44 protein-coding genes and 2 pseudogenes are annotated in these 57671 nt (G+C 71.5%); 24 read left to right on the forward strand and 22 right to left on the reverse strand.

Going from position 1 to position 57671, the window contains the following annotated elements; translation table 11 throughout:
- Positions 1 to 1697 (forward strand): tetratricopeptide repeat protein (locus tag ACZ49J_RS02165; RefSeq protein WP_468347679.1); only part of this gene is annotated, 1697 nt, incomplete at its 5' end.
- 10 nt (positions 1698 to 1707) lie between these two features.
- Here ACZ49J_RS02165 and ACZ49J_RS02170 read toward each other — a convergent pair.
- Positions 1708 to 3153 (reverse strand): MFS transporter, encoded by a 1446-nt coding sequence (locus ACZ49J_RS02170; protein ID WP_467447317.1) that lies wholly within the window; start codon positions 3151 to 3153, stop codon positions 1708 to 1710.
- Positions 3154 to 3233: 80 nt separating this feature from the next.
- Here ACZ49J_RS02170 and dusB point away from each other — a divergent pair, with 80 nt between their 5' ends.
- Positions 3234 to 4388 carry a tRNA dihydrouridine synthase DusB gene (dusB, locus tag ACZ49J_RS02175; protein WP_467447318.1) on the forward strand — a complete coding sequence of 385 codons (1155 nt, stop codon included), beginning with the start codon at positions 3234 to 3236 and terminating at the stop codon, positions 4386 to 4388.
- Here dusB and ACZ49J_RS02180 read toward each other — a convergent pair.
- The 5 genes from ACZ49J_RS02180 to ACZ49J_RS02200 all read right to left on the reverse strand — a co-directional run bounded on the left by ACZ49J_RS02180 (position 4377) and on the right by ACZ49J_RS02200 (position 8785).
- Positions 4377 to 4955 carry a DUF1097 domain-containing protein gene (locus ACZ49J_RS02180; protein ID WP_467447320.1) on the reverse strand — a complete coding sequence of 193 codons (579 nt, stop codon included), beginning with the start codon at positions 4953 to 4955 and terminating at the stop codon, positions 4377 to 4379. The genes dusB and ACZ49J_RS02180 overlap by 12 nt on opposite strands.
- Before the next feature lie 2 nt (positions 4956 to 4957).
- Positions 4958 to 5992, reverse strand: coding sequence for an alpha/beta fold hydrolase (locus ACZ49J_RS02185; RefSeq protein WP_467447321.1), 1035 nt, complete (start codon positions 5990 to 5992; stop codon positions 4958 to 4960).
- Between the two features lie 31 nt (positions 5993 to 6023).
- Positions 6024 to 7271 carry a formamidase gene (gene fmdA / locus ACZ49J_RS02190; RefSeq protein WP_467447322.1) on the reverse strand — a complete coding sequence of 416 codons (1248 nt, stop codon included), beginning with the start codon at positions 7269 to 7271 and terminating at the stop codon, positions 6024 to 6026.
- Between the two features lie 30 nt (positions 7272 to 7301).
- Positions 7302 to 7583: an FmdB family zinc ribbon protein gene (locus ACZ49J_RS02195; protein WP_467447323.1), complete on the reverse strand. Its 282-nt coding sequence runs from the start codon at positions 7581 to 7583 to the stop codon at positions 7302 to 7304.
- Between the two features lie 101 nt (positions 7584 to 7684).
- Complete coding sequence (locus tag ACZ49J_RS02200) at positions 7685 to 8785, reverse strand: substrate-binding domain-containing protein (RefSeq protein ID WP_467447324.1); 1101 nt, start codon at positions 8783 to 8785, stop codon at positions 7685 to 7687.
- Between the two features lie 106 nt (positions 8786 to 8891).
- Between ACZ49J_RS02200 and ACZ49J_RS02205 the strand changes: the two genes are divergently transcribed.
- From ACZ49J_RS02205 to ACZ49J_RS02215, 3 genes are all read left to right on the forward strand, one after another.
- Positions 8892 to 9332, forward strand: a complete 441-nt coding sequence (locus ACZ49J_RS02205) for a MarR family winged helix-turn-helix transcriptional regulator (RefSeq protein WP_467447325.1) — start codon at positions 8892 to 8894, stop codon at positions 9330 to 9332.
- Between the two features lie 103 nt (positions 9333 to 9435).
- A complete protein-coding gene (locus ACZ49J_RS02210; protein ID WP_467447326.1) occupies positions 9436 to 9804 on the forward strand; it encodes a VOC family protein in 369 nt (122 codons plus the stop codon).
- Between the two features lie 325 nt (positions 9805 to 10129).
- Complete coding sequence (locus tag ACZ49J_RS02215; RefSeq protein ID WP_467447327.1) at positions 10130 to 11278, forward strand: right-handed parallel beta-helix repeat-containing protein; 1149 nt, start codon at positions 10130 to 10132, stop codon at positions 11276 to 11278.
- Positions 11279 to 11299: 21 nt separating this feature from the next.
- Here the strand turns inward: ACZ49J_RS02215 and ACZ49J_RS02220 are convergent, their stop codons facing one another.
- Positions 11300 to 13234 carry an amylo-alpha-1,6-glucosidase gene (locus tag ACZ49J_RS02220; RefSeq protein WP_467447328.1) on the reverse strand — a complete coding sequence of 645 codons (1935 nt, stop codon included), beginning with the start codon at positions 13232 to 13234 and terminating at the stop codon, positions 11300 to 11302.
- Entirely contained in the window at positions 13231 to 14613 is a 1383-nt protein-coding gene (locus ACZ49J_RS02225; RefSeq protein ID WP_467447686.1) for an MGH1-like glycoside hydrolase domain-containing protein, read from the reverse strand. Before ACZ49J_RS02225 ends, ACZ49J_RS02220 begins: the two co-directional genes overlap by 4 nt.
- 241 nt (positions 14614 to 14854) lie before the next feature.
- On the opposite strand from ACZ49J_RS02225, the gene ACZ49J_RS02230 reads away from it, so the two are divergent.
- From ACZ49J_RS02230 to ACZ49J_RS02240, 3 genes are all read left to right on the forward strand, one after another.
- The gene (locus ACZ49J_RS02230; protein WP_467447329.1) at positions 14855 to 16075 is read left to right on the forward strand and encodes an ROK family protein; all 1221 of its coding nucleotides are present in this window, start codon (positions 14855 to 14857) and stop codon (positions 16073 to 16075) included.
- Between the two features lie 405 nt (positions 16076 to 16480).
- Entirely contained in the window at positions 16481 to 19228 is a 2748-nt protein-coding gene (gene ppdK, locus ACZ49J_RS02235) for a pyruvate, phosphate dikinase (RefSeq protein WP_467447330.1), read from the forward strand.
- A gap of 299 nt (positions 19229 to 19527) precedes the next feature.
- Positions 19528 to 20289 carry a DUF4240 domain-containing protein gene (locus ACZ49J_RS02240; protein WP_467447331.1) on the forward strand — a complete coding sequence of 254 codons (762 nt, stop codon included), beginning with the start codon at positions 19528 to 19530 and terminating at the stop codon, positions 20287 to 20289.
- 511 nt (positions 20290 to 20800) lie between these two features.
- On the opposite strand, the gene ACZ49J_RS02245 is transcribed toward ACZ49J_RS02240, so the two are convergent.
- Positions 20801 to 21178, reverse strand: a complete 378-nt coding sequence (locus ACZ49J_RS02245; RefSeq protein ID WP_467447332.1) for a MerR family DNA-binding transcriptional regulator — start codon at positions 21176 to 21178, stop codon at positions 20801 to 20803.
- Positions 21179 to 21254: 76 nt separating this feature from the next.
- Between ACZ49J_RS02245 and ACZ49J_RS02250 the strand changes: the two genes are divergently transcribed.
- The gene (locus ACZ49J_RS02250) at positions 21255 to 21983 is read left to right on the forward strand and encodes an SDR family oxidoreductase (RefSeq protein ID WP_467447333.1); all 729 of its coding nucleotides are present in this window, start codon (positions 21255 to 21257) and stop codon (positions 21981 to 21983) included.
- 97 nt (positions 21984 to 22080) lie between these two features.
- Here the strand turns inward: ACZ49J_RS02250 and ACZ49J_RS02255 are convergent.
- A pseudogene (locus ACZ49J_RS02255) lies at positions 22081 to 23019 on the reverse strand (IS630 family transposase); the annotation flags it as partial.
- 75 nt (positions 23020 to 23094) lie between these two features.
- Between ACZ49J_RS02255 and ACZ49J_RS02260 the strand changes: the two are divergent.
- Positions 23095 to 24138, forward strand: coding sequence for an AraC-like ligand-binding domain-containing protein (locus ACZ49J_RS02260; protein WP_468347693.1), 1044 nt, complete (start codon positions 23095 to 23097; stop codon positions 24136 to 24138).
- 214 nt (positions 24139 to 24352) lie between these two features.
- Here the strand turns inward: ACZ49J_RS02260 and ACZ49J_RS02265 are convergent, their stop codons facing one another.
- From ACZ49J_RS02265 to ACZ49J_RS02280, 4 genes are all read right to left on the reverse strand, one after another.
- Positions 24353 to 25528: an alkaline phosphatase PhoX gene (locus tag ACZ49J_RS02265; protein ID WP_467447335.1), complete on the reverse strand. Its 1176-nt coding sequence runs from the start codon at positions 25526 to 25528 to the stop codon at positions 24353 to 24355.
- Positions 25529 to 25853: 325 nt separating this feature from the next.
- Positions 25854 to 26786: an oxidoreductase gene (locus ACZ49J_RS02270; protein ID WP_467447336.1), complete on the reverse strand. Its 933-nt coding sequence runs from the start codon at positions 26784 to 26786 to the stop codon at positions 25854 to 25856.
- Between the two features lie 169 nt (positions 26787 to 26955).
- On the reverse strand, positions 26956 to 29046 hold the full coding sequence (locus ACZ49J_RS02275; RefSeq protein WP_467447337.1) for a SulP family inorganic anion transporter: 2091 nt from the start codon (positions 29044 to 29046) through the stop codon (positions 26956 to 26958).
- Between the two features lie 68 nt (positions 29047 to 29114).
- The gene (locus tag ACZ49J_RS02280) at positions 29115 to 29720 is read right to left on the reverse strand and encodes a carbonic anhydrase (protein ID WP_467447338.1); all 606 of its coding nucleotides are present in this window, start codon (positions 29718 to 29720) and stop codon (positions 29115 to 29117) included.
- A gap of 437 nt (positions 29721 to 30157) precedes the next feature.
- Between ACZ49J_RS02280 and ACZ49J_RS02285 the strand changes: the two are divergent.
- From ACZ49J_RS02285 to ACZ49J_RS02295, 3 genes and pseudogenes are all read left to right on the forward strand, one after another.
- Positions 30158 to 30524 (forward strand): annotated as a pseudogene (locus tag ACZ49J_RS02285) (response regulator transcription factor); the annotation flags it as partial.
- 797 nt (positions 30525 to 31321) lie between these two features.
- Positions 31322 to 31609, forward strand: a complete 288-nt coding sequence (locus tag ACZ49J_RS02290; RefSeq protein WP_467447688.1) for a winged helix-turn-helix domain-containing protein — start codon at positions 31322 to 31324, stop codon at positions 31607 to 31609.
- The gene (locus ACZ49J_RS02295) at positions 31606 to 33102 is read left to right on the forward strand and encodes a sensor histidine kinase (protein ID WP_467447339.1); all 1497 of its coding nucleotides are present in this window, start codon (positions 31606 to 31608) and stop codon (positions 33100 to 33102) included. Before ACZ49J_RS02290 ends, ACZ49J_RS02295 begins: the two co-directional genes overlap by 4 nt.
- Before the next feature lie 171 nt (positions 33103 to 33273).
- Here the strand turns inward: ACZ49J_RS02295 and nirD are convergent, their stop codons facing one another.
- The 3 genes from nirD to ACZ49J_RS02310 are packed head-to-tail and all read right to left on the reverse strand — an operon-like array spanning position 33274 to position 37459.
- A complete protein-coding gene (gene nirD, locus ACZ49J_RS02300) occupies positions 33274 to 33633 on the reverse strand; it encodes a nitrite reductase small subunit NirD (protein ID WP_467447340.1) in 360 nt (119 codons plus the stop codon).
- The gene (nirB, locus tag ACZ49J_RS02305; RefSeq protein ID WP_467447342.1) at positions 33630 to 36227 is read right to left on the reverse strand and encodes a nitrite reductase large subunit NirB; all 2598 of its coding nucleotides are present in this window, start codon (positions 36225 to 36227) and stop codon (positions 33630 to 33632) included. The genes nirD and nirB overlap by 4 nt, the downstream gene beginning before the upstream one ends.
- Positions 36227 to 37459: an NAD(P)/FAD-dependent oxidoreductase gene (locus tag ACZ49J_RS02310; protein WP_467447343.1), complete on the reverse strand. Its 1233-nt coding sequence runs from the start codon at positions 37457 to 37459 to the stop codon at positions 36227 to 36229. Before ACZ49J_RS02310 ends, nirB begins: the two co-directional genes overlap by 1 nt.
- Before the next feature lie 280 nt (positions 37460 to 37739).
- On the opposite strand from ACZ49J_RS02310, the gene ACZ49J_RS02315 reads away from it, so the two are divergent.
- The gene (locus ACZ49J_RS02315) at positions 37740 to 38525 is read left to right on the forward strand and encodes a sulfite exporter TauE/SafE family protein (protein ID WP_467447344.1); all 786 of its coding nucleotides are present in this window, start codon (positions 37740 to 37742) and stop codon (positions 38523 to 38525) included.
- A 3-nt stretch (positions 38526 to 38528) separates the two neighbouring features.
- Here the strand turns inward: ACZ49J_RS02315 and ACZ49J_RS02320 are convergent, their stop codons facing one another.
- Together ACZ49J_RS02320 and ACZ49J_RS02325 are read right to left on the reverse strand one after the other, a co-directional pair.
- The gene (locus ACZ49J_RS02320; protein WP_467447346.1) at positions 38529 to 39167 is read right to left on the reverse strand and encodes a class F sortase; all 639 of its coding nucleotides are present in this window, start codon (positions 39165 to 39167) and stop codon (positions 38529 to 38531) included.
- Positions 39168 to 39359: 192 nt separating this feature from the next.
- Positions 39360 to 39962, reverse strand: a complete 603-nt coding sequence (locus tag ACZ49J_RS02325; protein WP_467447347.1) for a hypothetical protein — start codon at positions 39960 to 39962, stop codon at positions 39360 to 39362.
- A 326-nt stretch (positions 39963 to 40288) separates the two neighbouring features.
- On the opposite strand from ACZ49J_RS02325, the gene ACZ49J_RS02330 reads away from it, so the two are divergent.
- Together ACZ49J_RS02330 and ACZ49J_RS02335 are read left to right on the forward strand one after the other, a co-directional pair.
- On the forward strand, positions 40289 to 40939 hold the full coding sequence (locus ACZ49J_RS02330) for an NADPH-dependent FMN reductase (protein WP_467447348.1): 651 nt from the start codon (positions 40289 to 40291) through the stop codon (positions 40937 to 40939).
- A 66-nt stretch (positions 40940 to 41005) separates the two neighbouring features.
- A complete protein-coding gene (locus tag ACZ49J_RS02335) occupies positions 41006 to 42025 on the forward strand; it encodes an LLM class flavin-dependent oxidoreductase (RefSeq protein WP_467447350.1) in 1020 nt (339 codons plus the stop codon).
- A gap of 70 nt (positions 42026 to 42095) precedes the next feature.
- On the opposite strand, the gene ACZ49J_RS02340 is transcribed toward ACZ49J_RS02335, so the two are convergent.
- Entirely contained in the window at positions 42096 to 43727 is a 1632-nt protein-coding gene (locus ACZ49J_RS02340; RefSeq protein ID WP_467447351.1) for a M4 family metallopeptidase, read from the reverse strand.
- Positions 43728 to 43912: 185 nt separating this feature from the next.
- Between ACZ49J_RS02340 and ACZ49J_RS02345 the strand changes: the two genes are divergently transcribed.
- Positions 43913 to 44395, forward strand: coding sequence for a gamma-glutamylcyclotransferase family protein (locus tag ACZ49J_RS02345; protein WP_467447352.1), 483 nt, complete (start codon positions 43913 to 43915; stop codon positions 44393 to 44395).
- On the opposite strand, the gene ACZ49J_RS02350 is transcribed toward ACZ49J_RS02345, so the two are convergent.
- Positions 44355 to 46517, reverse strand: coding sequence for a molybdopterin oxidoreductase family protein (locus tag ACZ49J_RS02350; protein ID WP_467447353.1), 2163 nt, complete (start codon positions 46515 to 46517; stop codon positions 44355 to 44357). The two genes, ACZ49J_RS02345 and ACZ49J_RS02350, sit on opposite strands and share 41 nt — an antisense overlap.
- 374 nt (positions 46518 to 46891) lie before the next feature.
- Here ACZ49J_RS02350 and ACZ49J_RS02355 point away from each other — a divergent pair, with 374 nt between their 5' ends.
- The 3 genes from ACZ49J_RS02355 to ACZ49J_RS02365 are packed head-to-tail and all read left to right on the forward strand — an operon-like array spanning position 46892 to position 50549.
- On the forward strand, positions 46892 to 48487 hold the full coding sequence (locus ACZ49J_RS02355) for an amino acid adenylation domain-containing protein (protein WP_467447355.1): 1596 nt from the start codon (positions 46892 to 46894) through the stop codon (positions 48485 to 48487).
- Complete coding sequence (locus ACZ49J_RS02360; RefSeq protein ID WP_467447356.1) at positions 48484 to 49755, forward strand: ferredoxin reductase domain-containing protein; 1272 nt, start codon at positions 48484 to 48486, stop codon at positions 49753 to 49755. Before ACZ49J_RS02355 ends, ACZ49J_RS02360 begins: the two co-directional genes overlap by 4 nt.
- 26 nt (positions 49756 to 49781) lie before the next feature.
- Complete coding sequence (locus ACZ49J_RS02365; protein ID WP_467447357.1) at positions 49782 to 50549, forward strand: enoyl-CoA hydratase-related protein; 768 nt, start codon at positions 49782 to 49784, stop codon at positions 50547 to 50549.
- Positions 50550 to 50625: 76 nt separating this feature from the next.
- Here the strand turns inward: ACZ49J_RS02365 and ACZ49J_RS02370 are convergent, their stop codons facing one another.
- The gene (locus tag ACZ49J_RS02370) at positions 50626 to 51354 is read right to left on the reverse strand and encodes a SanA/YdcF family protein (protein WP_467447358.1); all 729 of its coding nucleotides are present in this window, start codon (positions 51352 to 51354) and stop codon (positions 50626 to 50628) included.
- A 250-nt stretch (positions 51355 to 51604) separates the two neighbouring features.
- Between ACZ49J_RS02370 and ACZ49J_RS02375 the strand changes: the two genes are divergently transcribed.
- The 4 genes from ACZ49J_RS02375 (at position 51605) to dnaG (ending at position 57499) form a co-directional block, all read left to right on the forward strand.
- Positions 51605 to 52525, forward strand: coding sequence for a sirohydrochlorin chelatase (locus tag ACZ49J_RS02375; RefSeq protein WP_467447359.1), 921 nt, complete (start codon positions 51605 to 51607; stop codon positions 52523 to 52525).
- 105 nt (positions 52526 to 52630) lie between these two features.
- Positions 52631 to 53968 (forward strand): deoxyguanosinetriphosphate triphosphohydrolase, encoded by a 1338-nt coding sequence (locus tag ACZ49J_RS02380; RefSeq protein WP_467447361.1) that lies wholly within the window; start codon positions 52631 to 52633, stop codon positions 53966 to 53968.
- Positions 53969 to 54154: 186 nt separating this feature from the next.
- Positions 54155 to 55420, forward strand: coding sequence for an NAD(P)/FAD-dependent oxidoreductase (locus ACZ49J_RS02385; protein WP_467447362.1), 1266 nt, complete (start codon positions 54155 to 54157; stop codon positions 55418 to 55420).
- 186 nt (positions 55421 to 55606) lie between these two features.
- Positions 55607 to 57499, forward strand: a complete 1893-nt coding sequence (gene dnaG, locus ACZ49J_RS02390) for a DNA primase (protein ID WP_467447364.1) — start codon at positions 55607 to 55609, stop codon at positions 57497 to 57499.
- Positions 57500 to 57671: the final 172 nt, after the last annotated feature.

Below are 57671 nucleotides of genomic sequence, written 5' to 3' on the forward strand. Positions count from 1 at the left end.
GCCCCGCCCTCCCCACGACGGACCCAGCCGTCCAGGCGCCGGGCCCCGCCGCCCCGGCGCTGACCGGCCCCGCCGCCCCTGCGCTGACCGGCCCCGCCGCCCCTGCGCTGACCGGCCCCGCCGCCCCGGCACTGACCGGCCCCGCCGCCCCGGCGTTGACCGACCCCGTTGCCCCGTCGGCGCCCGCCTCGGCCGCCCCGGAGCCGACCGGCCTTGGCGCTCAGCCTGCGGCCGACCTTGCCGCCCCGCCCCCGACCACCCTTGCCGCCCCACCTCCGACCGGCTCCCCCGCTCCACCGTCGGCCGTTGCCGGCGTCCCGACCCCGCCTGGCTCCCACGCCCCGCCCTCAACCGCTCACCTCACCCCTGACGACTCCCTGCGCGCCGCCCGCCGCGGGCTCGACCTGCTGGCCCGCGCGCATCTTCTCCAGCACCTCCGGGCCGGGCGGTTCGGTACGCACGACCTGTTGCGGGCCTACGCGGACCGGCTGTCCCGGGCGCACGACTCCGAGGGCGAGCGCCGCGCCGCCCTCGTCCGGCTCTTCGACCACTATGTGGGCGCGGCGGCCGCGGCCATGGACGTCCTCTATCCCGCCGAGCGGCATCACCGGCCCGCCGCCACGTCCACGGCCGGTGTCCTGCCGGACTTCGGCGACCCCGCGGCGGCGCGGGCCTGGCTGGACGCGGAGCGCCCGACGCTGGCCGCCATCTGCGCGGTCGCCGCGGACCGGGGCTGCCCGGGGCATGCCGTACGACTCGCCGCGCTGCTGTTCCGCTACCTGGACGCCGGGCACCACACGGAGGCACTCGAGATCCACCGCAATGCCCTGCGCGCCGCCGAGACCTCAGGTGACCTCGGGGGGCAGGCCCACGCCCTGACCAACCTGGGCGTCGTGCACTGGCGGCTCGCCGACGCCGCGTCGGCCGCGGACCACCTCGGACGCGCACTGGCCCTGCACCGTACGACGGGCGACCGCGCCGGGCAGGCCAGGACCCTGTCCAACCTCGGCAACGTCCACTGGCGGCTGGGCAACCTCCGTGAAGCCGCCGGGAACCACCAGCGGGCCCTCGCCCTGTACGGGGAGACCGGCGACCGGGTGGGCCTGGCCCGCACGCTCACCAACCTCGGCAACGTCTGCCTGCGTCTGGGCGAGCACGAGCAGGCCGCCGCCCACCAGCGGCAGGCCCTAGCCCTGCACGAGGAGACGGGCGACCGGATCGGCCGTGCCCGCACGCTCACCCACCTCGGCAACGCCTGTCTGCGGCTCGGCGCGTACGAGGAGGCGGTCGTCCACCAGCGGCAGGCCCTCGCCCTGTTCCGGCAGCTCGGACACGCCGGCGGTGAGGCGTACGCGCTGTCCGGGCTCGGCGACGTACGGCTGCGGCAGGGCGAGTACGAGCAGGCCGCGGCCCACCAGCGGCGCGCCCTCGACCTGTTCCGCGAGAACGGCGAGCGTTACGGCGAGGCCTCGGCGCTCAACGGCCTCGCCGAGGCCCTCCACGCCGGCGGTCACCACGACGAGGCCCTCGACCACCACACCACCGCCGCGACGGTCGCGGCCGTCACCGGCGAGACCGACCAGCGGATCAGGGCGCACGCGGGAGCGGCCCGCGCCCGCGAGGCCCTGAACCCCGGGGTTGCCGGGACCACCGGGACTGTCGGCGCCTCCGGCCTGCGGTCGGTCGCGAGCGGCTAGGACACCGCGGTCAGGAGACCACTCCGGCGGCGTCCCGGACCTCGGTCGCCTGAAGCCGTTCGGCCGTGCGCTCGGCGGTCCGGCGGGCCCACGGGCCCGTCGTGAGCGCGCCGAGGACCAGCACCGCGAGCCCGCAGCCCGCGATGATCCACCAGCCGGGCCGGGCGGCGGGCACGAAGGTGTCCGCGTACGACGACGAACTCACGCCCGCCGCCAGCACCGCGCCGACCACCGCGACCCCCAGCGTCTGACCGACCTGGCGGCTGGTGGAGGCGACGGCGGCGGCGACCCCGGCCTGAGTACGGGGCATGCCGGAGACGGCGGTGTTGGTGATGGGGGAGTTGACGAAGCCGAAGCCCACCCCGAACAGCACGAACCCGGCGAAGAGCGTGGCGTTCGACGTCTCGGCGTCGAGGACGGCGAAGAGCACACCGCTCGCGGTCATCGCGCACCCGGCGAGCAGCAGCGGCAGCCGTGGCCCCCGGCTGCCGACCAGCCGGCCGGACAGCGGCGCACAGGCGAAGGTAGGCACCGCCATCGGCAGCATCCACAGACCCGCGTGCAGGGCGTCCAGGCCACGCACGTTCTGCAGGTACAGAGTGGAGAGGAAGAGGAAGCCTCCCAGTGACGCGAACGCGCCGATCGCTATGAGGGTCGCCCCGCTGAACGGCGCCGACCGGAAGAACCGCAGCTCGATGAGGGGTTCGGCGCGCCGCGGCTCGTACCACAGGATGCCGAGGAGTGCGGCGAGCGCGATGCCCGCGAAGGGGGCGACGTGGGCGAATCCGGCGTTCGGCGCCTCGATGATCGCGTACGTCAGCGAGCCGAACAGGGCGATCACCAGGACCTGCCCGACCGGGTCGGGGCGGCGGGCCTTCGGGGCGCGGGACTCGGGCACGTACCGCAGGGTGAGCAGGAGCGCGGCCAGGCCCACGGGTATGTTGAGCCAGAAGATCGCGCGCCAGCCGACGGACTCCACGAGCAGCCCGCCGACCAGCGGACCGGCGGCCATCGATATGCCGACGACGGCGCCCCACGCCCCGATCGCGCGGGCACGCTCGCGCGGATCGGTGAAGGTGTTGGTGATGATCGACATCGCGACCGGGTTCAGCATCGAGCCGCCCACCGCCTGCACCATCCGGAAGGCGATGAGCGCCTCCAGGTTCGGGGCGAGGGAGCACAGCGCCGAGCCGATCGTGAAGACGACGAGACCGGCCATGAAGACACGCTTGCGGCCGACGCGGTCCGCGGTCGCCCCCGCCAGCATCAGCAGCGAGGCGAGCACGAGCGTGTACGCGTCGATCGTCCACTGCAGCCCCGACACGCTCGCGCCCAGATCCCGCTCCATCGACGGCAGGGCGACGTTCAGGACCGTGTTGTCGAGGCTCACGATCAGCAGGCTCATGCAGCAGATCGCGAGCACCAGGAAGCGGCGGCGGTGGCTGAGCTCGGGCATGCGTTCCATCGTACGCCAGAATCGATAGTGCGCCTAACTAATGAATGGAACCGGTGGGGAGAGTGCGTGACAATGGGGGAATGTCCACGCCCACCGTCGCCCCCACGGGTCCCCTCCGGATCGGCCCGCACACCGTCCAGCCGCCCGTCGTGCTCGCCCCCATGGCCGGCATCACGAACGCGCCCTTCCGCACGCTGTGCCGGGAGTTCAGTGAGGGCAAGGGCCTGTACGTCAGCGAGATGATCACCACCCGGGCCCTGGTCGAGCGCAACGAGAAGACCATGCAGCTGATCAGGTTCGACGCCTCGGAGACCCCGCGCTCGATCCAGCTGTACGGGGTGGACCCGGTGACCGTCGGCAAGGCCGTCCGCATGATCGCGGAGGAGGACCTGGCCGACCACATCGACCTCAACTTCGGCTGCCCGGTCCCCAAGGTGACCCGCAAGGGCGGCGGCTCGGCCCTGCCGTACAAGCGCAACCTGCTGCGCGCGATCCTCCGCGAGGCCGTCTCCGGGGCCGGTGACCTCCCCGTCACCATGAAGATGCGCAAGGGCATCGACGACGACCACATCACCTACCTCGACGCCGGCCGCATCGCCGTCGAGGAGGGCGTGACGTCCATCGCCCTCCACGGCCGTACGGCCGCCCAGCACTACGGCGGCACGGCCGACTGGGACGCCATCGCCCGCCTGAAGGAGCACGTGCCCGAGATCCCCGTCCTCGGCAACGGCGACATCTGGTCGGCCGAGGACGCCCTGCGGATGGTGCGGGAGACGGGCTGCGACGGTGTGGTGGTCGGGCGCGGGTGCCTGGGGCGGCCGTGGCTGTTCGCGGACCTGGTGGCGGCCTTCGAGGGCCGTACGGGGGACTACGCGCGCCCGGTCCTGCGCGAGGTCGCCGACGTCATGGTCCGCCACGCCACCCTCCTCGGCGAGTGGCTCGGCGACGAGTCCCGCGGCGTCATCGACTTCCGCAAGCACGTCGCCTGGTACCTCAAGGGCTTCGCCGTCGGCTCGGAGATGCGCAAGCGCCTCGCGATCACCTCTTCGCTGGAGGAACTCCGGGCCGGGCTGGACGAGTTGGATCTCGACCAGCCCTGGCCCGCCGGCGCCGACGGGCCCCGCGGCCGGACGTCCGGCAACAACCGGGTGGTGCTGCCGGACGGCTGGCTCAGGGACCCGTACGACTGCGCGGGCGTGGGTGAGGACGCGGAGCTGGACACGTCAGGAGGGTGAGGGCGTCGGGGGACGGGCCGTCACCTCCTCGGGCTCGCTGTGCTGCTTGTCCTGACCGGGTGTGGCCGCCGGCGCGAACATCAGGCGCAGTCCCAGGGCGGCGCAGAGCGGGCCGAGGGCGCACATGGCGGCGGCGCTGACGAAGGCGGCGCCCAGGTTCCCCGCGTCGTAGCCGAATCCGCCGAAGTACGTGGCGAAGGTCGACGCGAAGCCGAAGAACATCCCCGGGGTGAGAGCGAACGGCTTCAGCCGGCCGGTCGCCAGCAGGGTGCCGTTGACGAGGAAGATCACCACGCCGAGCGCCAGGGTCCGGGCGAACTCCCCGGTGCCGAACATCGTGCCCGTCTCCCGGTTGAGGAGGACGGCCACGACCGCGAATCCAGCCCCCGTGGTGGTGGCGGTGATCATGGAGAGGGCGTTGGCGACGCTCGGGCCGCCCTGGAGGAACGTTCCGGCCCAGGTGACGAAGATCGCCCAGGTCGGCATGTTCAGGGGGCTCAGGAGCAGGAGGACGGTGGCGAAGGCGACGATCGAGGCGCTGACCTCGTGCGGCAGTCTGCCCTTCATGGCTACGCCAGCCCGCCCGGCTTGGCGAGCAGTTCCCTGATGCCCGTGTCGATGAACTCGGTGTCCTCGGGGCTGCTGCCGCCGCCGGCGAAGTGGCCCCAGATGCCGGGGATCACGCGGAGTTCGGCGCCCGGTATGTGGCTGACCGCCCAGGCCTCGTCCTCCGGCGGGAAGTAGAGGTCCTTCTCGGCGGGCATGTCCAGCGTGGTCGCCCTGATCGAGCCCAGCGCCGCCTCGGTGTTCCCGTCGAAGCCGGGGGTGAGGCCGACGTCGCCGTTCTGCCACGTCCACAACATGCTGAGCAGGTTGTTCGGGTCGCGGCCGTCGAGGAAGAAGCCCTCCCAGAAGCCGACGAGGAAGTCCTCCAGGGAGGTGTAGCCGAGCTTCTCGTACTCCTTCTCCCAGTAGAACGCCTGCGAGAAGCCCCACCCCGCGTACACCCGGGCGAGCGCGCGCAGTCCGGTGGTCGGCCACTTGTCGTCGTCGTACCAGCCGCCGTTGAAGAGCGCGTCGGCGGTCAGCGCGGCCTTGACGCCCTCCAGGAAGACCTTGTTGTGGAGGCTGGTGCGCGGGGAGCCGCAGAAGGGGGCGATCCGCTCGACCATCTCCGGGTGGCTGACGGCCCACTGGAACGTCTGCCCCGCGCCCATCGACCAGCCGGTCACGAGCGCGATCCGCTCGATGCCGAACTCCTCGGTGACCAGCTTGTGCTGGGCCGCGATCTGGTCGTACACCGTGATCCGCGGAAAGCGGGCGCGGTCGTACGGCGGCGGGGTGTTGCTCGGTGAGCTGGACAGGCCGTTGCCGAGCATGTTCGGGACGATGATGAAGTACTCGGCCGGGTCCAGCGCCATGCCGTGGCCGATGAGCCACTCGTTGTCCCAGTGCCGGCCGGAGTACCAGGTGGGGTAGACGATCACGTTGGACTTGTCGGCGTTGAGTTCGCCGTACGTGGTGTAGGCGAGGTGGGCGCCGCGCAGGGTGGCGCCGTGCTGGGTGGTGAAGTCGCCCAGCTGGAAGGTGAGATGTTCGCGCACGGGACTGACTGCCTTTCTGGATGACCAGCCGTCACGAGGTGACGGCGCACTGGCCGCGGTCGGCTCTTCTCGGGCCCTCGGCCGTCGGCCGGATGTCGAAGTCGAAGATCGCGGTGGGCAGGTAGAGGGTGCTGCAGGCGTTGGGGATGTCCACCACTCCGCTGATCCGGCCCTCGATCGGGGCCGAGCCGAGCAGCAGGTAGGCCTGTTCGCCGGTGTAGCCGAAGGTCTTCAGGTACGCGACGGCGTTGAGGCAGGCGTTGCGGTACGCCATCGTCGCGTCGAGGTAGTGGTTCGTGTCGGTCTCGTGGTCGACGGAGATGCCGACGAACGAGATGAACTCGCTGTACTGCGGCGCGACGTTGCCCGGCATGAAGATCGGGTTTGTCGTGACGCCGTACTTCTCCATGCCGCCCTTGATCAGGTCGACGTGCAGATCGATGAAGCCGCCCATCTCGATGGCCCCGCAGAAGGTGATCTCGCCGTCGCCCTGGCTGAAGTGCAGGTCGCCGCCGGAGAGCAGGCCGCCGGAAACGTGGACCGGGTAGAAGACCCGTGAGCCGCGGGTGAAGTTCTTGATGTCGTGGTTGCCGCCGTTCTCGCGGGCGGGCACGGTGCGGGCACCTTCGGTGGCGATCCGGTCGGCCGTCTCACCGGTCGCCGTGCCGGCCAGGGAGTTCGCGGCCAGCGGGGGCAGGGCGAGGGCGGGCACCCGGTGCGGATCGGTGTCGATGAGCGCCTGCTCGCGGGCGTTCCAGCGGGCCAGCAGCCCGGCGGAGGGCGCCGTGCCGAAGAGGCCGGGGTGGGTGATGCCGGTGTAGCGGACGCCGGGGATGTGCCGGGAGGTGGCCTGCTGGCCGTGGAAGTCCCAGACGGCCTTGTAGGAGTCGGGGAAGTGGTCGGTGAGGAAGCCGCCGCCGTTGTCCCTGGCGAAGACCCCGGTGTAGCCCCAGCCCTGGCCCGAGCCCTCGCCGGACGACTGCGGGACGGGGCCGAGGTCCAGGATGTCCACGACGAGCAGGTCGCCGGGCTCGGCGCCCTCGACGGCGATGGGTCCGCTGAGCATGTGGGCGTGGGTGAGGTCGACGTCGCGGACGTCGTTGGCGGAGTCGTTGTTGCCGATCTGGTTGTCGGTCCAGTCCCGGCATTCGATACGGAACTCGGAGCCGGGCCTCACGGTGGCGGCGGGCGGGATGTCGGGGTGCCAGCGGTTGTGGCCGGGCACCTTCTGGTCGCGCATGGACAGGGCCTGGTCGACGCTGAAGACGACTTCGGGCATGGACTGCCTCCGGACGGTACGGACGTGGGGTCAGGGCTTGGGGAGCAGGGCGTGCCGGGGATCGGCGGGCGGGCCCGGAGCGCGGCGGGCCGGGGGCACCTCGGTGACGACGCGCGGTTCATGGGCGCTGGCCTCGGACGCGTGCAGGGCGCGGGCCAGGGGGGAGGCGGTGCGGGTGAGCATCGGGGCGGTGAAGAGGCGGCGGGCCCGAACTCCGCAGCTCACGCACGGTTCTTCGGGCAGCGCCCGGCCGATCGGCCGGATCACGTCGAAGGGGCCGCAGGCCGTGCAGCGGTACACATAGGTAGCCATGACGATCAACCTCCCAAATCCTTCGAGAAAAAAGTATTTTCTCTCGAAGTAAATGGGCAAGAGGGTGGCGTGTTACATGCGGGTAAAAGGGAGCTCCGGGGCTACGGCAGCTGCTGCAGCACGTCCCACTGGAGTCCGTCGGCCGCCGCGAGGAACACGCGCTGCCTCAGATGGCGGTCCTTGATCTGGACCGTGCCGCGCGGCGTCTCGTACTCCAGGCCCTCGGCGGTGGCCTGGATGCGCTCCACGTCCGTGCCGCCCGCCCGGCGCAGCAGTTCGGTGAGCATGCGCACGCCCTCGTAGCAGGACTCGCCGAGACTGTTGAGCACCGGTGCGCCCAGCCCGAAGCGGCGTCCGTACGCGGCGGCGAAGTCGAGACCGTACGCCGTCGGCAGGTCCTCGAAGTAGCCCGCCGAGGTCATCAGGCCGCGGGTGTTCTCCGGGCCGGTGGCCAGCAGCACGTTCTCCTCGATCAGCGAGCTGAACCGGATGCGGTCACGGTCCAGGCCCGCCGCGGTGAACGCCCGGTTGAACAGCACGGCGTCGTCACCGATCAGCAGCATCAGCACGGCCTCACAGCCGCTCGCCGCGACCCGCTCCAGGACCGGCCCGAAGTCCCTGGTGCCGAGCGGCACGTACATCTCGTCACACACCTCGCCGCCGAGTTCGCGCAGGTAGCGGTGCGCCGCGCGGGCCGAGGAGCGCGGCCACACGTAGTCGTCGCCGACGATCGTCCAGCGCCGGATGCCGAGCTCGCTCGCGAACCACTGGAGCGCGGGCCGCAGTTGACGGTTCGGGGTCTCGCCGGTGAGGAACACGCCCGGGGAGCGCTCACCGCCCTCGTAGAGCGCGGTGTACACGTACGGCACCCGGCCGTCGATGCGCGGGGCGACCACCTCGCGGACGGCGGAGATGTGCCAGCCGGCCACCGCGTCGACGAGGCCGGCCGAGATCAGCGCGTCGATCTCCGTGGCCACCTGCTCGGGCGGCGCCCCGCCGTCGACGAGGACGAGTCGGAGCTCCTTGCCCAGCACGCCCGACTCGGCGTTGACCTCCTCCGCCGCGAGCAGGGCGCAGCACTCGCAGGACGGCCCGAAGATCCCGGCCGGGCCCTGGAGCGGGATGACCAGGGCGACATCCAGAGCGTCACGGGTCCGAGGGCCTGCCGGCGAGCCGAGCAGGGCAGACGCCTTCTCGATCATAGGGGCTCACTCTAGCCATTGCTTGCTACGAGAATATTTCGCAGCGACAAGAAAATGACTGTATCGTGGAACTACCTCGATCACCACGACGATTCTTGGCAGGGCGATGACCACGACCACTCCGTCGGCCGTAGCAGAGCTGGACTTCGCGCGAGCGCTCACCCTCGTGGAACGGAGCGTCGTCGGAAGACTCGTCGAGGCGCTGAAGGAGGAGGGCGCGACGCTGGAGGAGTGGCGCGTGCTGTCGTACCTCGGCGACGGCGCCGGTCACCCGATGACGGAGATCGCCGAGTTCGCGCTGCTGTCCGCGCCGACCCTGACGAAGGTCGTCGACCGCATGGTCTCGCTCAACCTCGTGCTGCGCCGGGTGGACGACGCCGACCGGCGCCGCGTCCTGGTGTTCGCGTCCGAGCGGGGCAACGAGGCCCTGACCCGCTGGACAGCGGCCGTCGCACGCGAACAGGAGAACATCACGACCGCCCTCGGCACCGAGGAGGTCGCCCTGCTGAGGACGCTGCTGCAGCGGGCGTCGCGGCGCTTGGGGTGAAGGGGCGCCGCGAGGGGCCGACGGCGGCCGGAGGAGTGACGGTTGGCCTCGCGGCGGTGAAACCGGGCACCAGAACGGCATGAAACCCCCACCTCGTTTCACGTTGACCGCGACCACTCTTGACGCACCGGACGCCCGCGAGCTGGCGCGGTTCTACCGGGACTTGCTCGGGTGGCCGATACGGAAGGACGAACCGGGCTGGGTCGAGATCGCACCGCCCGACGGCGGTGCCGGGTTGTCGTTCCAGACAGAGCCGCTGTTCACACGCCCGCGGTGGCCCTCCACGCCGTCCGAGCAGCAGATGATGATGCATCTGGACCTCGAGGTGGACGATCTGTCGTCGGCCGTCGAGCGTGCCGTTGCCCTGGGGGCGACGGTGGCGGACTTCCAGCCTCCGGACGGTGTGCGGGTCCTGCTCGACCCGGTGGGCCACCCGTTCTGCCTCTTCGTGGACACCGGCTCCAGCACCTGACAGGCCGGGTCAGGCGGTGAGCGTGCGCCCGCGGCAGCACAGGGCTGCCGCGGGCTCCCGGAACGGACGGGTGGTCACCTCGGCGCGGAGCCGCCGCGGAGGAGTCTCCGGATGGCTCATGGAGAGTTGCCGACCTGCTTCCCGCACCCGAGAGTCGAGGAAGATCGGCGAGCCGAACTTCCCGGATGCCCCTGTGTGCTGTGGCTCAGCGGCTGCGCGTTCAGCGTGCCGTGATCGCCGGTCTGCCCTGCGAACCAAGGAGAAACGCGTGAAGAGGCGGTTGTTTGTCTCGGCGTGTGTGGCATGTGCTGCGGCATTTTCCGCGATGCCCGGCCACGCGGCGCAGACCACGCTCGTCGTCGATGACGACGGGGCGCAGTGCCCGGGCGCGGGCTTCACATCGATCCAGGCGGCGGTCAACGCGGCGGCACCAGGATCGACGATCAGGGTCTGCCCCGGCACGTACAACGAAGTCGTCACCGTGAACAAGGCGAACCTGCGGTTGCAGGGGCCGCGTCCCCCCGCCGACTGCACACAGCCCGGGACGCCGAACCCGGCCACCGATGCGATCGTCCAGGCGGACAACGCGGCAGGCGGCGTCGTCAACCTGCTGGCCAACGGCATCCGCTTCCTGCGCTTCACGGTCCAGGACAACACGCTCGGCTCCGGCATCTTCACCGGTGCCTCGTTCTCCGGACACCAGGTTCTGCAGAACGTGGTGCAGGACAACGTGTTCGGTGTCTACTTCAACTCCAGTGGGACGACCGTGTCCACGGCGGTACAGAACTGCGTCCGCCAGAACAACCGGGCAGGAGCCGCCAGCGGTAACGGGATCTACTCCGACCAGGGCCTGCGCAACGCGGACATCGTGCGGAACACCTTCTTCCAGAACGACTCGTCCGCGCTCGTACTGGCCGGAGGGGCCCCGGGAGATGTCGACGCCGTCGACATCGACGCGAACACGTCCCGGCAGGACGGTTCGCTGCTGGCCATCTTCAACTCCACCGACAGCAGGGTGCGGTCGAACACCGCGCGGAACAACAGCGGTTCCGCGATCTTCGTGGGCAACGACAACACCGCACTGCAGATCCTGTCGAACAACATCACCGGAAGTGCCCGTGGCGTGCGGAGCAGCACCGCTTTCGGCGGAGGGCCGACCACCAACGCCACTATCTCCTCCAACACCATCACCGACTCCACCGGCAACGACGGCATCAGCGTGGGCCCGAACTCGCTCACCGACTCCGTCATCTCGTCGAACTCCGCCACCGGCAATCCCAGGGACGGAATCCGCATCGACGCCGGCGGCAACGCGGGCAACCGCATCGCCTCCAACGTGCTCAGGAACAACCTTGAGCACGACTGCCACGACGACACCGTCGGTGCGGGAACCGCCGGCACGGCCAACACATGGCAGAACAACGCGGGGGTGACCGAGAACCGGCCGGGCCTGTGCCGCGGTACACCGTCCTGACCCTCGCTCGGGGGCCGGAGCTCAGGCACCGCCCACGGCCGTGAGCAACGCCAGCGGCGCCGCGGCGGCCCGAGCCTCCCGCACACAGGCATGCGGATAGGGAACGGGCTCCGGGTGCGAATCCCGCCCGTACCCGGCCAGCACCTCCGGCAGACGGTGACCCGTCGCCATGGCCGCGTCCACGAGCCCCCGGGCCACCGTCCGGGCCTCGTCGTGCAACCCGTACCGCGCGAGACCCAGCGCGACCAGCGCGTTGTCATGCGGCCACACAGAACCACGGTGGTACGACAACGGATGGAACGCGGCCTGACCGGAGGCGATCGTCCGAACACCCCACCCGGAGAAGAAGTCCGGCTCCAGCAACCGCCGCCCCACCACCTCCCCGTACTCCTTGTCGAGCAACCCCGACCACAACAGGTGCCCCGCGTCCGAAGCCAGGGCGTCGACGTGGTTGCCCTCACCGTCCAGAGCCAGCGCGGCGAACCCGTGCTCCTCCATCCAGAAGTCCCGCTGGAAACGGTCGCGCAGATCGGCCGCCGCCTGCTCCAGCAGCGCCGCGTAGACCTCGTCCTCCCACACCGTGCGGGCGAGGTGCCCCGTGCGGCGCAGCGCGTCGTACGCGTACCCCTGCGCGCCCGCCGCCATCACCGGCCCGGTGGGACGGCTGCCGTCGGCCGAGCAGATCGCGCCCGGTGAGTCCTTCCAGTTCTGGTTGGCGAGGCCGCCCTGGTCGGCGCGGTACACCAGGTAGCCGCGGGAGGTGAGGCCGCCGTGGTCGAGCATCCAGCCGATCGCCGCACGGGCGTGGGGTTCGAGCCGGCGGGCCAGGCTCACGTCGCCGGTCTGTTCCACGTACGCGCCGAGGAGGACGAGGAAGAGCGGGGTCGCGTCCACCGAGCCGTAGTACCGCCCGTACGGCACCTGCCCGAAGTGGGCCAGCTCTCCGTGGCGCACCTCGTGCACGATCTTGCCCGGCTGGGCCACCGAGTCGAGGCCGGACTCGGTGGCCTGGGTGGCGGCCAGCGCGGGGAGGGTGGCGGCGGCGAGGTCCGGGCGGTAGGGCAGGGCGAACAGGGAGGTGAGGAGGGCGTCACGGCCGAGCAGCGTGAGGAACCAGGGGGCCCCGGCTGCCGGAACGCGCAGTTCCTCCCCGTCCGGGCCGGTCGCGGGGACTTGGAGCACGGCGAGATCGCTGAGCCCCCGCGAGCAGGCCGCCGCCAGCTCGGGCCAGCCGGCCGGGAAGGGCACGCCCTCCGCGAACTCACCTTCCAGGGCGAGGAGTTGCTCGGTGGCGGCGGCGGGGGAGGACGGCACCTTCGGCGGACGGGGCGCGCCGTGCGGACGGGCCACCACCCGCAGCGCCAGCTCCGCCGTCCCGTGCGGCTCCAGGTCCAGGGCCCAGACGAGGCGGCGGGCGCCCGTGCCCGTCTCCTCCACTCCGTCGGGCGCCGGCTCGGAGGTGACGGTCGTACAGGAACGCCACTCGCCGCGCCGGTAGGCGAACTCCACGCCGTCGTCGAGGACCGTGCGGGAACGCACAGCGCCGATCTTGGAGTACGTGCGGTGATCGGAACGCAGTTCGAACTGGTCCGTGAAGTCGACGTCCGCGGTCACCGCGATACGGACCGTCGTCGGCACCGGACGGTTGCTGGTGACACGCAGCGACTCCACCAACGCGCCGTCGACGACGGCCTGTTCCCTGAAGAGCGTGTACGCGGGCGGCTCCTGGCGGCCGCCGCGCGGCACGAGGACGCAAGCCGCCGTGTCGCCGTCGGCGACCGGCGTGAGCGTCTCGGGCACGGCGCCGTCGACGGTGAGCTGCCAGCGGCTGAGGTGGCGGGCGTCCCGCACGAACAGCCCGTCCGGGGCGCCGCCGCGCACCCCGCTGATGTCTCCGCCATCGCCCACGGTCGCGAACGTCCCGCCGCGAACGAGCAGATGCTGCCGGTCCGTCATCCCCGGTCCCCTCCCTTTTCCCTGATGCCGTGCGTGCCGATGTCGTGGAGCAGGTCGAGCGTGAGCGCGGCGGTCCAGCTGAAGTCGCCCGCCCCGCAGGCCTCGCCGGTGTACGGGTCGACGTACTCCGCGAACCCGGACGTGCCGGCGGTGCTCAGGAAGTCCTCCCGCAGTGCGTCGGCCCGCGCCCGCTCACCGTGCAGCCGCAGCCCGCGCTCGACCAGCCAGGCCGTGTTGAACCAGGCCGGCCCGCGCCAGTACCGGTGCGGATCGAAGGCCTCACCGGTGAGGTCGTAGCTCGGGACCAGACGGGCGGGTCCGCCGAGACCGAAGTGCGGCCCGCTCGCCGTACGGACCAGGGTCTCCGCGATCGCGCGGGGGAGCGTCGGCAGCAGCAGCGGGATCAGCCCTGAGACGGCGCGCTCGGGGATCAGCCCTCCGCCGCGCACGTCCCGGCAGAAGAACAGGCCCTCCGCCGGGTCCCACAGCCGGTCCACCAGGGCCGCCGTCAGCCGCTCCGCGCGCGCGTGCCGGGCCGTGCCCGTGGCCCCGAGCTCCCGGGCGATACGGGCGAGCGCGTGCTCGGAGGCGATCAGCAGCGCGTTGAACGCCGGGTCCTCCACGGCGAAGCCACCGGGCCCGTCCGCATACCCCCGGTCCCGGTAGTCCGTCGCCAGGCGCACGTACCGCCCGTAGTCCAGGTCCGTCGGCCGGTCCTCGGGCGCGCCGTGGTCGAGGTCGGCACGGCGGAAGGAGCGGGCCGGGGCCGGGGTGACGCGGGCGAGCGGGGCGTCCCAGCACGGGGAGTTGTCCATGCCCTGCTCCCAGGGATGGACCACGGACGCGAGCCCGCCTCCGCCCAGGTCACGCCGGTGCAGCAGGTAGCGGTGCCAGGCGGCCAGGCGCGGATACACCCGGGGCAGGAAGCCGCGTGCCCGGGACAGCCCGGGATCGGCCCGGTGCACCAGCCACGCGGCCAGCGCGTGCACCGGTGGCTGCACGATGCCCGAGGTCTGTACGGTGCGCGGGGCGCCCGCGGCGCGCCCCGCGGTCGAGGAGCGCCAGAAGTCGGGGCTCGGGAAGTACGCGTCGAGCGGCACGGAGGGGTTGAAGACGATGTGCGGGACACGGCCGTCGCCCCACTGCGCGTCGAGCAGCGTCTCCAGCTCCGTCTGTGCCCGTAAGGGAGACAGGTGCCGCAGGCCGATCGCGATGAACGCCGAGTCCCAGGACCACTGGTGCGGATACAGGCCCCGTGACGGCACGGTCGACGTCCCCGTCCAGTTGCCCTCCAGCACCCGGGCCGCCCCGGCGTGCAGGGATCCGGCCGTCGGGGCCCGGCCGGCCGGGTCGTATACACCGGTGGCGAAGCGCGTGATGCCGTCCGGGCGGTGCCCGGTCTCACGCGGCCCGGACGCCGGACGTGAGGCCGAGGTGCGGAGGGGGCCCGTGTGGCCCCCGTGTTGGGCGGTGAGCTGGGTTGAGCGGTCCACGCAGGGCTCCCGAGGACGTCGAGCCGACCAGTTCGGCAGTAGCTACCGTAGGGTTACGTCTATTTAACACGCAAAACTCAATATGTAATGCATGGTTGGTGAACGCAAGGGGGTGCGAGGGGTGCACATGAAAGGAAGGGCCGTGAGGACGGGCAGCCATGCCGGTGCCGGAGACCTGCTCGAACTGGTCAGGAGCGGCCGGGCCACCACTCGGGGCGCGCTCCAGCAGGTCACGGGCCTGTCCCGGGCCACGGTGGGCCAGCGTCTGGACCGGCTGTTCCGGGCGGGCTGGCTGCGCGAGGGCGCAGGCGGCCCCGTGGACTCCCCGCTCGGCGGACGCCCTTCCATCACCCTGGAGTTCGACGACTCCCACGCCGTCGTCCTCGCCGCCGACCTCGACACCCGCCACGCCCGCGCCGCGGTGCTCTCCCTCACCGGCGAGATCCAGGCCGAGCACTCGGGCACCCTGGTCATCGAGGACGGTCCGGACGCCGTACTGGACCAACTGGGCCGCTGGTTCGCCGAGTTGCTGAAGAAGGCGGGGCAGCCGGCGGAGGCGGTCTGCGGTATCGGCCTGGCCGTGCCCGGCCCGGTCGACAGCGACACCGGCCGGGTGGTCCAGCCGCCGATCATGCCGGGCTGGGACGGCTACGACATAAGAGGCCGCCTGGCCCGTGCCTTCACCGAGCACGCGGGCGGCCCCACCGGCACCCCGGTCCTCGTCGACAACGACGCCAACCTCATGGCGTACGGCGAACAGCGCACCGGCTACCCGGACTGCTCGGCCTTCGCCCTCGTCAAGGTCTCCACGGGCATCGGCGCCGGCGTCGTCGTCTCGGGGGCGATCTACCGCGGGATCGACGGCGGCGCCGGGGACATCGGGCACATCAGGGTCCCGGCGGGCGCGGACGCGCTGTGCAGGTGCGGTGCGTACGGCTGCCTGGCCGCCGTGGCGAGCGGTGGCGCCGTGGCCCGGAAGCTGGCCGAGGCGGGGGTTCCCGCGGCCTCGGGTTCGGACGTGCGCGATCTGCTCGTCTCCGGGCATCCCGAGGCGGCGGCGCTGGCCCGGGAGGCCGGGCGCCATGTCGGTGACGTACTGGCGACGGTGGTGACGCTGCTGAACCCCGGGGTCCTGATGATCGCCGGGGATCTGGCCGGAACCCCCTTCCTCACCGGGGTGCGCGAACTGCTGTACCAGCGGGCACTGCCCCGCTCCACGGCCCACCTCGACGTGGTGACCTCGCGGCTGGGGGAGCGGGCGGGCCTGGTGGGGGCGGGTGCGCTGGTCGTGGAGCACCTGTACGCGCCGGAGCGGGCGGAGGAGCGGCTGGCCGAGCTGGGGGTGTGACGGTCGTGTTTCCGTCTCGGTCCCGGTCCGCATGCTGATATCCGGCTCCGTGAAACGGCGTGATTCTCGCCACCCCTGATAGGGGTTGCGCTCAGATGAGCGGATCATGGACTGCTCCGCTTCTTCAAAGGGTGGCACTCAGTGCCACCCTTTGATCGTTCATCGAGTAAACTCAGACGTATGGATAGCCGCTCATTTGAGCGATAAGCGGGATGGTCGACCCCTTGGGCATTCAAGAAGTGAACACATCGCCACGCCACTCCTTGCCAAGCCTTGACTTTCGATCTAGTGGCGGACGGGTGGTTACAAGCGCATGACGCGCAAGTGGACGTACCCAGGTGCCTTCGATCTGGGTATGTTCCTGGCCGTCAGGGCAGCCACCGCGTCCTCGAGGAGTTGGGACCCGTGTCGGAAAACAAAGATCCCCACGTAGGCCACACCGCCGCCGGCGTTGAGGGCGTGAAGTTCGTTTACGACTTCACCGAGGGCAACAAGGACCTCAAGGACCTGCTCGGTGGCAAGGGCGCGAACCTCGCCGAGATGACCAACCTCGGCCTCCCCGTTCCTCCCGGCTTCACCATCACCACCGAGGCCTGCAAGGTCTACCTCGACAGCGGCGAGGAGCCGGTGGCACTGCGTGACGAGGTGAGCGCGCACCTCGACGCCCTCGAGAAGACGATGGGCAAGAAGCTCGGCCAGGCCGACAACCCCCTCCTCGTGTCGGTCCGTTCCGGTGCCAAGTTCTCCATGCCCGGCATGATGGACACCGTCCTCAACATCGGACTCTCCGACAAGTCCGTGCAGGGCCTGGCCAAGCAGGCCGGCGACGACCGCTTCGCGTGGGACTCCTACCGCCGCCTCATCCAGATGTTCGGCAAGACGGTCCTCGGTGTCGACGGCGAGCTCTTCGAGGACGCGCTGGAGCAGGCCAAGGCGGCCAAGAAGGTAGCGGTCGACACCGAACTGGAGGCCGCGGACCTGAAGAAGCTGGTCACCAAGTTCAAGAAGATCGTCAAGACCGAGGCCGGCCGGGACTTCCCGCAGGACCCGCGCGAGCAGATGGACCTCGCCATCAAGGCCGTCTTCGACTCCTGGAACGGCGACCGCGCCAAGCTCTACCGCCGCCAGGAGCGCATCCCGCACGACCTCGGCACGGCCGTCAACGTCTGCTCGATGGTCTTCGGCAACCTGGGCCCCGACTCGGGCACCGGCGTCGCGTTCACACGTGACCCCGCCTCCGGCCACCAGGGCGTCTACGGCGACTACCTGCAGAACGCGCAGGGCGAGGACGTGGTCGCGGGTATCCGCAACACCGTCCCGCTCGCCGAGCTGGAGAAGATCGACAAGAAGTCGTACGACCAGCTCATGCAGATCATGGAGACCCTGGAGAACCACTACAAGGATCTCTGCGACATCGAGTTCACCATCGAGCGCGGCCAGCTGTGGATGCTCCAGACCCGCGTCGGCAAGCGCACGGCGGGCGCGGCCTTCCGCATCGCGACCCAGCTGGTCGACCAGGGCCTGATCGACGAGGCGGAGGCGCTCCAGCGCGTCAACGGCGCCCAGCTCGCCCAGCTGATGTTCCCGCGCTTCGACGAGCACGCGAAGGTCGAGCAGGTGGGCCGCGGTATCGCCGCCTCTCCGGGCGCGGCGGTCGGCAAGGCGGTCTTCGACTCGTACACGGCCGTGAAGTGGTCGCGCTCCGGCGAGAAGGTCATCCTCATCCGCCGCGAGACGAACCCCGACGACCTCGACGGCATGATCGCGGCCGAGGGCATCCTGACCTCGCGCGGCGGCAAGACCTCCCACGCGGCCGTGGTGGCCCGCGGCATGGGCAAGACCTGCGTCTGCGGCGCGGAGGAGCTCGAGGTCGACACCAAGCGCCGCCGGATGACGGTGCCGGGCGGCCACGTCGTCGAGGAAGGCGACCTGATCTCGATCGACGGCTCGTCGGGCAAGGTGTACCTGGGCGAGGTGCCGGTCGTCCCGTCCCCGGTCGTGGAGTACTTCGAGGGCCGGATGCACGCGGGCGCCCAGGACGCCGACGAACTGGTCGAGGCCGTCCACCGGATCATGGCGTTCGCCGACCGCAAGCGCCGCCTGCGGGTGCGCGCCAACGCGGACAACGCCGAGGACGCGATGCGCGCCCGCCGCTTCGGCGCCCAGGGCATCGGCCTGTGCCGCACGGAGCACATGTTCCTCGGCGACCGCCGTGAGCTGGTCGAACGCCTGATCCTGGCGGACACGGACGCCGAGCGCGAGGAGTCCCTCAAGGAGCTCCTCCCCCTCCAGAAGCAGGACTTCGTGGAGCTGTTCTCCGCGATGGACGGACTGCCGGTGACGATCCGTCTGCTGGACCCGCCGCTGCACGAGTTCCTGCCCGACATCACGGAACTGTCGGTACGGGTGGCGCTGGCGGAGTCCCGCAAGGACCCGCACGAGAACGACCTGCGCCTGCTGCAGGCCGTGCACCGCCTGCACGAGCAGAACCCGATGCTGGGCCTGCGCGGGGTGCGCCTCGGCCTGGTCATCCCGGGCCTGTTCACCATGCAGGTCCGTGCCATCGCGGAGGCCGCCGCCGAGCGCAAGGCGGCCAAGGGCGACCCGCGGGCCGAGATCATGATCCCGCTCGTCGGCACGGTCCAGGAGCTGGAGATCGTCCGCGAGGAGGCCGACCAGGTCGTCGCGGAGGTCGAGGCGGCGACGGGTACGGAACTGAAGCTCGCGATCGGCACGATGATCGAGCTGCCGCGCGCCGCGCTGACGGCGGGCCAGATCGCCGAGGCCGCCGAGTTCTTCAGCTTCGGCACGAACGACCTGACGCAGACGGTGTGGGGCTTCTCCCGGGACGACGTCGAGGCCTCGTTCTTCACGGCCTACCTGGAGAAGGGCATCTTCGGCGTCAGCCCCTTCGAGACGATCGACAAGGACGGCGTGGGCTCCCTGGTGAAGGCCGCCGCCCAGGCCGGCCGCGAGACCCGCCCCGACCTCAAGCTCGGCGTCTGCGGCGAACACGGAGGCGACCCGGAGTCGGTCCACTTCTTCCACGAGGTGGGACTGGACTACGTCTCCTGCTCACCGTTCCGCATCCCGGTGGCGCGGCTGGAGGCGGGCCGGGCGGCCTCGCAGTCGGCGGGCAGCGACCACCGCTGAGAAGACGTGAGGTCCTCACGGACCTCACCCGGACACTGAGGAGACTTGAGGTCCTCACGGACCTCACCCGAACCCGGAGCCGCCGTCGGTCCCCGACCCTCACCGATCGCGGCGGCTCCGGAGCACCAGGAGAGGGCGGCACCCGTGCGGGGGTGCCGCCCTTTCGTGTTGTGATGCGCCGGCGCATCACGGGCACTGCCGCCCACCCGGGCAGCTGAAAGGCTGTCGCTGATCCAGCAACCCTGGTGGGGTTCCCCGGGAAACCAGGGAACCCCACCCGTGTCCGGGAGGGACAACCTGTGAACGAGAAGCACTTCTGGGCAGCGATCGGCGAACTCGAGGGATGTGCCGACGAAGCGACCGTCCACGAACTCCAGGAGCTGCTGCTGGGGGAGGACGAGGAGGACGTGGCCTCCTTCCAGCGGCGTCTCGAAAGAAGTCTCTTTGAACTCCGGCGCCGGGCGGAAGAAGCGGGAAGCCCCTTGGGGCAGGCGGAAGCATGCGCTGTCGTGGCCGCCGGAAAGAGTGTGTACAAAAGCGTCCTGAAGGATCCTGCCACCTTCCACGAACGCCAGTGGGACTGTGAGGAATCGCTTCTCCTGGAGAAGGCGGCACTTGAGGTGCAGGCATTCCTGGAGCGGCTTCCCGAACCGGCCGTGCGTTCTGGCTGGCTCAGTGTCAGCTTCGGCTCGGACTTCACCATTCCCTCCGTCTACGAGAAAGCGGTCGAGCGGCTCGTGGATGTCATCGACGACTCCGCGGAATGGCGCCGCTGGTGGGCAGGTACTCAATCCCCCGCCCTGTTCGTCGTCCTGGACGTGATGAAGTCCCCGGAACTGCAGGAGCCCCCGGCTCTGCGCCGCAGGCACGACCTCGTGGAATTCCAGATGAACGTCGACCCGCAGCCCGTCCGCCGGCTGCGTCTGCCCGGAAAGGGCAAGCAGGCGGACGAGGTGGCACGCCACGATCTCTCGGCATGCCTGCGGAGCGTGGCCGAGGAGCTTTCCCTGGGCACGCCCCCGGCGCTTCCCGGGCCCTCCGAGGCCGTACAAAGCTACTGAGGTTGAACTCGTGGTGTCGTACGGGCTGACGGCTGGCCGTCGGCAGCGGTAGCACCGGTGGCATGCGGTATCCACAAGAGGCGCGTTGGCCGCCGAACGTCAGCAGTTCTTGATCTCCAGATCGACGGCAACCGACCTGATCGTTACCCCGGACCGCGACTGGTACAGCGCGACCGCGTCCGCCTTGAACTGTGGCGGATAGTTCTTCATGACCACGAGATGTCCGTTCTCAGATCCTCAGGATCCAGTACCTCGTGTGTCCAACATCAGGGGTCAAGGCCTTCCACCGCATGGCCGCACGACACCGTCCGTCCTGCCAGTCGACCGGCAATCCCTGACGGCCTACGACCGGAAAGACGCTGGGGAACCAGACCACCGCGCTGGTCTCCGCCCTGCCCGAACACCGAGATTCGCGTCGGCCACCCGGCAACAGTTCCCCCTCAACGACTCCTCATCGCCTCAACCAAGACAGCGACGTCAGATCGCTGATGAGACGTCTGACCGACCGCGCCTACGGGTGCGTGTCCGTGATCGCGATGACCTCGTCGAGGCGGCCCAGGGCGGCCTGCAGGTCGTCGATCTTGGCCTGGATGCGCTCGCGCTCGGCTCGCAGCATGGCTCGTTGCTCGGCGTCGGTGTGCCCGGAGTCCCAGCACGGAAGGAGTTCGGTGATCCTTCGGCTGGTCAGGCCGGCGGCGAACATCTGCTGGAAGAAGCGGACCAGGGGGATGGCGTCCTGCCGGTACAGGCGCTGGCCGGACGGGCTGCGCTCCGCGATGAGCAGCCCTTGCTGCTCGTAGTAGCGCACGGCGCGCACCGAGACGCCGGCCCCCCGTGCCACCTCGCCGATCCGGATCAACCGCTCGGCCGCGGCCACTGTGACAGTCATGGTGATTCCTCTCACCGCTGGCCCTGACGACCAGCACTTGCCTCTGACGCCAACGTCAGGTTTTAGCGTCCCGGACATGGATATCAACAACGCCGTCGCCCTTGTCACCGGAGCCAACCGCGGCCTGGGCCGCGCCTTTGCCCAGCGCCTGCTCGAACGGGGCGCCCGCACGGTCTACGCTACGGCCCGCCGACCGGAGACCGTGGACCTGCCCGGGGTCGAGGTGCTGCCCCTCGACATCGCCGATCCCGCATCCGTGAAGGCTGCCGCCGAGGCCGCCCCGGACGTCTCGCTACTCATCAACAACGCGGGAATCAGCACGGGGACCGACCTGGTGACCGGTTTGCTGGACGCGGTGCGGCACGAGCTGGAGACCAACATGTTCGGCCACCTGGGAATGATCCGGGAGTTCGCGCCGGCGCTCGCCAGGAACGGCGGGGGCGCGATCGTCAACGTCCTCTCCGCCATGTCGTGGTTCGGCGGCAAGGGCGCCAATGCCTACCACCTGACCAAGGCCGCCGCCTGGGCCATGACCAACGGCGTCCGCCTGGAGCTCGCCGAGCAGGGCACACTCGTCACAGCGGTGCACCTCGGCCTGGCCGACACCGACATGGCCGCGGGCTGGCCGGTGGACAAGATCGCTCCGTCGGACCTGGCCGACGCAGCCCTCGACGGTGTCGAGGCGGGCTCCGCCGAGGTCCTCGCCGACCAGTGGAGTCGGGACGTCAAGTCCCGTCTGCCGCTGGCGCCGGAAGAGTTCAATGCCGCAATGGACCGCGCCCTGGCGGTGCTGATGGCGGCCTGAGGGGCCCCTCGGGCCGCACGGACTTCGGTCGGCTGCTTCTCCATCGGCCTCTCCAACTCCTCTACTTGAGGTTGCACTCGTGGTGGCGTGTCGCTGATCAGGCGGGTCCGATGGTCAGGCCGGTCTCGGCGAGGCAGCCGTCTATGAGGTGACTGCGGTACTGGATGAGGTGTAAGCCGCGTCGGATGCGCTGGTCGAGGTGTTCGGGGGTACTGAAGGCGACGTTGGAGAGCCATCCGCGTCACAGGAGAGACCAGATGCCTTCGACGGGGTTGGGGTCGGGTGCGTAGGGCGGCAGGTAGATGCTCAGCCACTCCCGGGCTGCCACCCACTGCCGCAGGTCGGCGGCTTTGTGGACGTTGAGGTCGTCCCAGAGTTGAGGTTGTCCCAGACCAGGACGATCGGGCCGCCGAGCTGCTGGTGGGCTGTGATCAGCAGGTCCCGGTAGTCGCGCCAGGAGAAGCTTTTGCGCCCGTCGGGTCGGCCGTCGTCTCTGCGTGGCCGGTAGAGCAGCCTTGAGCGGTGGCCGGGTTTGTAGCAGGTCAGTGCGGCAATGGATATCCGTCTGCGGGAACGGCCGCGGACCCGCACCACCGGTGTGTGTCCGCGTTGTGACCAGGTCTTCGCCTGCGGCGGCGTCGTGGAGAATCCGGCTTCGTCCTCGAAGACGAGCCAAGCTCCACGGGCCGCCGCGAGTCTTCCGCGCAGTGCCACACCTCCTTGACCCACCCGGCGACCGCGTCATCGTCCCGCTCGACAGCGCGTCGGGTTGGAACCTGGCAGGACCAGCCATCGCGGACCAGGAGCTTCCGCACGCCCTGGATCGTGTAGGTCACGTGGAAGCGCCGGCCGATCACCGTCTTGACCCGGGCCGGCGTCCACCGCTGATCCTCCCAGCCATGCGCGGCCGGACCCTTGGCCAACTCCGCTTCCAACTGCGCGGATTCTTTTCGCTCAGCCTCGGCAATGATGCCGGCCCCTGCGACCGCAGCGTCCGGGGACCGCCCTCGTCCCACGTCCGCCGCCACCGCGGCACCACCGCGTCGCCGTCGGCGTGGGGGCCGAGCGCAGGCGGCCCCCACGCGGACGAAACGTTTCCGCTTCCGTCGTTATGATCCCGATCGGGGACCGTCCGGAGGGGATGATGATCGAGAAGGTGTTCGACAGCGACGACCTGCCGCCGGAGGAGCGGCTGGCGCGCTTCGACGAGTTCCAGGTCAACAGTGGGCACCCGATGCGGGTGACCAGCGAGAACGCGGAGCGCTTCCGTGCGACGGCGCAGGCGCTGGACCTCGCTGCCGTGAACGTGGTGAAGTTGACCTGTTCGTCGTCCGATGTGCTGCGGACACCGCGGTTGGTCCGGGAGGCCGACCCGGAGCTGTACTCGGTCGTGTTCGCGCTGAACGGCGAGCTCGGGGTGTCCCAGGCGGGGCGCGACGCCGTGCTGGGCGCGTACGACTTCGCGCTGTACGACAGCTCGCGCCCGTTCCGGATCAACATCGCGGCCGGGCAGGAGACGGCCACCCTGGTCCGGGCGCATCTGCCGCGTGCGCTGCTGCCCCTGTCCGCCGGCGAGGCCGAACGGCTGCTGGCGACCCGCTTGCCCGGGCAGGAGGGAATGGGGGCGCTGCTCACCCAGTTCCTCAGCGGTCTGACCGCCGAGTCCGCCTCCTACCGGGCGGCCGACGTGCCCCGGCTGAGCGGTGTGGCCGTGGACCTCCTGGCCGCGGCGCTCGCGCATCACGCCGACCCCGGCGCCCGGGTGTCCGGCGAGTCCCGGCAGCGCGCTCTCGTGCCGCGCATCGAGGCGTTCGTCCAGCGGAACCTGCACGAACCCGAGCTGTCCCCGCGGGCCATCGCCGAGGCCCACCACATCTCCGTCAGCTACCTGCACCGGCTCTTCCAGGACCACGGCACCACCGTCTCCACGCTGATCCGCCGTCAGCGGCTGGAGCGGGCGCGCCGGGACCTCACCGACCCGCTCCAGCGCGACGTGCCGGTCCACCGCATCGCGGCACGCTGGGGCTTCACCGGACACGCCGCCTTCACGCGCGCCTTCCGCGCCGCCTACGACATGCCGCCCAGCGACTACCGGCACCACGCCCTCCTGGTACGAACCCCCGTGCCGTACCAGGAGAGCGAGTCGCGGTTCTGAGCCGGTCCGTCGCGTGCCGGACTCGCCGACCCGACTGGCCCGTCCCGCCGTCGCGGCACCCAGCATCCCCCGGTACCGGTGTGACTGTCGTTGACGCTGAGTCCACTGTGTTTGCCGATGAGTCCACTGGCGGACTGTGGACAGCACCTCCGCCGGGGCCGGGCCGACCTGGGGCCCCGGGTTTCTCCGGGGCACTCCAGGAAGGCCGCGAAGCTCAGCCGGCGAGCGCCGACGTCCGGAACGGGCCCCTCACCTCGTACGTGATCCCGCCCGACGAACTCCCGCTCGTCCCCCGCTGGCTGGAGAAGTACAGCCGGGTGCCGTCGGGTGAGAACGCCGGGCCCGTGATCTCCGAGGACGACTGGCCGTCGATCCGCAGGAACGGGGCGATCACGTCGTCGGGAGTGATCAGGCAGATCTCCATGGTGCCGCCGTCCTCCGCGACGAAGAGGTCACCGGAGGAGGAGCCCGTGATGTTGTCCACGCCGGTGAGCGGGGCCGTGCCCGAGGTGACCAGGGAGTCGTCGTACGCCAACTCGTAGGTGTTCGCGGTGAGGTTGAGCTGCCAGACCCGGTTGTCGCCCTTGGTCGTGAACCAGACCGTGTCGTCGGCGTAGTGGCAGCCCTCGCCGCCGTTGAAGGACTTGGAGCCCGAGACCTGGGTGCGGGTGGACGTCGGAGAGCCGTCCGGGTCGGGGACGTTCGCCCAGGTGAACGAGCCCGACGTCGCGCTGCCCGCGACCATGACCTGGAGTGTGCCGGAGGACAGGTCGCCCCAGGTCGTCGGGACGAAGCGGTAGAAGCGGCCGTTCGACTCGTCCTCGGTCAGGTAGATCACCTTGCGCACCGGGTCGGCCGCCGCGGCCTCGTGCTTGAAGCGGCCCATCGCGTCCCGGCGGATCGCCGCGTTCGTGCCCCACGGGTCCGTCTCGTAGACGTAGCCGAGGGAGACCTCCTCGCAGGACAGCCAGGTGTTCCACGGGGTCCTGCCGCCAGCGCAGTTCTGCCGGGTGCCCGACAGGATGCGGTACGCGCCGGTGATCGAGCCGGTCGACGAGAACCTCACCGCGCTCGCGCCGCCGGAGGGGTTGATCTCGGAGTTGGAGACGTAGATCCAGCCGCTGCCATCGGTGTAACAGGCGCCCCCGTCGGGTGCGTTGTGCCAGGTGTACGAGGTGCCGCTGACCGTCTGGCCTGAGCGGGCGATCACCCTGCTCGTGAAGCCGCTCGGGAGCCTGATGCCGTTGGCGTCGGGTGCGCCGAGCGTGCCGTAGGGGCCGGGGCCCGGCTGGGCGGGGGCGGCGTACGCGGCGCCGCGCCAGAGGGTTCCGCCGAGAACGGCCGACGAACCGCCGATGACGGCCGCACGCAGGAGAGTACGACGTTCCACGCTCACTCCAAGGAGGTGTCGTGACCGCCCCGCCACCGGACGGCGGCGGGGTCGCGCGGGCACGGACACTAGGGGCACCGGGTGGACATATCATTGCCGAGCGATGACGGGGGAGTGGTTCCGGCGGGACGTCGGCGCAACCCACCGCGCGGCGCCAATTGGCCCCGCCGTCCCAGCGACACGCTGCATTCACGGCGTGTCGCTGGGACGCTCGGGACAATTGCCGGCCACCGGTCGGGACAGCGCCGGCCACTGGCCACCGGCCGGGACACGGCCACAGCAGCGGGCCCTTCCCGGGCTTCAGCCCTTCAGCCCTTCAGCCCCTTCAGGCCTTCAGCCCCTCGTACGCCACCCCCGTCAGCCGCTCCGACTCCTCCCACAGCCGCTGCGCCGCCCTGTCGTTGAGCGTCCAGGGCGCGCGCCACGACTTCGCGGGTGCGCCGCGCCAGCCGAGGAGGGACGGGCCCGTGAAGGAGTCGGGCCGGACGCCGGGGGCCGTGGCCGCGTACAGGGTGGGGAGCGCGCCGGCGTCCGCGGACTGGGCGAAGTAGCGGTTGCCGACGCGTATGAAGCGTTCGGCGGCCGTGCGGCCCTCGAGCTTCACGCCCGCCGTCTGGAGGTTGGTGGCGGCGTACCCGGGGTGCGCGGCCGCCGCCACGACGTCGGAGCCGGTGGCGGCGAGCCGGCGCGCCAGTTCGTGGGTGAAGAGGAGGTTGGCCGTCTTGGAGCGGGCGTACGCGATCCAACGCCGGTACCGGCGCTCGCTGTTCAGGTCGGTGATGTCGATGTTGGACACGGCGTGCATCCCGCTGGACACGGTCACGACGCGCGCGCCCGGCGTGCCGAGCACCACCGGCAGCAGCAGCCCGGTGAGCGCGAAGTGTCCGAGGTGGTTGATCCCGAACTGCGTCTCGAAGCCGTCGGCCGTGCGCCCGTACGGCAGCGCCATCACGCCCGCGTTGTTGACCAGTACGTCGAGACGGTCGTGGGTCTGCCCGTACATCGCCGCGAACTGCCGTACGGAGTCCAGCTCGGCCAGGTCCAGCCGGAGGAACTCCGGCTCCGCGCCCGGTACTTCTCTCGCCAGACGGTCCGCGGCCTCCGTGCCGCGCGCCTCGTTCCGGCAGGCCAGGACGACACGTGCGCCGCGCCTGGCCAGTTCGCGCGCGGCCGCGTAGCCGATCCCGCTGTTCGACCCGGTGACGACGGCCGTTCGGCCCGTCTGGTCCGGGATGTCGGTCGCGCTCCAGCCTGCCATGTTTCGGGCTCCCTCCACGGGCGGGTGGCTCTCAGCCTACGAGGGGTCGGCGCCACGGGCACCTGACGGGTGGCTCCCGCGGGAGAAGCAGTACGAAACGGTGGCCCCGGCGCGACCTGCGCCGGGGCCACCGCTGTCGTGCAGCCGTCCTGGGTGCCGGGGTGCTCCCTCAGCGGGAGGCGAACCCCTGGGCGTACCTCTCCGCGTACTCGTCCGGCATGGGACGGGTGTCCAGGTAGAACCACTCGGCGGTTGGGCTCGGCGTGGGGGCCTCGTCCGGGTGGGGCGGGAGGGGACCGGTACGGGGCGCGGTGGGCTGCCCCTGCGGACCGGCCTGGGGGTCGGCCGCCTGCCGGCCGGTGGCGGCGTGCTTGGCCGGGCCCGGCATCAGCAGTTCCACGCGCAGCCCCTTGCCGCGCTGCTGGGTCGTGAACTCCTCGACCTGGCTGCGGCAGGCGTGGTCCAGGTGGGTCACACCGGTGAGGTCGAGGCGGATGCGCGGCTTGCCGGACTCGGCGGCGGCCTCCAGTGCCTCGATGACCTGCGGGAGGCGCAGGAACGTCGCGTTGCCCGCCATCACCACCTTCGCCGTGTCGTCCTCGATGTGCTGCTTGATGACCGTCTGGGACATGCGTACGGCGGCGAGGACGATGCCGGCGGCCAGGCCGATGAGCACGCCCTCCAGCAGGGCCGTCGCGACGATGACCAGCGTGGTGAGCGTCATGACCGCGAACTCGCCCCGGTCCTGGCGCCACATCTTCGGGAACTCGGCGGGCGCGAACAGCTTCCAGCCGCTGTGGATGAGGACACCCGCGAGGACCGAGATCGGGATCAGGGCCAGCACCTGGGGGAGGAGCAGCGCGAAGGCGAGGAGCCACAGGCCGTGCAGAGTACGGGACATACGGGTCTTGGCGCCCGCCTGGACGTTCGCCGAACTGCGGGCCACCACCGCCGTGATGGGCAGCGCGCCGAGGAGGCCCGCCACCGTGTTGCCGGCGCCCTGGGCGATGAGCTCGGGGTTGTAGCGGGTGCGCGGACCGTCGTGCATGCGGTCCACCGCGGCGGCCGTGAACAGGGACTCCGCCGAGGCGATCACCGTGAAGGTGAGGATCGCGGTGATGATGCCCGGGTCCGCGAGGCCCGCGAACTGTTCCGGGCCGGGGACGTCGACGGAGGCCAGCAGGTTGCCGACCTGGAGTGTCTTCACCTCCACGCCGGGGAGCGAGGCGACCGCGATGCCGATGCCCACGGCGACCAGCGCCGCCGGGATCTTGTTGATCGGGGCCGGCGCCTTCTTCCACATGAAGCTGAGGACGACGGTGAGGACGGCGAGTCCGGCCGCGATCATGGTCTGGGGGTTCGACACGGTGTCGGCGATCAGGCCGGGCACACCGGCCATGTTCTCGATCGGGGTGCCGGGGGCCTTGGCGTCGGCCGCCGGGTACGCCTGGCTGAACATCAGCGGCAGACCGATGCCCGCGAGCATGCCCTGGACGACGGCCAGGGAGATCGCCTGGAAGAACCGCCCCATCCTCATCAGGCCGAGCACGATCTGCAGGATGCCCGCGAAGAGCACGATCACCCCGAGCATGGCCACGCCGAACTCCATCACGGTCTCGGCGACCAGGGCCGCGAGACCGGCGGCCGGACCGCTGACCTGGAGGGTGCTGCCCCGCTGTGCGCCGACCACCAGACCGCCGACGACACCGGAGATGATGCCCAGCTCGGCGGGGACGCCGGACGCCACGGCCACGCCGATGCACAGGGGGAGGGCCACGAGGAAGACGACGAGGGACGCCGTGATCTCGGTGGCCAGGTCGCCCTTGGGAGCCTTGGAGGACGGGGAGGACGGGGAGGACGGGGAGGACGGGGAGGACGGGGAGGACGGGGAGGACGGGGAGGAGGGGGAGGAGCTGTCGCCCTTCGACAGCTTCGAGAGCTTCGAGAGCAGTCCGGGGCCGGGTGGGTTGGGCGCCTTGGGGCCCGTGCGCGGCCTCGGCCCCTTGGAGCCGTCGGCCGGCGCGTGCCCCGGCCGGGGCGGCCCGGGTGGCCGGCTGGGCGGGGGCGGGGTCGCCCACGCGTCGTGGCGCGGGGGTGCCGGGGGAGTGCTCCAGTCGTCCTGGGGCGCTCCCCAGCCGTCCTGGGGCGCGGAGGGCGTCGAGGGCGCCGAGCTGGCGGTGGCGGGCACCCATTCGTCGGGGACCCCGGCCCACGGGTCCTGTGGATCGGAGCCCGCCTGCCGCTGTCCCGTGCCGTTCATCCAGATCCTGGGGCCCGAGCCTTCCCCGCCCGTGTCGCGGGGCCGGGCGTGCCTCCCGTGCGTGCCGCTCATACGGCGTGCACCCGGAAGAGGCCGTCCTCGTCCAGTTCGTGCACCTGGCCGGTGTCCACCTCGTAGTACCAGCCGTGCAGGCGCAGCCGCCCCGAGTCGAGCCGCTGCGTCACCGCCGGGTAAGTCCGCAGTGTGGCCAGCTGGTTGACGATGTTGAGCTGCACCACGTCGGACAGCGACGGGTCGGCCGGGCTTCCGTCGATCAGCGGCGCGAGGCGCGGGCGGGCGAGATCCAGCCACGCGTCCACGCCGGGCAGCGCCGACAGGTCGTCACCGGACTTGAGGGCGCCCATCGCGCCACAGTGGGAATGGCCACACACGACGATGTCCTGAACGCCGAGCACCTCCAGTGCGTACTCGATGGTGGCGGCCTCGCCCGACGCGCCGGGCTGTCCACAGGGCGGAACGATATTGCCGGCGTTCCGCAGCTCGAATATTTCTCCGGGCCCTGCGCCCGTGATCAGGGCGGGTACGACCCGTGAGTCCGAGCAGGTAATGAACAGCGCCTCGGGATATTGACCCTCGGCCAGTTTCCGGTATTCGCCGCTTTCGAAGTCGGCCCTTCGCTTGAGCGAGCGGGCGTGGTCCAGTAATGCCTTCACGGTTCCTCCCGGCAGGGGTTTCGCACCGCGTCCGCCATACGTCCGCCATACGTCTGGCATACGTCTGGCACACGTCCGGCATGGCGCCCGACAGGGCCTCCGGCCAGCCTTGACGCGGTATTCGACCAGGTCAGGGGATGGTCAGGGGTGGGGTTCGACCGGGTCTCCCTCACCGTAGAACAGCGACTGCCAGACGAAGGTTAGGGGAACACTAAAACGCGGCCAGGAATGGCCCAGACTTTGTGCGGCTGCCCCAGAGAAACCCTAAGGGAACGTCAACAGCCGACGTCCAGACGGTTTTTGAGCGGCTGCTCACATTGACCGGATCCGCGCGACGTACCATTGACGGTTCTTGTAGCGTGTCCACTCCACGGCAACGGAATTCATGCTGTCCGGATGCGTGGGTGCGTTGACGGTTCACGGAGAGACGGGATGGCATGGGCGTACGAGTGCTGCTCATCGAGGACGACCAGACGATCGCCGAACCGCTCGCCGAGGGTCTGGGCCACTTCGGGCTGGCGGTGAACCACGTCGGCACCGGCACCGAGGGGCTGAGGGGGCCGTACGGCGATGTCGTGCTGCTCGACCTGGGCCTGCCGGACATGGACGGTATCGACGTCTGCCGTGGCATCCGGCAGACCTCCGACGTCCCGATCATCATCCTCAGCGCGCGGGGCGAGGAGGCCGACCGCGTACTGGGCCTCGAACTGGGCGCGGACGACTACCTGCCGAAACCATTCAGCATGCGCGAGCTGGTGGCACGTGTCCGTGCGGTGACCCGGCGGACGCAACGCGGCGCGCCGACCGGGCAGTTCGCGGGGGCGGATGGCTACGGGCCGGCCGGCAGCGGCGGGTTCGGCTCCACGGGGTCCGGCACCGAGCCGTTCGGGACCCCCACGCGGACGCGTTCCCCGTCGGACGCCGCCCCGAGCTCCGGGCCGGAGCCGGCGGCGGGGGCGCACGACGCGGGGGACCGGGCGAGCGGGGCGTCGAGCTCTCGGGGAGCCGAATCCTGGTCGCGGACGGGGGATTCGTTCTCCGGTGAGTCCTTCGGGGGCGAGTCGCCTCGGCGCGAGTCCTTCGGCGGCGGATCCGCCGGCGGCGGTACCTTCGGCAGTGAGTCGTTCGCCAGTGAGTCGTTCACCGGGAATCCTGGCGCCGCGTCACCCACGCCGTCGTCGTCCTCCCCCTCGTACGAACCCTTTGACGCGACCGGTTCCTCGGACGCGACCGGTTCCTTCGACACCACCGGTTCCCACGACTCGACCCGCTCCTACGACGCGACCGGCTCCTTCGGGACGACCCGCTCCTACGACGCGACCGGCTCCAGCGACCCGACGGGTTCCTTTGACGCGACCGGTTCCTTCGACACCACCGGCTCCCACGACTCGACCCCCTCCTACGACCGCACCGGCTCCTTCGACACCACCCGCTCCTTCGAGTCGCCCGGCACCGCCGAAGCCCCGTCCCCCCGGTCGTACGACACGCCCCGAGCCTTCGAGGCCCCCGACCCCGCCTTCGATACCGCACCGCCCCCCGAGGCCGCCGCCGGAGAGGCCGCCGGGCCGCTCGTCGTGGACCGCAGGACGCGGCAGGTGTGGGTGGGGAACTCGCCCGTCGCGCTGACGCCCAAGGAGTTCGAGCTGCTGGCGCTGCTCACCGAGGACCCGGGCGCCGTGTACTCGCGGCAGCAGATCCTCGACCGGGTGTGGGACCCGCACTACGAGGGCCCGACCAAGACACTGGACGTGCACGTGGCCACGCTGCGGCGGAAGCTGGGGAACCCGGCGTGGATCCAGACCCTGCGCGGGGTCGGGTTCCGCCTGGCGGTGCACACGCGGCCCACCACCGCCTACCCGGCGCCGGGGCCGCAGGCGGCGTATCGATGACCAGGCGCCTGCTGCTCAGCTACCTCGGCCTCACCCTGCTGGTCCTGCTCTGCCTGGAGATCCCGCTGGGCTTCGTGTACTCGCGGGGCGAACTGGAGCGGGTGATCAACGCGGCCAAGGACGAGGCGGAGTCGGTGTCGGCGTACGCCTCGCTGTCCATCACCGCCGGCACCGCGGCCCAGGACCTGCCCACGCGGGCGGACCACTGTGCCGCGCGCATCGGGGGCATGGTGCTGATCGTCAACCAGTCCGGTGAACTGCTGGCCACCTCCCACCCGGTACCCGACGCGGACTCCGGCAGCCTCGCCTCACGGCCCGGCATCGCGGCCGCGCTCCGGGGCACCTCCACGGCGGACGTGCGCACCTCCACCATCGGCGGCGTCGAGTACATCGCGATCTCGGCGCCGGTCACCCACGGCGCGGAGAAACAGGGCGCCGTGCGCATCACCGTGCCGACCCGGACGGTGACGGAACGCGTCCAGCACATGTGGCTGCTGCTCGTCCTGGGCGGCCTCGCGGTCCTCGCCGCGGTGGCCGTCGTCGGGTTCGCGATCGCCCGCTGGACGGGCCGCCCCATCCGGGAACTGGAGCTCGCCACGTACGAGTTGGCCGACACGGGAGCGGTGAGGCCGGTGGCGATCACCAAGGGGCCGCCGGAGGTACGCAGCCTAGCCGCCACCTTCAACCGCACCGCCGCCCGCCTGGAACACCTCCTGGCCTCCCAGCGCGCCTTCGCCGGCGAGGCCTCCCACCAGCTCAAGACCCCGCTCGCGGCGCTGCGGCTGCGCCTGGAGAACCTGGAGCCCGACATCGCCCTGCACGCCCGGGGCAGCCTCACCGCGGCGATGACCGAGACCGACCGGCTGGCCCGCATGGTCGAGGGACTGCTCGCGATGGCGCGGCTCGACGAGAGCGCCGCCGAGCGCGAGCGGGTGGACGTGGGCCAGGTGTGCGCGGAACGGCACCGCGCCTGGACCCCGCTGTTCGAGCAGCACGGCGTGGCGCTGGCGCTGGCGGGCGACTACGCGGGCCAGGTGCTGGCGGTGCCCGGGGCGGTGGAGCAGATCCTGGACAACCTGCTCTCCAACGCGCTGCGCGTGTCTCCGCCCGCCTCCACCGTCTTCATCGACCTGCGCCGCCCGACACCTCACGAACGCCGGTTCGGGGGCGCCTTCCCGCACCACCGCGCGACCGGCCCGGGCCGGGTCGAGCTGCACGTCATGGACGAGGGCCCCGGCATGACGGAGGAACAGCGCCGTCGCGCCTTCGACCGCTTCTGGCGCGCCCCCGACGCCCCCAAGGGCGGTACGGGCCTGGGGCTCGCCCTGGTCCAGCGCCTGGCCCACGCGAGCGGCGGCGAGGCCGTCCTGCGCCCCGCCCCGAGCGGCGGCCTCGACGCGGTGGTCCACCTCCCGTGCGCTCCGAACCAGAACCGGCCCGGCACCCCGGTCCCGGAGCACCGGCCCCCGAGACCACTGGAGGCCACCCGCTGAGCAACGGGGGGGACCACCCCCTGAACAACCTGGGCGGACGACCCCCTGAACAACCGGGGCGGACGACCCGCTGACCACACAGGTCCGGCCCGGAACTCCGCGGCTCTGGAGTTCCGGGCCGGCAGGGAACGGGGCCGTCCCCAGGGCAGTGCGCCCGAGGTCACCGCACCGTCACTGCGCCCGCACCTCGTACGTCGCCACCCGCACCGTCTCGTCGTCCAGGCACTGGCCCGTCTCCAGGTCGAAGCGCTGCTTCAGGAGCGGGGAGGCGACGAAGGGGCGGCCCTGGTGGGTGCCGGTGAGGCCGCGGGAGAGGACCGCGGCGCCGCCGAACGGGTCGCGGTTGTCGATGGCGTACAACTTGCCCGCGCGGTCCATGAACAGCGCGGCCTGACGGCCGTCGGGCAGCAGGGCCGCCACACCGCGGCCCGGGAGCAGCGCCTTCAGGTCGCAGACGGCGAACCAGGCGTCGCTGTCGCCGTCCAGCCGCAGTTCGATCGTCAGATCGGTCTTCTCGGGAGCCAGGGTCATCGCTGGGCGCTTCCTTCCAGGACTTCTTCGGCGGGTCGCATGCCGATGGACAACAGCGGCAGGTCGGGCTTGATCTGGTCGCGCTCGGGGACGAAGCCGACGACCGGGTCGGGGGTGTCCGGCGCGTTCACGAAGGACACGAACCGGGCCAGCTTCTCCGGGTCGTTGATGGTCGTGGCCCACTCGTCGGCGTAGTTCGCCACGTGGGCCGCCATGAGGGACTCCAGCTCCTCGCAGATGCCCAGCGAGTCGTGCACGACCACGTCCCGGACGTGGTCCAGGCCGCCGGGGATCCGCTCCAGCCACACCGACGTGCGCTCCAGCCGGTCCGCGGTGCGGATGTAGAACATCAGGAACCGGTCGATGAGGCGGACGAGTTCGGCGTCGGAGAGGTCCTGGGCCAGCAGGTCCGCGTGGCGCGGGGTGGCGCCGCCGTTGCCGCCGACGTACAGGTTCCAGCCGTTGGCCGTGGCGATCACGCCGAAGTCCTTCGACTGGGCCTCCGCGCACTCGCGCTGGCAGCCGGAGACCGCCGACTTCAGCTTGTGCGGGGAGCGCAGGCCCCGGTAGCGCAGCTCCAGGTCGATCGCCATGCGCACGGAGTCCTGGACGCCGTAGCGGCACCAGGTGGAGCCCACGCAGGACTTCACCGTGCGCAGCGCCTTGCCGTACGCGTGGCCGGACTCGAAGCCTGCGTCCACCAGCCGCATCCAGATCAGCGGGAGCTGCTCCACCCGCGCGCCGAACATGTCGATGCGCTGACCGCCGGTGATCTTCGTGTAGAGCCCGAAGTCGCGGGCGATCTCGCCGATGACGATCAGGCCCTCGGGGGTGATCTCACCGCCTGGGATGCGGGGGACGACCGAGTACGAGCCGTTCTTCTGGAGGTTGGCGAGGAAGTGGTCGTTGCTGTCCTGCAGGGCCGCCTGCTCGCCCTCCAGGACGTAGCCGCTCGCGCCGATCGTCGGGGCGAGGGAGGCGATGATCGAGCCGACCGCGGGCTTGCAGATCTCGCAGCCGTCGCCGCCGCGGGCGCCCTCACGGCCGTAGCGGTCAAGGAGCTGCTGGTAGGTGTTGATGCGCAGGGCGAGGACGATCTCGTACAGCTCCTCGCGGGTCTGCGAGAAGCAGCCGCACAGGCCCTTGTCGACCTCGACGCCGCTGGCCTCCAGCTCGGCGTTGATCAGCTGGCCGAGCACCTTGACGCAACTGCCGCACGTCGTACCGGCCTTGGTGCACTTCTTCACCTCGGGCACGGTGGTGCACTGGTGGTCGGTGACGGCCTCGCGGATCGTGCCCTTGCGGACGTTGTTGCAGGAGCAGATGATCGCGTCGTCCGGCAGCGCGGCCGGGCCGAGCTGGACGGACTCCCCGGCGCCGGCGGGCAGCACCAGCGACTCGGGCGAGACCGGCGGGACGGAACCGGTGAAGGCCTTCAGCGTGCCGTACGCCTCCGCGTCGCCGACCAGGATTCCGCCGAGCAGCGTGCCGTCGCGGCCGATGACCAGCTTCTTGTACAGGCCCGACCGTGAGTCGGAGTACACGACGTCCAGGCAGTCCTCGGTCGCGCCGTGCGCGTCACCGAAGGACGCCACGTCGACACCGAGCAGCTTCAGCTTGGTGGACAGGTCGGCGCCGGTGAAGGCGGACTCGTCCTCGGCGATGGTCGCCGCGGCCGTCTCGGCCTGCTCGTAACCGGGGGCCACCAGGCCGTACACCCGGCCGTCGGAGGCCAGCGCGCACTCGCCGATCGCGAAGACGTGCGGGTCGGAGACCGTGCGGCACTGCTCGTCGACCGTGATGCCGCCGCGCTCGCCGACGGTCAGACCGCAGTCGCGGGCGAGCTGGTCGCGGGGACGGACACCGGCGGAGAACACCACCATGTCGGTGGCGAGTTCGGAGCCGTCGGACAGCTTCATACCGGTCACGGCGCCGTCCTCGCCGACGACGATCTCCTGCGTGCCGACGCCGGTGTGGACGCTCAGGCCCATGTCCTCGATGGTGCGCAGCAGGGCCGCGCCACCGCCCTCGTCGACCTGCACCGGCATCAGGCGCGGCGCGAACTCCACGATGTGGCTGGTCAGTCCGAGGCCCTTCAGAGCGCCCGCGGCCTCCAGGCCGAGCAGACCGCCGCCGACGACCGCGCCCACCCGTGCCTTCGTCTTCGCGTACTCCTCGATCGCGAGCAGGTCCTCGATCGTGCGGTAGACGAAGCAGCCCTCGGCGTCCTTGTTCGGGACCGGCGGCACGAAGGGGTACGAGCCGGTGGCGAGGACGAGGACGTCGTACTCGAAGACCTGGCCGGACCGGGCGGTGACCTTGCGGGACTCGCGGTCGACGGACTCCGCCGGGTCGCCGACGTACAGCTCGATGCCGTGCGTCGCGATGAACTCCATGTCCGTCATGGACAGTTCCTCGGGGGTCTTGCCCGAGAAGTAGGAGGTGAGGGCGACGCGGTCGTACGCCGGACGCGGCTCCTCACAGAGCACGACCACGCGGTGCGTGGCGGTCAGGCCGCGCTCGGCGAGCGCTTCGAGGAAGCGCTGGCCGACCATGCCGTGGCCGACGAGCACGATCGTGGGGGTCGTGGACATCAGGAGCCTCCATCATTGGTGAGCAGGTGGAGCAGAGGGCCGTTGTCGGGGAGCGGCTCTGCTCCCTCCCAGGCGCGGGCGAGCGCGCCGACCGTGCCGAGTTCGCCGACGAGCACCCCGCCGACCAGGCGGTCGTCGCGGACGACGACCTTGCGGTAGGTGCCCCGGGTGGCGTCGGCGAGCTGGATGACGTCGTCGCCGGGGCGGGGCTCCGGCTCGCCGAACGCGGCGAGGTCGAAGAAGTCCTGTCCGGCCAGCGTGAGCCGGGTGAGCGCGCGGGTGCCGGTGTAGCGGGCGGCCGCGTCGCCGCCGGCCCCGGCCTCGTCGGCGATGAGCTCGGCGAGCACGTCGGCCTGTTCGAGGGCGGGGGTGGCGAGGCCGTAGACCTGGCCGTCGTGCTGGGCGCAGTCGCCGATGGCGCGGATGTGCGGGTCGGAGGTGCGCAGCTCGTCGTCGACGATGACGCCCTTGTGGACGGCGAGCCCCGCCTGCTCGGCGATACCCACACGCGGGTGGACCCCGCAGGCGAGGACGACGATGTCGGCGTCGAGCGCGTAGCCGTCGGCCATCTCCACGGACCGTACGGCCCCGCCGACGCAGCGGACGCCCCGCACACGCGACTCGGTGTGCACCTCGACGCCGAGGTCCGTCAGGTGACGCCGTACCAGCTTCGAGGCGGACGGGTCGAGCTGACGTTCCATCAGCCGCTCGGCCTGCTGGGCGAGCACCACCTGGGCGTCGCGCTGGGCGAGGGCGCGGGCGGCGGAGACGCCGAGGAGGCCGCCGCCGATGACGACGGCCTTCGCGCCGGGCCGTACGGCCTTCGACAGTCCCAGGCAGTCGTCCATCGTGCGGAACGCGTGGACGCCGTCGGGCAGTTCGTGCCGCTCGGGGTCGAACAGTCCGCGCAGCGCGGGGAGCACGGGGTTCGAGCCGGTCGCGAGGACGAGCGTGTCGTATGCGATCACGGAACCGTCCGCCAGGGCCACCTCGCGGGCCGCGCGGTCGATGCCGGTGACCCGGCCGCGCGTGATGGCCGCGGGCGCCGGAAGGGCGATCACCTCGGGCGTGTACCGTCCGGCCAGCACGTCGGCGAGCAGCACACGGTTGTACGGGGTGTGCTCCTCCTCGCCCACGAGGACGGCGGGCACACCGAGCTCACCGAGCCGCCGGGCGAGACGTACGCCCGCGAGGCCGGCGCCGATCACCACCACACGCGTATTCGAGGTCATGACACCGAGCGTGCGATGCCGGTGTTACCCGACCGCATCACGTCTGTTTCCCGCGAGGAACGCTGCCCTCAGCGCGGGGCCCGACGGGATGTGAGCAGTTTCCGGCGGCCCGGTGGTGGCTGTGAGGGCGAGTGAATCACCTGGTCAGGCGCTTTGGATACGTTTTCGATCCTCAGCCGTCTCCGGCAAGGCCCCTCCGGACCCCGCCGGGCCCCCGGAGAGCTCAGCGAACGCTCAAATTCGTGGACGACGCATGTATCCCGTCCGTAGGGTCCCGATCATGCCCGACATACCGCTGACCATGGTCGTCCTGCTGTGCCTCGCCGCCCTCGCGGCCGGATGGATCGACGCCGTGGTGGGCGGCGGCGGGCTCCTGCTGCTGCCGGTGCTGCTGCTCGGGCTGCCGAACTCGTCGTCCGCCGCCCAGTACGCGCTCGGCACCAACAAGGCGGTGGCCATCGTCGGCACGACGGGCGCGGCCGTGACGTACGCGCGCAGGACGCCCGTCGACGTCTCGGTGGCGGTGCGGATCGGGCTCGGGGCGCTCGCCGGGTCCACCGCCGGGGCGTTCGTCGCGGCCCTGATGAGCACGGAGGTGCTCAAGCCCGTCGTCATGGTCGTCCTGCTGGCGGTCGGCACCTTCGTGATCCTGCGCCCCGCCTTCGGCACGGCCCCCGCCACCGGACCCGTCTCGGCGCGGCGCGTCCTGGCCGCGATCGGGCTGGCGGGCGTCGGTATCGGCTTCTACGACGGGATGGTCGGCCCCGGCACGGGCACGTTCCTGGTGCTCGCCCTCACCGCCGTACTCCACCTCGACCTCGTCACCGCCTCCGCCACCGCCAAGATCGTCAACTGCTGTACCAACGCGGGCGCCCTCGCGACCTTCGCCTGGAAGGGCACGGTGTACTGGCAGCTGGCGGCGCTGATGGCCGTGTTCAACCTGGTCGGCGGCACGGTGGGCGCGCACACCGCGCTGAAGAGGGGCAGCGCCTACGTGCGGGTCGTGCTGCTGGTGGTGGTGTTCGCGCTGGTGGCGAACCTGGCGTACCAGCAGTGGGTGGCGTGACCATCACCGCGCACCGGCCGGGCGTACGCCGGTGAGGTGGGCGAACACGACCACGTTGCCCCGGTAGCCGGTCTGCCGGGAGTAGCCGCCGCCGCAGGTGATCAACCGCAGCTCGGGGCGGCCGGCGGCGCCGTACACCTTCTCGTCGGGGAAGCCGCGCGCGTCGTACACCTCCACGGCGTCGACGGAGAACAGCGCGACGGTGCCGTCCCGTCGTCCGACCTCGACACGGGCGCCCTTTGCGAGCGCTCCCAGCCGGTAGAAGACGGCGGGTCCCTCCGCGGTGTCCACGTGCCCCGCGACGATCGCGGTGCCCTTCTCGCCGGGGGTGGCGCCGGCCTCGTACCAGCCGACGAGGTTCTCCTCCGTCGCCGGCGGGGCGTCGAGGCTGCCGGTGGGGGTGAGACCGAGGCCCGTGAGGGGGGCGTTCACCCGGATCGAGGGGATGCGGACGCGCTCGGGGGACGACGGCGGCAGCGCGGGCACCGCGGCCTGCACCTCCTGCCCGGAGGGGGTGCGGGCCTGGGCCGCCGACGGCTGTGGTGGCGCGCCGTGCTCGACGCCGCCGCGCAGCAGCCACGCGCCGCAGCAGAGGGCGCCCACGGTGACGCCCGCTATGGCGGTGTCGGCGATCCCGCGCACGGTTCCCGTTCCTTTCCGGCCCGGTGGCGCTAGGGCCTGTCTGACAATTCCCGTCTGCCTCGCGAGTTGTCAGACAGGCCCTAGTCGCGCGACCCCGGTGTGTTCGTACGTGTGCCTCCCCTCCGGGCCGAGGGGCGGGGCCCGGAGGGGAGGGGTTCGGCGGTACCGCGGACGGGCAGCGGAGGGTGCCCGTCAGATCCCCTCGCCTCTCACCCGGCGATGCAGGAGCCAGGTACCGCCCGCGGCGGCGACGGCCAGGGCCGCCACGCCTGCCGCGGTCTGCACGGGGTCCGGGCCGAGCGCGCCGCCGACCCCCGTCTTCACACTTCCCCTCGGGTGCGTCCGCTCGTCGGCCGCGGTGAGCGTGACCACCAGGTCACCGGCCATCTCCGTGCGGCCGTCGGAACACCGCGCGACGATCTCGTACGTCCCGGGCTGGGCGCTCGGCGGCACCCTGAACCGTCCTGTGGCGTTCCCCGACGGAGTGCCGGGCGCGAGGGCGAACGTGCCCCCGCCGACCGAGTTCGCGTCACCCTGTGCCGTGCCGTCCGCACCGCAGGCCGCCGTGGAGGCGGTGACCTCGGCGCCCGGGGCGGCGCTCCCGGGGTGCACGTCCAGCCGTCCCGCCCCCGCCGTAGGTCCCGCCGCCCCCACGCCGTACGCGGGCACGGCGACGAGACCCGCGGCGACGACGGCGAGCGCGACACCGGCCGGCAGCCGGCAGGCGCGCAGGCAGGCGGCGCGCAGGCGGGCGGACCACAGTCGGAAGGCACGCGGCCCGTACGTATGTCGCATCGTGGTTGCTCCTCCACGAGGGCACGCCCGCGACACTCCCGTGTGTCGCTGCGTCAGTCGCGCCCTGCCCTACCGAGGTAAGGGGTCCCAGGCACCCGGCGCTTGCTGACGGAATGTCAGAAATGATGTGAACGGGTGTCAGGAGAGAGGGTCCGGAACCGGAGAAGCGCGGCGTTTGGGCAGGTCACAGGCGTGCGGCGCGGGTGGTGGCACTTGAATCGGGCACGTCGGGGCGCGGGCCTGTGAACGGGTGACCCGCGGTCCGCCGGGCCGCCCTCTGACGGTGACTTGACCTCAAGGAAAGTTGAGGTACGAAGGTGTGGCCCATGAAGACCACCGCAGGCGCCGAACGCGCCGAACGCACCCCTGTCCGCACCACCGACGCCCTCACCCCGGCCCCCGGGGAACCCCCCGTCCGTGTGGCCCTCGTCATCGGCAGCAACCGCGAGGGCCGCTTCGGTTCCGTGGTGGCCGACTGGCTGCTCGGCCACCTCCGCTCCCGCGACGACTTCGAGGCGGACGTCGTGGACGTGGCCGAGGTCCCGCTGCCGACGACGCTCTCGCCCTCACCCGAGGCGACCGAGGCGCTCGCCACCGTCACCCCGAAGCTGTCGGCCGCGGACGCCTTCGTCGTCCTGACACCCGAGTACAACCACTCCTACCCGGCCGCCCTCAAGAACCTCGTCGACTGGCACTTCCACGAGTGGCGCGCCAAACCGGTGGCCCTCGTCTCCTACGGTGGCCTCTCGGGCGGCCTCCGCGCCGTCGAACACCTCCGCCAGGTCTTCGCCGAACTGCACGCGATCACGGTCCGCGACACGGTCTCCTTCCACAACGCGCACGGGTCCTTCGACGACCTGGGCCGCCTGAAGGACCCGTCGGCCCCCGACGCGGCGGCGAAGGTGATGCTGGACCAGCTGGCCTGGTGGGGGAGGGCCCTGCGGGAGGCGAAGGAGGCACGGCCGTACGGGGGCTGAGGGAACAGACCGGGAGGGCGGCGGCTTGAGGTACTCAGGAGATGAGGTACTGATCAAGGAGGCCCCGTGCCGCTGCCCTCACACCCCTTGCGGAAGCTGGGCTTCCTGACCATCGGACTGTTCGACGAGGCCGATCCGCGCCGGGGTCACGAGTCCACCCTGGAGATCATCGAACTCGGCGAGCGCCTCGGCTTCGACAGCGCGTGGCTGCGCCACCGCCACCTCCAGTACGGCATCTCGTCCCCGGTGGCGGTCCTCGCCGCGGCCTCCCAGCGCACGCACCGCATCGAACTCGGCACCGCGGTCACGCCCCTGGGCTGGGAGAACCCCCTGCGCCTGGCCGAGGACCTGGCGACGGTGGACCTCCTCTCCGGCGGCCGCCTCAACCCGGGCGTGAGCGTCGGCCCGCCGATGCACTACGACCAGGTGAAGCAGGCCCTGTACCCCGACACGGCGGACTCGGAGGACTTCAGCTACGAGAGGGTCAGCCGCCTGCTGGACCTCGTCCGGGGCAAGCCGGCCACGGACTTCAGCGGCGTGGAGGGTTTCGAGGTCTTCAGCGACCGTGTCCAGCCGCACTCACCGGGCCTCGGCCGCCGCATGTGGTACGGCGGCGGCAGCCTGAGGTCGGCCCGGTGGGCCGGCGAGCACGGGATGAACCTGCTGACCAGCAGCGTGGTGAAGGCGGAGGAGTCCGAGGACTTCGCCGAGATACAGCTCAGCCACGTCCGCACGTTCCGCGCCCACCACCCCGACGGCGACGCCGCCCGCGTCTCCCAGGGCCTGGTGGTCATCCCCACGGACAGTGCGACACCCGACCAGCGTGCCAAGTACGAGGAGTACGCCGCGAAGCGCACCCCCCGCACGACCACCCCCCAGGGCCCGGCCCGCATGATGTTCGCCCCGGACCTCGTCGGCACCTCCGAGGAGATAGCGGAACGGCTCTACGCCCACGCCGCGTTCCGGGAGATCGACGAGGTGGCCTTCGCCCTCCCCTTCACCTTCGACCACGAGGACTACGTCCAGATCCTGACGGACCTCGCGACCCGCCTGGGCCCGGCGCTGGGATGGCGGGCGGGGGTCTGAGGGCAGAAAGCGTTCGGGCGCCCCGCTCTCCTGAGCGGGGCGCCCGTGAACCGCTGACGTCGGCGTCAGCTCAGCCCACGGAGACGGCGCTCCAGGCCGCCGCCACCGCGTTCTGCTCCGCGCTGCCGGAACCGTAGAGGTCCTTCGCCGCGTTCAGTGTCGCCGTCCGCGCGCCCGCGTAGTTCGTCGACGACGTCATGTAGACCGTCAGCGCCCGGTACCAGATCGCGCCCAGCTTGTCCTTGCCGATGCCGGTGACCGACGCGCCGTCGCAGGTCGTGCCGTTGTGCCGCACGCCGCCGATGACCTTGGGGCCGCTGCCCTCGGCGAGGAGGTAGGCGAAGTGGTTCGCCACGCCCGAGGAGTAGTGGACGTCCAGGTCCTTGACCGACGAGCTCCAGCAGTCCGCCGAGTCGCCGTCCTTCGACGGCTGGTCCATGTACCTGAGCGCCGGCCTGCCGAGGCCCGGGCGGACGACCTTCTCCCCGATCAGCCAGTCACCGGGGTCGGAGGCGTTGTCCGCGTGGAACTCCACCAGCGTGCCGAAGATGTCCGACGTCGCCTCGTTCAGGCCGCCCGGCTCGCCCGAGTACGTCAGGTCCGCCGTGTGCGAGGTGACGCCGTGCGTCATCTCGTGGCCCGCCACGTCCAGCGACACCAGCGGCCCGAACGTCGAGCCGTCACCGTCGCCGTACGTCATGCAGAAGCAGGTGTCGTCCCAGAAGGCGTTGTTGTAGTCGCTGCCGTAGTGGACGCGGTTGAACGAGCCCTTGCCGTCGCCCGCGATGCCGTCGCGGCCGTGGACGTTCTTGTAGTAGTCCCAGGTCACGTCGGTGCCGTACTGCGCGTCGACCGCGGCCGTGGCGCGGGACGACGTGTCGCCCGTGCCCCAGTGGTTGTCGGAGTCCGTGAACACCGTCGCCGGCGCCCGGTTCACGCAGATCCCCAGGACGCAGAGGTCCGTCCTGTTCTCCGCGTCACCCGTGTACGTGTCGCCGCGCGTCGGGTCCTTGAGCTGGTACGCCGAGCCGGACGGCGTGGTCTGGAGCGGAACCGTGCCGCCGTAGAGCGACCGGCCGTCGCCGCTCGCCGTCTCGATGCTGTCCCACGCGTCGATCTGCCGGCCCGTGAGGGCGTCGGTGACGACGGTGCGGGCGACCGGGTTGCCCCGCGCGTCCTGGGCCACCGCGTCGGTCTCCCACGCCAGCTTCGGCGCGCCGTGCAGGGCGTCGACCACGAGGCGGGGCTTCGCCGTCAGCTTGCGCAGCGTCTCGCCGAGGTTCACGGCACGCAGGGCCGAGGCGGCGAGGTCCGCGGCCTTGGGGGCCGTGACGGAGGGGGTCGTGGTGGGGACGGATATCGCCCGGGTCGTGGCCCGGTTCACTCCGCGGTAGGTGCCGTCCGGCGCGAGGTGGACCACGAAGTCCCCGCCGCGCACCGGGATCTGACGGTACGTCCGGTCGTAGCGCACGTGCTGGCCGCCGTCCGTGTCCACGACGACGTCCCGGACCGTCGTGCCCTGTGCGGCGCCGAGGCCCAGGGCGGCGGCCCGGTCCGCCAGGACCTCCGCCGCGTTGTCGACCGCCTCCGCCCGGGTCGGCCTGTCGGCCGCGCCCGCGCCCGGTGTGAGTGCCGTGGCCAGGAGCGCGGTGGTCGCCACGGCGATACCGGCGGTGGCGGGACGGGAACCTCGAATGCGCATCGATCTCCTAGGGAAGGGGTGGGGAGTATGCGGCGACCGCCGATCCGCTCAGTTTTAGGTGCTCATGACATCTAGCGTCCAGGGGGTGGAGGGGGAGGGTCCGTGAGGGGTGAGAATCGTTTCTGCGAAGGCCTTCACACGGACGGGAAACCGGACGGGAAGCGGACGGGAAAGGGAGAGGGACCATGGCCGTGCTGCCGTTCTTCGTCTACGGCACCCTCCGCCCCGGCGAGCACAACCACGACCTCTTCCTGCGCGGCCGTACCGAGTCCGAGGAACCGGCCCTGATGCAGGGGCTCGTGCTGTACGACGGCCCCGGCTACCCGTACGCCGTGGAGGAGCCCGGCGGTGCCGTCACCGGGGAGGTCGTGACCGCGCGCCCCGAGGCGTACGACGCGCTGCTCCGCGCCCTCGACCGCCTGGAGGACTACGCGCCGGGCGACCCCCGCAACCTCTACGAGCGGGTGGCGAGGGAGGTGGCCCGCGCGGACGGCACCCTCGTACGGGCCTGGGTGTACGTGGCCGCCCCCACCATCGCCGCCCGGTTGCGAACCCGCGGCAGGCTCATCGAGAGCGGAGACTGGCGAACCGTCCGAGAACCGCCCGGGGCGACCCGCGAGGCGAGCGTCAGCCCCGTACCGCCTCCACCCGCACCGCGCACGCCTTGAACTCCGGCATGCGGGACGTCGGGTCGAGCGCCGGGTTGGTCAGGGTGTTGGCGCGGCCCTCGCCCGGCCAGTGGAACGGCATGAACACCGTGTCGGGACGGATGGCGCTGGTGATACGGGCGGGGGCCACCGCGCGACCGCGCCGGGAGACCACGGCCACCGGGTCGCCCTCGGCCGCCCCGAGCCGCTCGGCCAGCCGCGGGTGCAGCTCGACGAACGGGCCGGGCGCGGCGGCGTTCAGCTCCTCCACGCGCCGGGTCTGCGCACCGGACTGGTACTGGGCGACCACGCGCCCGGTGGTGAGCAGGACCGGGTACTCGTCGTCCGGCTCCTCGGCGATCGCGCGGTGCGAGACGGGGACGAACCGGGCCCGGCCGTCCTCCGTGGCGAACCGGTCGAGGAAGAGGCGGGGGGTGCCGGGGTGCACGGCGGTGTCGGTGCTCGGGTCGTCGGGCAGGACGTCGAGCGAGGCGTCCTCACCGTCACCTGAGCCGGTGCCCGTACGACCGTCCGCCGGGCACGGCCAGAACACCCCGTTCTCCTCCGCCAGCCTCCGGTAGGTGATGCCCGAGTAGTCGGCGGCGCCGCCCGCGCTGGCCCGGCGCAGCTCCTCGAAGACCTCCGCCGGGTCCGTCGGGAAGCCCTTCTCCAGGCCTTCCGCGCCCAGGCGGGCGGCCAGTTCGTGCAGGACGTGCAGGTCGCTGCGGACGCCCTCCGGCGGGGTGATCGCCTGGCGGCGCAGCAGTACACGGCCCTCCAGGTTGGTCGTCGTGCCCGTCTCCTCGGCCCACTGGGTGACCGGCAGCACCACGTCCGCGAGGGCCGCCGTCTCCGAGAGCACGACGTCGCACACGGCCAGGAAGTCCAGCGAGCGGATACGGTCCTCGATGTGGGCCGCGCGCGGGGCCGACACCACCGGGTTGGAGCCCATCAGCAGCAGCGACTTGATGTCCGTCCCCAGCGCGTCCAGCAGCTCGTACGCGCTCCGTCCCGGGCCCGGCAGCGAGTCCGGGTCCACACCCCACACCTCGGCGACGTGCCGTCGCGCCTCGGGGTCGACCAGCTTGCGGTAGCCGGGCAACTGGTCGGCCTTCTGGCCGTGTTCGCGCCCGCCCTGCCCGTTGCCCTGCCCGGTCAGGCACCCGTAGCCGGACAGCGGCCGGCCCGGACGGCCCGTCGCCAGGCACAGGTTGATCCACGCGCCCACGGTGTCGGTGCCCTTGGACTGCTGCTCGGGCCCGCGCGCCGTGAGCACCATCGCGGACTCCGGCTCGCAGAACAGCCGTACGGCCTCGCGCAGTTGGGGAACGGACACGCCCGTGATCCGCTCCACGTACTCCGGCCAGTGCGCCATGGCCGCGGCCCGCGCCTCCTCCCAGCCGCTGGTGCGCTCGGCGATGTACGCCTCGTCGGTGCGGCCCTCGGCGACGACCAGGTGCAACAGGCCCAGCGCCAGCGCGAGATCGGTACCGGGCCGCGGGGCCAGGTGCAGGTCCGCCTGCTCGGCCGTCCGCGTGCGGCGCGGGTCGACGACGATCAGCGTGCCGCCGTTCTCCTTCAGCTCGGTGAGGTAGCGCAGCGAGGGCGGCATCGTCTCCGCGAGGTTCGATCCGACGAGGATCACACAGCCCGTCCTCGGAATGTCCTCCAGGGGGAACGGCAGCCCCCGGTCCAGACCGAACGCCTTCATGCCCGCGGCCGCCGCCGACGACATGCAGAAGCGCCCGTTGTAGTCGATCTGCGAGGTGCCGAGCACGATCCGCGCGAACTTGCCGAGCGCGTACGCCTTCTCGTTCGTCAGCCCGCCGCCGCCGAACACGCCGCACGCGTCCGGGCCGTGCTCCGCCCGGGTGCGGCCGAGTCCCTCGGCGATCCGGTCGAGTGCCTCGTCCCAGGTGGCGGGCACGAGCGTACCCCCGGAGCGCACCAACGGGGAGGTGAGGCGCACCCGGGACGAGAGCACCGCCGGCGCCGTACGGCCCTTGCCGCACAGCGCGCCACGATTGACGGGGAAGTCCGTCCGCTCGGTCACCTCGACGCCTCCACTGGGCAGGGGCGACAGATTCATCCCGCACTGCAGGGCGCAGTACGGGCAGTGGGTGGGCGTCGAGGTGGTCTGCATGCGTTTCAGCGTGCTTCGGCCGTGTTACGCCCCGGGGCGCCCTCCGTTACACGGCCGGGACGGGGACCTCCCGGCGCGGCCGGGCCCGGCGTGAGGCTCCCCGTGAGGCCCGGCGGGCGGTCCTGTCGACCGGCACAGAGCTACCCACCAGTAGTGGCCGCCGCGCGGTGTAAAAGTTGCCGCTGTGACGGAACACACCACATGTGGCCGATTTCGTAGCGTGAGTGGCTGGTCACGCATGGTTGAGCGTTGAAGAAACGGGCCCCTAGAGTCGGGGCCGCGCACGACCCGCACGGCATTCGACACACCGGAAACACCGCCGCGTCCAACGGCCATGTCATCCGTCTCTCGAAAGCGCCAGGAGGTCACCCCTCATGCCTCTGCGCCACCTCACCGCTCACCACAGAACCCTGTTCCACGAGTACGGCCGGGGTCCGTCCGTCCCCCTCCCCGACCCCGTCGTCCACCACGCCGTCGAACGGTGGGCCACCGCCACCCCGGGCGCCGTCGCCGCCGAACACCAGGGCGCGACGATCACGTACGGAGAACTCGACCGGTACGCCGACGCCCTCGCCGCCCGCCTGGTCCGCGAGGGCGTACGCCCCGGCGACCACGTCGGCCTCTTCGTCCGCCGCTCGATCCCGATGCTCGTCGGCCTGCTCGGCACCCTCAAGGCGGGCGCCGCCTACGTCCCCCAGGACATCGGCCTGACGCCCCCGGCCCAACTCGACCACGTCGTCCGCACCGCCGCGACCCGGGTGGTCCTCACCCAGCGGGAGTACGCGGACCGGGTGCCCCTGCGGCCGGGCCACCGCCTGATCGCGCTGGACGAGCCACTGCCGTACGGCCGCGGACCCGCCGTGGACGTGCGGCCCGACGACGGCTGCTACGTCCTGTTCACCTCGGGCACCACCGGCCGGCCCAACGGCGTGAAGGTCACCCACCGCAACGTCGCGAACCTCCTCCTCACCGCCCCCGGCGACCTGGACATCCGCCCCGGCGACCGGGTCGCCCAGCTCCTCAACGTCGCCTTCGACATGGCCGCCTGGGAGATCCTCGGCTGCCTCACCCACGGCGGCACCCTCGCCATCCGCGGCAAGGACATCGCGGCCACGGCCCGCGCGGCGGACGTCATCGTCGCCACGCCCACGGTGCTGTCCGGCATCGACCCGGCGAGCTGCCCGCGCGTACGGACCGTGGCGGTGGCGGGGGAGCCGTGCCCGCGCCCGCTGGCGGACCGGTGGGCCGCACGGGCCGCGTTCTACAACTGCTGCGGCCCCACCGAGACGACGATCGTGAACACGATGGCCCGCCACGACCCCTCCGCCCCGCTCCTGACGATCGGCCGCCCCACCCCCAACAACACGGTGTACGTCCTCGACGCCCACCGCCGCCCGGTCCCGATCGGCGAGACGGGCGAGATGTGGGCGGGCGGGGACTGCGTGTCGGCGGGCTACCTGGACAACGACGAGCTGAACGCCGAACGGTACGCCCCCGACCCGTTCCTCGGCGGCGACCACCGTATGTTCCGCACCCGCGACCTGGGCCGCTGGACCGCGGACGGCGAACTCGAGCACCTCGGCCGCACCGACGACCAGGTGAAGGTGCGCGGCTTCCGCGTCGAACTGGACTCCGTGTCCTCCGTGCTGGAACGCGTCCCCGGCTGCGTCCGAGCGGTGACCCTGAAGCGTGACGCCCGCACCCTCGTGTCCTTCGTCTGCCCGGCCGACGTCGACCCGACCGCGGCGCGCGACGCCGTGGCCGCCGCCCTGCCGTACTACTGCGTGCCGTCGGACGTCCTGCCGCTGGCGGCCCTCCCCGAGACCGACCGCGGCAAGATCGACAAACGGGCGCTGCTGCGACTGGCGGAGGAGCGGATGCCGGTCGAGCGGACGGTGGCTGAGCGGATGCCGGTCGAGCGCACGGTAGCTGAGCGGACGGCCGTCGAGCCGACGGCGGTGGCGCGATGACCTCCTCACCTCCGCGTACGGCCCACACCGAGAGCACCGTCGCACTGCCCCCGCTCACCTCACCCCTCAGGCGCGCCCTCAAGCACCCGCGCCTGATGCACTACAACCGCCTCGTGGCCCTCGTCCTGCTGGCCAACCTGGTCTTCCTGTGGGCGAGTTGGCCCCTGCATACCAGAACCCTCGGCCACGCGGCCCTGGCGAACCTCGCGCTGGCGGTCCTCGTGCGCCAGCAGTACGTCATCAACCTCTTCTTCCGGCTGGCCACGTCGGCACCCACGACGTGGCCGCTCAAGGTGCGCTGGACGCTGGGGAAGGTCTACCACTTCGGCGGACTGCACGTGGGCGGGGCGCTGGCGGGCAGCCTGTGGTTCGTGGGGCTGGCGGTGGCACTGACGGCGGAGGGCGCCGGCGGCCCGCTGGTGACGGTGAGCTGGACGCTGATCGCGCTGCTGTCCGTCATCGTCGCGACCGCACTCCGACCCTTCCGCTCCCGCTTCCACGACCACTTCGAGAAGATCCACCGCTTCGGCGGCTGGACGGCTCTGGCGCTGTTCTGGACGCACACCGTCCTCAGCGGCGAACGCGCGGGCCTGTGGGTCCTGGCGGTGGTCACCTTCAGCGTGGCCCTGCCCTGGCTGCGCCTGCGCAAGGTCGACGTACGGATCGAACGCCCCTCCTCGCACGTGGCGCTGGCCCGCTTCGACCACGGCGAAACCCCCTTCGCGGGCTCCTCCACGGCGATCAGCCGCAGCCCGCTGCGGGAATGGCACTCGTTCGCGAACGTGCCCGCACCCGGCGAGTCCGGCTTCCGGCTCACGATCTCGCGGGCGGGGGACTGGACGGGCTCGTTCATCGACGACAGACCGTCACGCGTATGGGTCAAGGGCATCACGACAGCCGGAGTGGCGAACATCGAGACCCTCTTCACGAAGGTGGTCTACGTGGCGACGGGCAGCGGCATCGGCCCCTGCCTGCCGCACCTCCTCGCCGCCGAGGTCCCCTCCCTCCTCGTCTGGGCGACCCGCGACCCCCGCACGACGTACGGCGACACCCTGGTCGACGAGATCCTCGCGGTGCAGCCGCACGCCCGGATCTGGGACACGTCCCTGCACGGCAAACCCGACATGGTGCGCCTCGCCCACACCGCGTACCGGGACTTCGGCGCCGAGGCTGTCATCTGCATCTCCAACAAGAAGCTCACCTGGCAGGTGGTGCACGGCCTGGAACGACGCGGGATACCGGCGTACGGAGCGATCTGGGACTCGTGACCGGCAGTCAGGAAAGGACACCTTCGATGAACACCATCAAGCTCGAACGCCACGACCGGGTGGTCACGGTACGGCTCCACCGCCCGCACGTCCTGAACGCGCTGAGCAGTGAGCTGATGACCGAACTCCTGGACGCCCTGCGCCCCCTGGACACGGACCCTGAGGTCGGCTGCTTCGTGGTGACCGGCTCGGAGAAGGTCTTCGCGGCCGGGGCGGACATCAAGGAGATGCGCGGGAAGTCGGCCGTGGACATGGCGGCGGAGGACTACTTCGCGGGCTGGGAGGAGTTCGCGGCCTTCCGCACACCCAAGATCGCGGCGGTCAACGGCTACGCCCTGGGCGGCGGCTGCGAGCTCGCGATGATGTGCGACGTGGTCATCGCGGGCGAGTCGGCGGTCTTCGGCCAGCCCGAGATCAAGCTGGGGGTGATCCCGGGCATCGGCGGCACCCAGCGCCTGACCCGGCTGGTCGGCCGCGCGAAGGCCATGGACCTGATCCTCACCGGCCGCACGATGGACGCCCACGAGGCGGAACGCTCCGGACTGGTGTCGCGGGTGGTCCCCGACGAGCAGGTCCTGCCCACGGCCACGGAAGCGGCCACCACGATCGCCTCCCACGGCACACCGGCGATCCGGGCGGCCCGCGAATGCGTCGACCGCGCCCTGGAGACCGGCCTGGCCGAGGGCACCCTCTTCGAACGCCGCGTCTTCCACGCCCTGTTCGCGACGGAGGACCAGAAGGAGGGCATGACCGCGTTCCTGGAGAAGAGGAGGCCGAACTTCAGCGGCTGCTGAATGAGCCGGCTCCTCCGGCCTTTGTGGGGATGGGGCGGGCAGGGGCGGGGGACAGAGACCGAGCAGCCGCGCACCCCTACCGCCCGGACGCCAACGCCCGCTCCACCCCCGCCTCCCTCGGCCCGAGGAACCGCGGATCCGGCTCGAACACCGCGTCCACCATCGCCTTCCCCGCGGCGAAGACCTCCCGCACGCCCCCGTAGTACCAGGTCACATCGTGCCGGTCATCGACCCCGACCCCGTACGACCGCACCCCCGCCTCCTCACACAGGGCAACCGCCCGCCGTATGTGGAACCCCTGACTGATCAGCACCGCCCGATCCACCCCGAAGATCTTCCGGGCCCGCACGCACGAGTCCCACGTGTCGAACCCGGCGTAGTCACTGACGATCCGCGCGTCAGGAACTCCCCGCACCCTGAGATACGCCCGCATCGCGTCCGGCTCGTCATAGTCCTCACGGCTGTTGTCCCCGCTCACCAGCACGACCTCGACACGCCCCGCCCGGTACAGCTCCGCCGCCGCGTCCAGCCGGTGCGCGAGGTACGGCGAGGGCTCGCCGTCCCACAGCCCGGCGCCGAACACCACGGCCACATCGGTGCGCGGCACGCTGTCCACGGTCCGCAGCCGATCACCCGACACGACGAAGATCCACGTCGCCGGCAGCAGCGCGAGCACGCACAGCGACATCACCACCTGCACCGCCCGCCGCCGCCCGTCCCGGGTCCGCGGCAGCCGCAGCCGCACGAACAGCTGACGGAGACGGAGACCGGACGGTGACCTGAGCCCCGGGCGCGGCAGGTGCATGACGGCAGTCCCCTCGCTCTGTGTTTCGGGCGGGTTACCGTTCCCTCGACGGCCCCCACCGTTTCGACCAACGAAGACGCCGAGCCCAGCGATCCGGTTCGCCCCCACGACGTGACCCCGTTCACTCCTGGGGAACGAAAGCGCAGGTCACCGCACCTCACACAGCCCGGTCACCCCACCGTGAACCCCCGGAAAACACCCGTGACTCCCGTGCAACGGCTCGGCAACGTCCCGCCGCCACCATCGATTCATGACGGCGACGCGCAAGTCGGACGCTCCCCGCGACGAGTCCCAGCCCAGCCCCGGCGGCCAGCCGCTCCGTGGCGCTCACCTCGACAGTACGGCGCACATCATGAACCGGATCAGCAGTCAGCTCGCCAGCCAGCTCAGCCTCGTCTCGCTCGACGGGACCCGGCGCCCCGCACCGCCCCCGGCGCCCGCGCTCGTCCTGGTGGCGCACGGCAGCCGCGACCCGCGCACCCTGGCGACCGTGCACGCCCTCGTGGACCGCGTCCGCGAGCTGCGGCCCGGCCTGCCCGTGCACCTCGGGCACATCGAGCTCAACGAGCCCCTGCTCCCCGACACCCTCGCCGCCCTCGGCGACCAGGAGGCGGTCCTGGTCCCGCTGCTCCTCAGCCGCGGCTACCACGTCAAGCAGGACATCCCCGAGATGGCGGCCGCGTCCCGGGTACGCGCCCGGTTCGCCACGCCGCTCGGCCCGCACTCCCTGCTCGTGGACACCCTGTACGAGCGGCTCGTCGAGGCCGGCTGGCGCACACCGTCGAGCGAGGCCGAGCGCCGGTCGCGCGGGGTCGTCCTCGCCGCCGCCGGCTCCCGCGACCCCGACGCCGCCGTCGACGCCCGCCGCACCGCCGAGCTCCTCGCCGAACGCCTCGGCGTCCCGGTCGTGCCCGCGTACGCCTCCGCCGCCGCGCCCACCGTCCCGGCGGCCGTCCGTGCCTTCGCCGCCCGCGGCCGCGACCGCGTCGCCGTCGCCTCCTACTTCACCGCGCCCGGCCGCTTCGCCACCGAGTGCGCCGACGCGGCCCCCTGGATCGCCGCCGGCCCCCTCGGAGCCCACCCGGCGATGGCCCGCCTGGTCCTGCACCGCTACGACGAGGCGGCGAGGGTCCCGGCGGCCGCGGCGGAACCGGCACTGGCCTCGGCCTGACTCCCCGGCCCCAGGACGACAGAACCTGGCACAACCCGGCAGAAGCGGCAGACACACACGACTGGGCAGCCCCCAACCCGTACCGCTGACGCTTACTGTCGAGACATGGAAGGCACCGCACCCGAGCCCACGGCAGCCACGGCCCCGGCGTACGAGAACCACACTGCACCGCCCGGTTATGACCCGGCGTCAATCGACCGGTGGGCCGCCGAGCCCGACAAGCGTCCCGGCCGCACCGCCTTCCAGCGCGACCGCGCGCGTGTGCTGCACTCCGCGGCGCTGCGCCGCCTGGCCGGCAAGACCCAGGTCGTCACTCCGGGCACCCGGAGCCCGGCCTGGGACGCCAGCCCCCGCACCCGCCTCACCCACTCCCTGGAGTGCGCCCAGGTCGGCCGCGAGCTCGGCGCCGCCCTCGGCTGCGACCCCGACCTGGTCGAGGCGGCCTGCCTCTCCCACGACCTCGGCCACCCGCCCTTCGGCCACAACGGCGAGCAGGCGCTGAACGAGTTCGCGGAGGACTGCGGCGGCTTCGAGGGCAACGCCCAGTCCCTTCGCCTGCTGGCCCGCATCGAACCCAAGCGCTTCGTCACCGACCCCACGACCGGCGACCTCGTCAGCGTCGGTCTGAACCTCACCCGCGCGGCCCTCGACGCCGCCACCAAGTACCCCTGGCCGCGCGGCGGCCACCCCACCGCCCCCACCTCCCCGAAGTTCGGTGTCTACGAGGACGACCGGCCGGTCTTCGACTGGATCCGCAAGGGCGCCCCCGAGGACCGCACCTGCTTCGAGGCCCAGGTCATGGACTGGTCGGACGACGTGGCGTACTCGGTGCACGACTTCGAGGACGGCCTGCACGCGGGCCACATCGACCCGGGCGCCCTGTACGCCGAGCCCGAGCGGCAGACGGTCTTCGCGGTCGCCCTCGGCCGGTACGTCCCCGCCGACACGGACCCCGCCGAACTCGCAGGCGCCCTCGACCGCCTCCTCGACCAGGAGTGGTGGCCGCACGGCTACGACGGAACGGCCGTGGCGCAGGCCCGCCTCAAGGACGCCACCAGCCAGCTCATCGGCCGTTTCTGCCTGGCCGCCGAGGGCGCGACCCGGGCGGCGTACGGCAGCGGGAGGCTCACGCGGTACGCGGCCGAGCTGGTCGTCCCGCGCGAGGCCCGACTGGAATGCGCCGTGCTCAAGGCCGTCGCCGACCGGTACGTCATGCAGCGCGCCGAGCAGGAGCGGCTCCGCGCCGACCAGCGGATCGTCGTCGCCGAACTCGCCGAGGCGCTCACCGCCCGCGCACCGGACGGGCTCGAACCCCAGTTCCGTGCCCTGTTCGACGAGGCAGCCGACGACCGCGCACGCAAACGCGTGATCGTCGATCAGATCGCCTCCCTCACCGACGCCTCGGCCCGCACGTTGCACGCGAGACTCACCGGGCCCATGTGACGCGGGTGACTCCGGAGGGAGGCAGGTGTGACCCTCCGTGGCCTGATCGGGCCACTCCCTCTTCCCGCATCACGCTCCGTGCGGGACGCTCGCATGTGGCGGCAACCGCAAGGGGCATCTGAAGCGATGTTCAGCTGACGTTATGTTCGTCCGGGGGCCACCCCGGATCCCGGCAGGAGGCAACAAGTGGTCGACGCGGATCAGACATTCGTCATCGTCGGAGGAGGACTGGCCGGCGCCAAGGCGGCCGAGACGCTCCGGACGGAGGGCTTCACCGGCCGCGTGATACTGATCTGCGACGAACGTGACCACCCGTACGAGCGTCCGCCCCTGTCCAAGGGCTATCTCCTGGGCAAGGAGGAGCGCGACAGCGTCTTCGTCCACGAGCCCTCCTGGTACGCCCAGCACGACATCGAGCTGCACCTCGGCCAGACCGTCGACGCCATCGACCGCACCGCGAGGACCGTCCGCTTCGGCGACGACGGCACCCTCGTCCACTACGACAAGCTGCTGCTCGCGACCGGCGCCGAGCCGCGCCGCCTCGACATCCCCGGCACGGACCTCGCCGGCGTCCACCACCTGCGCCGCCTCGCCCACGCCGAGCGCCTCAGGGGCGTCCTCACCGCGCTCGGCCGCGACAACGGCCATCTCGTGATCGCGGGCGCCGGCTGGATCGGCCTGGAGGTCGCGGCCGCCGCCCGCGAGTACGGCGCGGAGGTCACGGTCGTCGAGCACAACGCCACCCCGCTGTACGGGGTGCTCGGCCCCGAGCTGGGCGGTCTCTTCGCCGAGCTGCACCGCGAGCACGGCGTCCGCTTCCACTTCGGCGCGAGGCTCACCGAGATCGTCGGCCAGGACGGCATGGTGCTGGCCGCGCGCACGGACACGGGGGAGGAGCATCCGGCGCACGACGTCCTGGCGGCCATCGGCGCCGCCCCGCGGACCGCGCTCGCGGAGGCCTCCGGGCTGGAGATCGCCGATCGCACGCACGGTGGGGGCATCGTCGTGGACGAGCGCCTGCGGACGTCCGACCCCCACATCTACGCGGCCGGTGACGTCGTCTCCTTCCCGCACGCGCTGTTCGACACCCGGCTGCGGGTGGAGCACTGGGCGAACGCGCTCAACGGCGGACCGGCGGCGGCGCGGGCGATGCTGGGGCAGGAGGTCACCTACGATCGCGTCCCCTACTTCTTCTCCGACCAGTACGACCTGGGGATGGAGTACTCCGGGTGGGCGCCGCCCGGGTCGTACGACGAGGTCGTGATCCGCGGGGACGCGGGGAAGCGGGAGTTCATCGCGTTCTGGCTGAAGGAGGGGAGGGTGCTGGCCGGGATGAACGTGAACGTGTGGGATGTCACCGAGCGGATTCAGTCCCTCATCCGGGCGAGGACCGCGGTGGACGCGGAGGCGTTGGCGGATCCGCGCGTTTCTTTGGAGAGCCTGGTCGCGTAGGCGTTTGCTGGGATCTGTTTGTGGGCGGGTGCGGGTTGTGTGTGGCTTGTCGCTCCCCCACTCTCGGCTTCGCTCGAGCGGGGGGACCCCCATCGCGGCGGAGCCGCAGATCGACACAGCCCCGCGCCCCTTGCAGGGGCGCTCCCGTGCCCCGGATGTGTCCGTGCTCCCCCGTAGAATCACTCCGTGGCAGGACGGATCAATGACGAGGACGTGAAGGCGGTTCGGGACGCGGTTCCGATCGACGCCGTGGTGTCCGAGTATCTCCAGCTGCGGAACGCGGGCGGGGGCAACCTGAAGGGCCTGTGCCCCTTCCACGACGAGAAGTCGCCGTCCTTCCAGGTCAGCCCGAGCAAGGGGCTCTTCCACTGCTTCGGCTGCCAGGAGGGCGGCGACACCATCACCTTCGTGATGAAGGTCGACCACCTCTCCTTCTCGGAGGCGGTCGAGCGCCTCGCCGCGCAGGCCGGCATCACGCTGCGGTACGAGGAGGGCGGGTACAACCCCTCCCACCAGCGCGGCGAGCGCATCCGCCTGGTCGAGGCGCACAAGATCGCCGCCGAGTGGTATGCCGAGCAGCTCGCCACCAGCCCCGAGGCCGACACCGGCCGGATCTTCCTCGCCGAGCGCGGCTTCGACCAGGCCGCCGCCGTCCACTTCGGCGTCGGCTACAGCCCCCAGGGCTGGGACCACCTCACGCGCTACCTCCGCGGCAAGGGCTTCACCGACAAGGAGCTGCTGCTCTCCGGCCTGGCGCAGGAGGGCCGCCGTGGCCCCATCGACCGCTTCCGCGGGCGCCTGATGTGGCCCGTCCGCGACATCGGCGGCGACGTGGTGGGCTTCGGGGCCCGCAAGCTGTACGAGGCGGACAACGGACCCAAGTACCTCAACACCCCCGAGACGGCCATCTACAAGAAGTCCCAGGTCCTGTACGGCATCGACCTCGCGAAGAAGGACATCGCCAAGTCCAGCCGCGCGGTGGTCGTCGAGGGCTACACGGACGTCATGGCCTGCCACCTCGCGGGCGTCACCACCGCCATAGCGACCTGCGGCACGGCCTTCGGCGGCGAGCACGTCAAGATCCTCAGGCGCCTGCTCATGGACAACGGCAGCGCTCGGGTGATCTTCACCTTCGACGGTGACGCTGCCGGCCAGAAGGCGGCCCTGCGCGCCTTCGAGGACGACCAGAAGTTCGCCGCCGAGACGTACATCGCCATCGCGCCGGACGGTATGGACCCCTGCGAGCTGCGGCTGGCCAAGGGCGACGAGGCGGTGGCGGAGCTGACCCAGCCGCGCACGCCGCTCTTCGAGTTCGCCCTGCACCAGATCGTCAGGCGCTACGACCTGGAGACCGCGGCCGGCCGGGCGGCCGCTCTGGACGAGGCCGCGCCCGTGGTCGCCAGAATCAAGGAGCGCACCACGCGGCGCGAGGTGGCCGTGCAGCTCGCGGGCCTCGTCGGCATCCTGGACCCCGAGTTCGTGGTGGACCGTGTCGGCTACCTGCACCGCAGGAGCGGCGGCAGCGGCCCGGTGTCCCGGACCCGGCGTGCCCCCGAGATCGACGCGGCGCCGTCCAGGGCGTTCGCGGGCCCTCCGCTGAACCTGCGCAACCCCGCGCACAAGACCGAGCGCGAACTGCTCAAACTCGCTCTCCAGCGACCGGAGTTGGTCTCCCCGGCCTTCGACGCGTTCGAGGTCGACGAGTTCACCGCCCCGCCGTACGCGGCCGTACGGCAGGTCATCATGGAGGCGGGGGGCGCCGAGTACGGGGCCCAGGACCCCCAGGACTATCTGGTCCGGGTCCGTGAGGCCGCCCCCGACGACGCCGTCCGCGCCATGGTGACGGAGCTGGCCGTCGAGCCGATCATGCGCAAGGTCGTCGACGAGGCCTACGCGGGCGAGCAGTTGGTGACGGTGCGGTGCCGTGCCGTCGACCGCAGGATCCAGGACCTCCAGAGCACCTTCACCCGCCTCGGCGCCCACGGCGATCCGGCCCGGCTCGCGGCCGTGCAGAACGAGCTGTGGGTCCTCCAGCAGTACGGCAAGGCACTCAGGGAGCAGGGGGCCCAGGCACTCTGACGCGCCTCCGGCCGGCGGGCCCTCGGCGCACATGCCAATCCGGTACGCCCTTCAAGCTGTTTCGCACCCTCTCAGCAGCGCACTCGTCCGAGAGGGTAACCATGCGGTCACGGACCGGACGCAAAAAGTCACCGCACGCCCCTCGTGGCGGCGATGTGTCGTACTCCACACT

This window comes from Streptomyces sp. NPDC030840 (assembly GCF_055572015.1).

Coding starts and splice junctions, on each gene's coding strand:
- ACZ49J_RS02260 (WP_468347693.1), top strand. CDS start 23,095: ATGATCCCGATCGGGGACCGTCCGGAGGGGATGATGATCGAGAAGGTG.
- dusB (WP_467447318.1), top strand. CDS start 3,234: ATGTCCACGCCCACCGTCGCCCCCACGGGTCCCCTCCGGATCGGCCCG.
- ACZ49J_RS02370 (WP_467447358.1), bottom strand. CDS start 51,354: ATGCACCTGCCGCGCCCGGGGCTCAGGTCACCGTCCGGTCTCCGTCTC.
- ACZ49J_RS02355 (WP_467447355.1), top strand. CDS start 46,892: ATGCCTCTGCGCCACCTCACCGCTCACCACAGAACCCTGTTCCACGAG.
- ACZ49J_RS02340 (WP_467447351.1), bottom strand. CDS start 43,727: ATGCGCATTCGAGGTTCCCGTCCCGCCACCGCCGGTATCGCCGTGGCG.
- nirB (WP_467447342.1), bottom strand. CDS start 36,227: ATGTCCACGACCCCCACGATCGTGCTCGTCGGCCACGGCATGGTCGGC.
- ACZ49J_RS02325 (WP_467447347.1), bottom strand. CDS start 39,962: ATGCGACATACGTACGGGCCGCGTGCCTTCCGACTGTGGTCCGCCCGC.
- ACZ49J_RS02270 (WP_467447336.1), bottom strand. CDS start 26,786: ATGGCAGGCTGGAGCGCGACCGACATCCCGGACCAGACGGGCCGAACG.
- ACZ49J_RS02215 (WP_467447327.1), top strand. CDS start 10,130: ATGCCCGGCCACGCGGCGCAGACCACGCTCGTCGTCGATGACGACGGG.
- ACZ49J_RS02180 (WP_467447320.1), bottom strand. CDS start 4,955: ATGAAGGGCAGACTGCCGCACGAGGTCAGCGCCTCGATCGTCGCCTTC.
- ACZ49J_RS02245 (WP_467447332.1), bottom strand. CDS start 21,178: ATGACTGTCACAGTGGCCGCGGCCGAGCGGTTGATCCGGATCGGCGAG.
- ACZ49J_RS02365 (WP_467447357.1), top strand. CDS start 49,782: ATGAACACCATCAAGCTCGAACGCCACGACCGGGTGGTCACGGTACGG.
- ACZ49J_RS02295 (WP_467447339.1), top strand. CDS start 31,606: ATGACCAGGCGCCTGCTGCTCAGCTACCTCGGCCTCACCCTGCTGGTC.
- ACZ49J_RS02230 (WP_467447329.1), top strand. CDS start 14,855: ATGAAAGGAAGGGCCGTGAGGACGGGCAGCCATGCCGGTGCCGGAGAC.
- nirD (WP_467447340.1), bottom strand. CDS start 33,633: ATGACCCTGGCTCCCGAGAAGACCGATCTGACGATCGAACTGCGGCTG.
- ACZ49J_RS02330 (WP_467447348.1), top strand. CDS start 40,289: ATGAAGACCACCGCAGGCGCCGAACGCGCCGAACGCACCCCTGTCCGC.
- ACZ49J_RS02195 (WP_467447323.1), bottom strand. CDS start 7,583: ATGGCTACCTATGTGTACCGCTGCACGGCCTGCGGCCCCTTCGACGTG.
- ACZ49J_RS02310 (WP_467447343.1), bottom strand. CDS start 37,459: ATGACCTCGAATACGCGTGTGGTGGTGATCGGCGCCGGCCTCGCGGGC.
- ACZ49J_RS02205 (WP_467447325.1), top strand. CDS start 8,892: ATGACCACGACCACTCCGTCGGCCGTAGCAGAGCTGGACTTCGCGCGA.
- ACZ49J_RS02200 (WP_467447324.1), bottom strand. CDS start 8,785: ATGATCGAGAAGGCGTCTGCCCTGCTCGGCTCGCCGGCAGGCCCTCGG.
- ACZ49J_RS02345 (WP_467447352.1), top strand. CDS start 43,913: ATGGCCGTGCTGCCGTTCTTCGTCTACGGCACCCTCCGCCCCGGCGAG.
- fmdA (WP_467447322.1), bottom strand. CDS start 7,271: ATGCCCGAAGTCGTCTTCAGCGTCGACCAGGCCCTGTCCATGCGCGAC.
- ACZ49J_RS02170 (WP_467447317.1), bottom strand. CDS start 3,153: ATGCCCGAGCTCAGCCACCGCCGCCGCTTCCTGGTGCTCGCGATCTGC.
- ACZ49J_RS02220 (WP_467447328.1), bottom strand. CDS start 13,234: ATGACGGACCGGCAGCATCTGCTCGTTCGCGGCGGGACGTTCGCGACC.
- ACZ49J_RS02250 (WP_467447333.1), top strand. CDS start 21,255: ATGGATATCAACAACGCCGTCGCCCTTGTCACCGGAGCCAACCGCGGC.
- ACZ49J_RS02315 (WP_467447344.1), top strand. CDS start 37,740: ATGCCCGACATACCGCTGACCATGGTCGTCCTGCTGTGCCTCGCCGCC.
- ACZ49J_RS02380 (WP_467447361.1), top strand. CDS start 52,631: ATGGAAGGCACCGCACCCGAGCCCACGGCAGCCACGGCCCCGGCGTAC.
- ACZ49J_RS02375 (WP_467447359.1), top strand. CDS start 51,605: ATGACGGCGACGCGCAAGTCGGACGCTCCCCGCGACGAGTCCCAGCCC.
- ACZ49J_RS02350 (WP_467447353.1), bottom strand. CDS start 46,517: ATGCAGACCACCTCGACGCCCACCCACTGCCCGTACTGCGCCCTGCAG.
- ACZ49J_RS02360 (WP_467447356.1), top strand. CDS start 48,484: ATGACCTCCTCACCTCCGCGTACGGCCCACACCGAGAGCACCGTCGCA.
- ACZ49J_RS02275 (WP_467447337.1), bottom strand. CDS start 29,046: ATGAACGGCACGGGACAGCGGCAGGCGGGCTCCGATCCACAGGACCCG.